General features: G+C 56.4%; 52 protein-coding genes, 1 tRNA gene and 1 pseudogene (1 of these 54 only partly in view). 28 read left to right on the plus strand and 26 right to left on the minus strand.

Going from position 1 to position 56,724, the window contains the following annotated elements; all coding sequences use genetic code 11:
- Window positions 1-237 precede the first annotated feature (237 nt).
- Window positions 238-798, plus strand: coding sequence for an RNA polymerase sigma factor (locus U8U68_RS13810; RefSeq protein WP_322201752.1), 561 nt, complete (start codon window positions 238-240; stop codon window positions 796-798).
- Window positions 795-4,196, plus strand: a complete 3,402-nt coding sequence (locus U8U68_RS13815; RefSeq protein ID WP_322201754.1) for a hypothetical protein — start codon at window positions 795-797, stop codon at window positions 4,194-4,196. Before U8U68_RS13810 ends, U8U68_RS13815 begins: the two co-directional genes overlap by 4 nt.
- A 295-nt stretch (window positions 4,197-4,491) precedes the next feature.
- Here the strand turns inward: U8U68_RS13815 and U8U68_RS13820 are convergent, their stop codons facing one another.
- A complete protein-coding gene (locus U8U68_RS13820) occupies window positions 4,492-4,845 on the minus strand; it encodes a hypothetical protein (protein WP_322201866.1) in 354 nt (117 codons plus the stop codon).
- Between the two features lie 226 nt (window positions 4,846-5,071).
- On the opposite strand from U8U68_RS13820, the gene U8U68_RS13825 reads away from it, so the two are divergent.
- On the plus strand, window positions 5,072-5,854 hold the full coding sequence (locus U8U68_RS13825) for a phosphorylase family protein (protein WP_322201756.1): 783 nt from the start codon (window positions 5,072-5,074) through the stop codon (window positions 5,852-5,854).
- 83 nt (window positions 5,855-5,937) lie between these two features.
- On the opposite strand, the gene rsmI is transcribed toward U8U68_RS13825, so the two are convergent.
- The 7 genes from rsmI to U8U68_RS13860 form a co-directional block, all read right to left on the minus strand.
- Window positions 5,938-6,777 carry a 16S rRNA (cytidine(1402)-2'-O)-methyltransferase gene (gene rsmI / locus U8U68_RS13830; protein WP_322201758.1) on the minus strand — a complete coding sequence of 280 codons (840 nt, stop codon included), beginning with the start codon at window positions 6,775-6,777 and terminating at the stop codon, window positions 5,938-5,940.
- Window positions 6,770-7,510, minus strand: coding sequence for a tRNA1(Val) (adenine(37)-N6)-methyltransferase (locus tag U8U68_RS13835; protein ID WP_322201760.1), 741 nt, complete (start codon window positions 7,508-7,510; stop codon window positions 6,770-6,772). Before U8U68_RS13835 ends, rsmI begins: the two co-directional genes overlap by 8 nt.
- A gap of 142 nt (window positions 7,511-7,652) precedes the next feature.
- Complete coding sequence (fdxA, locus tag U8U68_RS13840; protein WP_120426123.1) at window positions 7,653-7,823, minus strand: 4Fe-4S ferredoxin; 171 nt, start codon at window positions 7,821-7,823, stop codon at window positions 7,653-7,655.
- A 116-nt stretch (window positions 7,824-7,939) separates the two neighbouring features.
- On the minus strand, window positions 7,940-8,803 hold the full coding sequence (locus U8U68_RS13845) for a PSP1 domain-containing protein (protein ID WP_322201763.1): 864 nt from the start codon (window positions 8,801-8,803) through the stop codon (window positions 7,940-7,942).
- Between the two features lie 151 nt (window positions 8,804-8,954).
- On the minus strand, window positions 8,955-9,929 hold the full coding sequence (locus U8U68_RS13850; RefSeq protein WP_322201765.1) for a DNA polymerase III subunit: 975 nt from the start codon (window positions 9,927-9,929) through the stop codon (window positions 8,955-8,957).
- A gap of 9 nt (window positions 9,930-9,938) precedes the next feature.
- On the minus strand, window positions 9,939-10,262 hold the full coding sequence (locus U8U68_RS13855) for a cyclic-di-AMP receptor (RefSeq protein ID WP_120426120.1): 324 nt from the start codon (window positions 10,260-10,262) through the stop codon (window positions 9,939-9,941).
- Window positions 10,263-10,445: 183 nt separating this feature from the next.
- On the minus strand, window positions 10,446-10,646 hold the full coding sequence (locus U8U68_RS13860; protein WP_322201768.1) for a hypothetical protein: 201 nt from the start codon (window positions 10,644-10,646) through the stop codon (window positions 10,446-10,448).
- Between the two features lie 394 nt (window positions 10,647-11,040).
- On the opposite strand from U8U68_RS13860, the gene U8U68_RS13865 reads away from it, so the two are divergent.
- Window positions 11,041-11,457: a hypothetical protein gene (locus U8U68_RS13865; protein ID WP_322201770.1), complete on the plus strand. Its 417-nt coding sequence runs from the start codon at window positions 11,041-11,043 to the stop codon at window positions 11,455-11,457.
- 61 nt (window positions 11,458-11,518) lie between these two features.
- On the opposite strand, the gene U8U68_RS13870 is transcribed toward U8U68_RS13865, so the two are convergent.
- Window positions 11,519-11,842, minus strand: coding sequence for a hypothetical protein (locus U8U68_RS13870; protein ID WP_322201868.1), 324 nt, complete (start codon window positions 11,840-11,842; stop codon window positions 11,519-11,521).
- A 131-nt stretch (window positions 11,843-11,973) separates the two neighbouring features.
- Here U8U68_RS13870 and U8U68_RS13875 point away from each other — a divergent pair, with 131 nt between their 5' ends.
- From U8U68_RS13875 to U8U68_RS13930, 12 genes are all read left to right on the plus strand, one after another.
- Window positions 11,974-12,153 carry an Arc family DNA-binding protein gene (locus tag U8U68_RS13875; RefSeq protein WP_322201772.1) on the plus strand — a complete coding sequence of 60 codons (180 nt, stop codon included), beginning with the start codon at window positions 11,974-11,976 and terminating at the stop codon, window positions 12,151-12,153.
- Between the two features lie 172 nt (window positions 12,154-12,325).
- On the plus strand, window positions 12,326-13,834 hold the full coding sequence (locus U8U68_RS13880) for a UDP-glucose--hexose-1-phosphate uridylyltransferase (RefSeq protein ID WP_322201774.1): 1,509 nt from the start codon (window positions 12,326-12,328) through the stop codon (window positions 13,832-13,834).
- Window positions 13,831-14,634 carry a ComF family protein gene (locus tag U8U68_RS13885; protein WP_322201776.1) on the plus strand — a complete coding sequence of 268 codons (804 nt, stop codon included), beginning with the start codon at window positions 13,831-13,833 and terminating at the stop codon, window positions 14,632-14,634. The genes U8U68_RS13880 and U8U68_RS13885 overlap by 4 nt, the downstream gene beginning before the upstream one ends.
- Window positions 14,535-15,092 carry a GTP cyclohydrolase I FolE gene (folE, locus tag U8U68_RS13890; RefSeq protein WP_322201778.1) on the plus strand — a complete coding sequence of 186 codons (558 nt, stop codon included), beginning with the start codon at window positions 14,535-14,537 and terminating at the stop codon, window positions 15,090-15,092. Before U8U68_RS13885 ends, folE begins: the two co-directional genes overlap by 100 nt.
- 87 nt (window positions 15,093-15,179) lie before the next feature.
- A complete protein-coding gene (gene folP, locus U8U68_RS13895; RefSeq protein ID WP_322201780.1) occupies window positions 15,180-16,016 on the plus strand; it encodes a dihydropteroate synthase in 837 nt (278 codons plus the stop codon).
- Between the two features lie 105 nt (window positions 16,017-16,121).
- Window positions 16,122-16,517 (plus strand): dihydroneopterin aldolase, encoded by a 396-nt coding sequence (gene folB, locus U8U68_RS13900; RefSeq protein WP_322201782.1) that lies wholly within the window; start codon window positions 16,122-16,124, stop codon window positions 16,515-16,517.
- A complete protein-coding gene (folK, locus tag U8U68_RS13905; RefSeq protein ID WP_322201784.1) occupies window positions 16,502-16,978 on the plus strand; it encodes a 2-amino-4-hydroxy-6-hydroxymethyldihydropteridine diphosphokinase in 477 nt (158 codons plus the stop codon). Before folB ends, folK begins: the two co-directional genes overlap by 16 nt.
- 28 nt (window positions 16,979-17,006) lie before the next feature.
- Window positions 17,007-18,530, plus strand: coding sequence for a xylulokinase (gene xylB / locus U8U68_RS13910; protein WP_322201786.1), 1,524 nt, complete (start codon window positions 17,007-17,009; stop codon window positions 18,528-18,530).
- A 3-nt stretch (window positions 18,531-18,533) separates the two neighbouring features.
- Complete coding sequence (locus tag U8U68_RS13915; RefSeq protein WP_322201788.1) at window positions 18,534-19,031, plus strand: P-loop NTPase family protein; 498 nt, start codon at window positions 18,534-18,536, stop codon at window positions 19,029-19,031.
- Window positions 19,028-19,609: a flavodoxin family protein gene (locus U8U68_RS13920; RefSeq protein ID WP_322201790.1), complete on the plus strand. Its 582-nt coding sequence runs from the start codon at window positions 19,028-19,030 to the stop codon at window positions 19,607-19,609. Before U8U68_RS13915 ends, U8U68_RS13920 begins: the two co-directional genes overlap by 4 nt.
- Window positions 19,587-20,462, plus strand: coding sequence for a DegV family protein (locus U8U68_RS13925; RefSeq protein WP_322201792.1), 876 nt, complete (start codon window positions 19,587-19,589; stop codon window positions 20,460-20,462). Before U8U68_RS13920 ends, U8U68_RS13925 begins: the two co-directional genes overlap by 23 nt.
- A gap of 4 nt (window positions 20,463-20,466) precedes the next feature.
- Window positions 20,467-21,117: a YczE/YyaS/YitT family protein gene (locus U8U68_RS13930; RefSeq protein WP_322201793.1), complete on the plus strand. Its 651-nt coding sequence runs from the start codon at window positions 20,467-20,469 to the stop codon at window positions 21,115-21,117.
- Window positions 21,118-21,526: 409 nt separating this feature from the next.
- Here U8U68_RS13930 and U8U68_RS13935 read toward each other — a convergent pair whose 3' ends face one another.
- The 8 genes from U8U68_RS13935 to U8U68_RS13970 all read right to left on the minus strand — a co-directional run bounded on the left by U8U68_RS13935 (window position 21,527) and on the right by U8U68_RS13970 (window position 31,990).
- A complete protein-coding gene (locus U8U68_RS13935; RefSeq protein WP_322201795.1) occupies window positions 21,527-21,712 on the minus strand; it encodes a hypothetical protein in 186 nt (61 codons plus the stop codon).
- 378 nt (window positions 21,713-22,090) lie between these two features.
- Entirely contained in the window at window positions 22,091-23,788 is a 1,698-nt protein-coding gene (locus U8U68_RS13940; protein ID WP_322201797.1) for a phospho-sugar mutase, read from the minus strand.
- Between the two features lie 148 nt (window positions 23,789-23,936).
- On the minus strand, window positions 23,937-24,290 hold the full coding sequence (locus tag U8U68_RS13945) for a methyltransferase family protein (protein WP_322201799.1): 354 nt from the start codon (window positions 24,288-24,290) through the stop codon (window positions 23,937-23,939).
- 324 nt (window positions 24,291-24,614) lie between these two features.
- Window positions 24,615-27,443 (minus strand): excinuclease ABC subunit UvrA, encoded by a 2,829-nt coding sequence (gene uvrA, locus U8U68_RS13950; RefSeq protein WP_322201801.1) that lies wholly within the window; start codon window positions 27,441-27,443, stop codon window positions 24,615-24,617.
- A gap of 360 nt (window positions 27,444-27,803) precedes the next feature.
- Entirely contained in the window at window positions 27,804-28,394 is a 591-nt protein-coding gene (locus U8U68_RS13955; RefSeq protein WP_322201803.1) for a GrpB family protein, read from the minus strand.
- Entirely contained in the window at window positions 28,387-29,160 is a 774-nt protein-coding gene (locus tag U8U68_RS13960; protein WP_322201805.1) for a GNAT family N-acetyltransferase, read from the minus strand. The genes U8U68_RS13955 and U8U68_RS13960 overlap by 8 nt, the downstream gene beginning before the upstream one ends.
- On the minus strand, window positions 29,153-31,153 hold the full coding sequence (gene uvrB / locus U8U68_RS13965) for an excinuclease ABC subunit UvrB (RefSeq protein ID WP_322201807.1): 2,001 nt from the start codon (window positions 31,151-31,153) through the stop codon (window positions 29,153-29,155). The genes U8U68_RS13960 and uvrB overlap by 8 nt, the downstream gene beginning before the upstream one ends.
- Before the next feature lie 84 nt (window positions 31,154-31,237).
- Window positions 31,238-31,990, minus strand: coding sequence for a JAB domain-containing protein (locus U8U68_RS13970; protein ID WP_322201809.1), 753 nt, complete (start codon window positions 31,988-31,990; stop codon window positions 31,238-31,240).
- Between the two features lie 810 nt (window positions 31,991-32,800).
- Here U8U68_RS13970 and U8U68_RS13975 point away from each other — a divergent pair.
- Entirely contained in the window at window positions 32,801-34,693 is a 1,893-nt protein-coding gene (locus U8U68_RS13975) for an S-layer homology domain-containing protein (protein ID WP_322201811.1), read from the plus strand.
- A 348-nt stretch (window positions 34,694-35,041) separates the two neighbouring features.
- On the opposite strand, the gene U8U68_RS13980 is transcribed toward U8U68_RS13975, so the two are convergent.
- The 3 genes from U8U68_RS13980 to U8U68_RS13990 form a co-directional block, all read right to left on the minus strand.
- On the minus strand, window positions 35,042-35,569 hold the full coding sequence (locus U8U68_RS13980) for a VanZ family protein (protein WP_322201813.1): 528 nt from the start codon (window positions 35,567-35,569) through the stop codon (window positions 35,042-35,044).
- Between the two features lie 13 nt (window positions 35,570-35,582).
- Window positions 35,583-36,044 carry a MarR family winged helix-turn-helix transcriptional regulator gene (locus tag U8U68_RS13985; RefSeq protein ID WP_322201815.1) on the minus strand — a complete coding sequence of 154 codons (462 nt, stop codon included), beginning with the start codon at window positions 36,042-36,044 and terminating at the stop codon, window positions 35,583-35,585.
- 260 nt (window positions 36,045-36,304) lie between these two features.
- Window positions 36,305-36,940, minus strand: coding sequence for a GNAT family N-acetyltransferase (locus tag U8U68_RS13990; RefSeq protein ID WP_322201817.1), 636 nt, complete (start codon window positions 36,938-36,940; stop codon window positions 36,305-36,307).
- 271 nt (window positions 36,941-37,211) lie between these two features.
- Here U8U68_RS13990 and U8U68_RS13995 point away from each other — a divergent pair, with 271 nt between their 5' ends.
- From U8U68_RS13995 to U8U68_RS14010, 4 genes are all read left to right on the plus strand, one after another.
- Window positions 37,212-38,123, plus strand: a complete 912-nt coding sequence (locus U8U68_RS13995; protein ID WP_322201819.1) for a GH25 family lysozyme — start codon at window positions 37,212-37,214, stop codon at window positions 38,121-38,123.
- Between the two features lie 12 nt (window positions 38,124-38,135).
- Entirely contained in the window at window positions 38,136-39,056 is a 921-nt protein-coding gene (locus U8U68_RS14000; RefSeq protein WP_322201821.1) for a glycoside hydrolase family 25 protein, read from the plus strand.
- Between the two features lie 611 nt (window positions 39,057-39,667).
- Window positions 39,668-40,834, plus strand: coding sequence for a recombinase RecA (recA, locus tag U8U68_RS14005; protein WP_322201823.1), 1,167 nt, complete (start codon window positions 39,668-39,670; stop codon window positions 40,832-40,834).
- Window positions 40,831-41,448 (plus strand): regulatory protein RecX, encoded by a 618-nt coding sequence (locus U8U68_RS14010; RefSeq protein ID WP_322201825.1) that lies wholly within the window; start codon window positions 40,831-40,833, stop codon window positions 41,446-41,448. Before recA ends, U8U68_RS14010 begins: the two co-directional genes overlap by 4 nt.
- Before the next feature lie 346 nt (window positions 41,449-41,794).
- Here U8U68_RS14010 and U8U68_RS14015 read toward each other — a convergent pair whose 3' ends face one another.
- Window positions 41,795-44,983: a glycosyltransferase family 39 protein gene (locus U8U68_RS14015; RefSeq protein ID WP_322201827.1), complete on the minus strand. Its 3,189-nt coding sequence runs from the start codon at window positions 44,981-44,983 to the stop codon at window positions 41,795-41,797.
- A gap of 432 nt (window positions 44,984-45,415) precedes the next feature.
- On the opposite strand from U8U68_RS14015, the gene U8U68_RS14020 reads away from it, so the two are divergent.
- The 4 genes from U8U68_RS14020 (at window position 45,416) to U8U68_RS14035 (ending at window position 50,724) form a co-directional block, all read left to right on the plus strand.
- Window positions 45,416-48,460 (plus strand): glycoside hydrolase family 2 TIM barrel-domain containing protein, encoded by a 3,045-nt coding sequence (locus U8U68_RS14020; RefSeq protein WP_322201829.1) that lies wholly within the window; start codon window positions 45,416-45,418, stop codon window positions 48,458-48,460.
- A gap of 230 nt (window positions 48,461-48,690) precedes the next feature.
- Window positions 48,691-49,122, plus strand: a complete 432-nt coding sequence (locus U8U68_RS14025; protein WP_322201831.1) for an RNHCP domain-containing protein — start codon at window positions 48,691-48,693, stop codon at window positions 49,120-49,122.
- Window positions 49,123-49,137: 15 nt separating this feature from the next.
- The gene (locus U8U68_RS14030) at window positions 49,138-50,046 is read left to right on the plus strand and encodes a sugar phosphate isomerase/epimerase family protein (RefSeq protein WP_322201833.1); all 909 of its coding nucleotides are present in this window, start codon (window positions 49,138-49,140) and stop codon (window positions 50,044-50,046) included.
- 339 nt (window positions 50,047-50,385) lie between these two features.
- Complete coding sequence (locus U8U68_RS14035; RefSeq protein WP_322201835.1) at window positions 50,386-50,724, plus strand: hypothetical protein; 339 nt, start codon at window positions 50,386-50,388, stop codon at window positions 50,722-50,724.
- Window positions 50,725-51,035: 311 nt separating this feature from the next.
- On the opposite strand, the gene U8U68_RS14040 is transcribed toward U8U68_RS14035, so the two are convergent.
- The 3 genes from U8U68_RS14040 to U8U68_RS14050 all read right to left on the minus strand — a co-directional run bounded on the left by U8U68_RS14040 (window position 51,036) and on the right by U8U68_RS14050 (window position 53,793).
- The gene (locus U8U68_RS14040) at window positions 51,036-52,340 is read right to left on the minus strand and encodes an alanine/glycine:cation symporter family protein (protein WP_322201837.1); all 1,305 of its coding nucleotides are present in this window, start codon (window positions 52,338-52,340) and stop codon (window positions 51,036-51,038) included.
- The gene (locus U8U68_RS14045) at window positions 52,330-52,842 is read right to left on the minus strand and encodes an N-acetylmuramoyl-L-alanine amidase (RefSeq protein WP_322201839.1); all 513 of its coding nucleotides are present in this window, start codon (window positions 52,840-52,842) and stop codon (window positions 52,330-52,332) included. The genes U8U68_RS14040 and U8U68_RS14045 overlap by 11 nt, the downstream gene beginning before the upstream one ends.
- 72 nt (window positions 52,843-52,914) lie before the next feature.
- On the minus strand, window positions 52,915-53,793 hold the full coding sequence (locus U8U68_RS14050) for a polysaccharide deacetylase family protein (RefSeq protein WP_322201841.1): 879 nt from the start codon (window positions 53,791-53,793) through the stop codon (window positions 52,915-52,917).
- 241 nt (window positions 53,794-54,034) lie between these two features.
- Here U8U68_RS14050 and U8U68_RS14055 point away from each other — a divergent pair, with 241 nt between their 5' ends.
- The 3 genes from U8U68_RS14055 (at window position 54,035) to U8U68_RS14065 (ending at window position 55,806) form a co-directional block, all read left to right on the plus strand.
- Window positions 54,035-54,316, plus strand: a complete 282-nt coding sequence (locus U8U68_RS14055; RefSeq protein WP_367575831.1) for a metalloregulator ArsR/SmtB family transcription factor — start codon at window positions 54,035-54,037, stop codon at window positions 54,314-54,316.
- Window positions 54,303-54,968 carry a DUF1648 domain-containing protein gene (locus tag U8U68_RS14060; protein WP_322201845.1) on the plus strand — a complete coding sequence of 222 codons (666 nt, stop codon included), beginning with the start codon at window positions 54,303-54,305 and terminating at the stop codon, window positions 54,966-54,968. Before U8U68_RS14055 ends, U8U68_RS14060 begins: the two co-directional genes overlap by 14 nt.
- A gap of 761 nt (window positions 54,969-55,729) precedes the next feature.
- Window positions 55,730-55,806 (plus strand) — tRNA-Arg (locus tag U8U68_RS14065).
- A 128-nt stretch (window positions 55,807-55,934) separates the two neighbouring features.
- On the opposite strand, the pseudogene U8U68_RS22430 reads toward U8U68_RS14065, so the two are convergent.
- Window positions 55,935-56,162: pseudogene (locus U8U68_RS22430) on the minus strand (DUF4368 domain-containing protein); the annotation flags it as partial.
- A gap of 12 nt (window positions 56,163-56,174) precedes the next feature.
- Window positions 56,175-56,724 carry the 3' portion of a recombinase family protein gene (locus tag U8U68_RS14070; protein ID WP_367575830.1) on the minus strand. It continues 509 nt past the right edge of the window, so only the last 550 of its 1,059 coding nucleotides appear in the window; its start codon lies off the right edge, out of view; its stop codon occupies window positions 56,175-56,177.

Below are 56,724 nucleotides of genomic sequence, written 5' to 3' on the forward strand. Positions count from 1 at the left end.
GCCAGAAGCATCGCAAGTGATTTCTTCAGAAACTTGCTTTTGTTCATGATTTCAACCCTCTTAAATTTTAGATTCTCAGCCGGCCTTTTTCGCCGCTGAGTGGAAGTTAACTATATATTGTAATTTGCATAATAAGCCGTATCCGCTATAATTAGAATAGAAATCTGAAATAAGCTGTAACCAACCGCCATTTTTTACGCTTATTAGGTTGAGGGCCCTCGAAATGGAGTGAAGAGCATGGAAGATGAAAAAATAGTGGAGCTATTTATCAGCCGCGACGAGACCGCGCTCTCTTACACGGCGAACAAATACGGAGCGCAGCTGAGGGGCTTGGCAAATAGTCTGCTGGCGGACATGCCCGCCGCCGAGGAGTGCGAGAACGATACTTATTTGCAGGCTTGGGGCTCCATCCCTCCCCACGAGCCCCGCCAGTACCTGTTCCCTTTTTTGGCAAAGATTACCCGGCACCTGGCCCTGGACATGTGCCGCCGCCGCGACGCTAAAAAGCGCCGGACTCCTCTGATGGAGCTCACCAAGGAAATGGAACAGTGCATTCCTGCCCCTGGCGATACCCAGGGACAAGTGGACAGTGTATTGCTTAGCCAGACAGTCAGCGCATGGTTGCGCACCCTGGAACCGGAAAAACGCTACATGTTTCTGCGACGGTACTGGTATTTAGATTCTATCGCCGAAATAGCCGGGCGCTGCGGGGTGGGAAAAAGCAAGGTGAAGGTCACCCTGTTCCGATGCCGGGACAGCCTGCGAGAATATTTAAAAAAGGAGGGATATGACCTATGAACGGAAAGGAGATGCTGGAGATTATGGCAAATATCGATGTTGATCTAATACAGTCCGCAGCCGGAGAACCCCCTGAGAAAGAAACGAAAAGGAGCAAGGGCGCAAGGCTGCTGGGCCTGCTGCCCAAAGTTGAAAAAGGAAACCATAAGGAAGAGGACCAGGTAATGATCGAGCTGGTCTCCACCGGCCGCCCCTGGGGCCGCTGGCTGGCGGTCAGCCTGGGAGTGGTGGTGCTGTGTGGTATCCTAGTCGCTAGCCAGGTGATACAGTACATGGCCCGCAGCGGCAACCGGGTAACCCCGTCGGCCAGCAGTGGCTCTTATACCACAGAGCACATTCCCGCCGAAACCTACTTTCAACACAACACGGACGATGGAGACTGGGAGTTTCTCCATAATATGATGGCAGATGTTACAGAAAAGGATGTTCTGGTAGAGGCATTCTTTGGCGGCCAGCGGCTTCTGCTGGAAAGCCAGCAGGTACTGCCCCTGCGGCCTAGGGACCAGTGGCTGACCATTGGCGCGGACTATGACGACGAATCCGGCGCGGTGAAGGCCCTAACCATCCGCTGGCAGCGCACCGCCCTAGGAGATGGAGTGGGCAGCTACTTCTCGGATAATATCATCCTGCGCACCGCGCCCCAGCCCTTTGAGGACTACCAGGGGGAGAAGTACCAAGCCCAAATGGCCAACAAGACTGTGGTAGAGCGGGACGGCGTGAAGATCACAGTAGTGGGGGGCGAGGGCAACGAGAAGTGCCTGACCTACCAGCGCCAGGATGGCTGGTACCAGCTGTATGGTAGCCACAATATCTCCTGTGAAGAGCTCATTGAGGTGCTGGACTGGTTCTGGCTGCACCCGGTGGACTATGGGCGGTTTGCAGAGGAGCAGGCCGACGTGTACTTGGCACAGGCCACAGCAGGCGGGCTGATGGCAGGCGATGTTGAAATTACGGCCGAGGATGGCCCAGACGATGACGCATGGGCGTTTAAAGAGTTCTGTCCTGGCAGTGCAGAGGCGGAATGGGTTTCTATTACCCGCCCTATGACTGCGGTCACTTATAACGGCGAACCGGCATCCATTGAAATAGGGTACTACGATGACTACCAGAAGCCCATCGCGGGCTGGGCCGTGTACCGCCGGGACCTGGACGCCCGCCAGGGCATTGACCCCATTGACGCCATGTACTCTATGGGCGACCTGGACGTGGACGTGACCCCGGAGGTGCTGGAGGACACACTGCGCAGGCACCACGCAATGGTAAATAATAAGCTGGTGTTCACCTGGAAGGGCCTGTACGTGGTGGCTACCCTGGACGACTGCGCCAACGCGGAGAACCTTTGGCCCTTCCTGGAGCAAATGCGGGAGACCAGGGGCCAGCTGGAAGTTGTGCGCCTGGACCAGTATGAGGACCCCGATATTTTTGAGGGCTATTACCCCCCGGGCAACACCCAGTACACAGACAAGATAGGTGAACCGGAACTGACGATTCGTTCCGGCCAGGTGGTAGAGTTGAACTGCGAATACGACTGGATGGACCAGGGCAAGCTGGTGCAGAGCTGGTCTGTGCTGACGGATTTTACCAGCGATGCCTACCAGGAGTGGTTTGCCAGGGAGTATGCGGGAGACCTAAATACTCTGACCAAAGAGGCCCTGGCCGAAAACTGGAATCAGGAGAAAGTGCCCAACGACTATAACCTGATGTTCACTTGGGACGGCCATTATATCATGGCGCAGCTGGACCCGGAGGCCGGTGCCGATCAGATTTGGGACCTGCTGCAAAGCCTAAAGGCCGCCAAGTATCCCCAGGATGCGGCAAAGCCCGCGGACCCGGCGGAGCCAGCCAGCTCGGCGGTAGCCACCCCCGAGCCCAGCCAGGTGGAGGTGTACAGCGACCTTTCCCAGTACCCGGAGGCCTTCCACAACGCCTACATCCAGGACGGCCCGGTGGAGATGGACGGGGTAACCATGAGCGGGAAGTTGTACGACCTTACCCTGGAAGCGGCGGGAGGCCAGCCCCTGCGCCTGACGACCGTCTACGAGCCCGGCGGGCTGGTTGGCGGCATGACCCTCATCGACCGGGCCCACCCGGCCCTGGGCAGCCTGGAGGGCTGGGACGAAGTGATCGCGGACTTTGCCAGCCGTTCTTCCGGCCCCCTAAAGGCCCTGACCCGGGAGGACACGGAGCGGATTGTCCAAGAGATGGAGCAGGTGGAGAGTACAGCGGACGGCGGGACCCACAAGTTTGTCTACGAGTGGGACAGCTACTATGTGGAGATGTCCTTCCCCGTCGTGCCCACAGCGGCGGAGTTTTATAAATTTGTCAACGAGATGCAAATCGCCTGGATCTGTGGGCAGACCGCGGAAATCGATGAACTATGGGGCAATGCCCTGAACGCCCTGGGCTGGCAGGACAGCGAGGACAGCCCGGTCTATGGGATGCAAGCGAGCTATTATGCTATCCCCACGGAGGGCACGGCGGGGGACCTGCGCACCATGACCAAGGCCGGTGTGGAGGAATACCTTCAGAGAGCGGGCGGCGACAGCTTCTTCTTCACCTGGGACCACGCCGTGGTGGTGCAGTTCCGCTATCGGAGCGACGTGACGGCGGAGGACCTGTGGGAATTTTTCTCCCAGCTGAAAAAGACCGCCACAGAGGAGGAGCGCCAGGACATGTGGGCCAAGGCACTAGAGCTGAACGGCTACACCTGCGCCACCGCGCCCCTGGGCTGGGTAAGCAGCATCAACAGCTATGTGCCCGACCCGGACAATCCAGACCCAGATACCGGCCTGACCCAGAACAACCAGCTGCGGGCCCGGTTTGTGGGGGACGTGGCCACCGTCACCCGGGAGGAACTGGAGCGCTACCGGGAGAACTACCCAGACCAGCTGCTGAGCTTCACTTGGCTGGGCGAGGGCTGCGTGTGCCGGCAGGCAGAGGGCGCGGACCTGGACAGCATCTGGAGCTTCCTCTTGACCCTGCGGGCTCTTTCCGCCGGTGAACCAGCAGTGGAGGTGGACAACAGCGTATATGCGGCATTTCCAGACCTGCACGGGGTCCCGGCCCAGTGGGCCCAAGCCGTGAAGGAGACGGCGGCGGAGTGGATGGCCCAGAGGTACGGGGTACAGGGAATTGGTTTTGAAGATTGGCGCTGTGAGGAGCTGAGCATCCAAGAGGTGTCGAAGAATAGGGACGAGTTGATATTCAACGCCAAGTTCCTCTTTAAGATTGAGGAAGGAAAGAGTTATGAAGGCTGGTGGGATGACATTCATGGCGGATTGGATGACGTTCTTGAACAAGAAGGGTGGAGACAGACATATGTGCAGGGCATTCAGATTAAGAAAGTAAATGGCCGCTGGCGGCGGGTAGATGGAGATTCCCAGCCGTATGGGGACTAAGGCCAGACCATCACGCCCATAGAAGCATAAGATAAAGCGAAAAGCCGCGCGGCCCATGAGAGCCACGCGGCTTTTCCTATAATTTTCATGGTTAGACAAATAGAACGCGGCCCAGGGGCGGGGAAGATTGCCGGTTACCTGGCGAAGCCAAGTCCGTTCTGCCCTGACCGAGTCGATAGACGAGACTTAAAGCTCCAAGGCCCTTGTCCAAAGGATTAGACAGCGTCCGCCTTATGAACTTTGGAGCGCACCATGTTTTCCTCCATGGGGTATGGAGAAAGTAGGACCGGTCATTTCAGTCTATACTTCTCCTTGATGGACTCGTCACAGAGCACCCGGCCCCGGACCTTGAATAAACAGCTGGTCCGGCGCTACCTCCTGCTGATGCAAAGCACACCGTAACCGCTGATGGTGACCACTTGGCCCCGGCCGAGGAGGCCAGCCCCGTCCTGGGGCATAAGGACCAGGACGCCCAAGAACCACTGGCCCCGTGGGTACAGCGGGCAATGTTTGGCTCATTGCATTGCAAGGTCTCCCGCAGGGCCTGGTTGATAAAGTCACTGCGGTTAGAGTAGTAGCCATTGTTCACCAGCATATCGATAGCGGCCAGGGTGGAGGAGTTGATGTGGACCGATACTTTTTCGGTCAGGCTGAGGCTGGCGTTGTTTTACAAATCTGTTTTTCCTTAAGAATCTCCCTTGAAAGCGCTTGGAGAAGCTCTGTGGCCCGGCCCTGTCCCAAAATGTAGCGTTTAAGGATGAGACTCTAAAATGTCCTCATAAGCTCTTCACGTCCCCCGTGGTTCCAGTCTCTTGACAGTATGCCCCCTGCGTGGTAAAATTTAGCTCCATTATTCATCATAAGGAGGCAGTACTATGCAATGGATTTTTGAGGATGACCACTCCCGCCCTGTATTTACCCCAGAGGAACATATCAGCGGCAAGTTCCCCGATGGCAAAGTCCCTGGCCTGCCCCGCCGGGCCGTGTTGTTCTGCCTAAGCCGGGGCCTGCCCCTTTTGCGGGAGCGCTTTGGGGCAGAGGTCCTTCTGGAGGAGCTGCCGGGGTTCATCACCCCTACGCCGGTGCTGGTAGTTCCTGGCTATGGGGATGTCTGCTTTGTGGATGGTGGCCGGGGTGCGCCCCAGGCAGCCTCTGTAACAGAAACCCTTCACGCCATGGGTGTAGAGGAGATGCTGGTGGTGGGCCTGTGCGGGGCCTTTGGCCAACAGGTGCAGGTGGGCGACCTGCTGATGCCGGAGAAAATCCTTAGTGAAGAGGGGGCCTCCCGGCACTATTTCGCCCGCCGGGAGATCGCCGTGCCCAGGGGGATTTGGACCCGGGAGCAGGCGGCGGAGGCCCTGGGGCAGGAAATAAAAGGGGAAAACACTGTCACCACCGACGCGGTGTACAGGCAGACTTTCTATAAGGAGGCCCAGTGGCGGGCCCAGGGGTATGTGGGGGTCGATATGGAAGCCTCCGCCATTGTGAACGTCTGCGAATACTACGGGCTGAAAAGCACCGTGCTCTTTATGGCCTCGGACAAGCACCCCCTAACCCCGGAGGGCCCCCGGTGGCGCTGGGGCGGAGAGGACTACGCCCTGTATAAGCGGAAGCAGGAGCGCTTTTTAACCGGCTGTGTAGAGCTGGCGCTGAAATAAACCCCTGAAATTTGACAGTGGGACGCGGTCTAGGGGCGGGGAAAGCCGCCTGCTGAGACCGCGTCCTTATATCCCAGAGGCCCCTATCCCTCCGTCAGCGCCCGGTATATCTCCGACTTCCTCTGCCCGCTCTCCTGGGCGGCCTGCCGGGCCGCCTGGCTGGCAGAGCAGCCCTGCTGCAGATATTCCCTGGCCAGCCCCACCGCGTCCTCCAGGGAACAGGCCTCCGCTGGCACCGGGACCTCTCCCCCGGCCACTACCAGTACAAACTCCCCCCGGGGCTCCTGCTCCCGGTAATGGGCGGCGGCCTCTCCCAGGGTGGTGCGCCACACCTCCTCATGGAGCTTGGTCAGCTCCCGAACCACGGCAATTTTCCGCTGTGGCCCAAAGAGCTTTTCCAGGTCCCCCAGGGTGCGGCGCAGTTTGTGGGGGGCCTCGTAGAAGATCATGGTCCTGGTTTCCCCGCTGATTTGGGACAGGTGTTCCCGGCGGCTGTGCTTATTCATAGAGAGAAAACCCTCGAAGGTAAAGCGCCCGGTAGGCAGGCCGCTGACCGCCAAGGCTGAAATGGCGGCGGTAGGGCCCGGCACCACATAGACAGGGATGTCCTCCTGGGCGCAGGCGCTGACCAGGCTCTCGCCCGGGTCAGAAACAGCGGGCATTCCTGCGTCAGATACAAGGGCGCAGGTATCTCCTGCTCGAAGCCGGGCCAGGATGGTCTCGCCCCGGCTGAGCTTGTTGTGCTCAAAATAGCTAAGCAGGGGTTTGCGCAGGCCAAAATGGTTCAATAAAGCCCTAGTAACCCGGGTGTCCTCAGCGGCAATAAAATCCGCCTGAGCTAGGGTCTCCCTCGCCCGGGGAGAGAAGTCTCCCAGGTTTCCAATGGGAGTACCCACAACATAAAGCGCGCCTTTTTCAAGCATTTGCGCCGCCTCCTTCTAAGTAATCTCCATAGATACGGACCATTTCGGCAGAAAGATCCCCTGCTTCTGTCTCAAGCACCAGCGGAGTTTCTACTTCCAGCCCGGGCCCGCCGCCCCGGCGGCATTCCATTAGGAATAGATAAGGGGCCTTCTCTGGGCGGGCCTGTACCAGCCGCAGGCGTTTTGGCTCCAGTTCATGTTGGTGGAGAACCACCACCGCTTCGGCCAAGCGGCGGGCAGGTAGACAAAGGCAGATCCGTCCCCCGGTTTTTAGGGAATAACGGGCAGCCTGGGCCAATTCTGCCAGTGAGAGGGTCCCGCCGTGGCGGGCCAGGCCACGCTCGGCCTCCTGGGGAATCAGACCGCTGCCAGGGGAAAAATAGGGCGGATTGCAGGCGGCCAGGTCCAGGGCCTGATGGGGTAGACAGTTTTTATAATTTCGCAAATCCCCCTGCTGGACTGTGATAATTTCAGCAAGGCTGTTTTCGCTTGCGGAGTCCTCTGCCAGCCGCACGGCTTCTGGTTGCAGTTCCACTGCCAGAACGCTGGCTGGACGGCCTCTAGCACACCACAAGAGGGGGATTACCCCGCAGCCAGTGCCCAGGTCGGCGCAGCGCCAGCCGGGACGGGGCAGGGAGAAATCGGCCAAAAGCAGCGTGTCGGTATTAAAGCGGTGGGTCTCGTTGACCAAGACCCGCAGGTCCCGGCCTAAAGGCTCCCAGTGAGTAGGCATAGCGCGCCTCCCTTCTCTCATAGTGAAAAATAGGGCAACCCTGCGTTCCGCGGGGTTCTATCTTTTTTTAGAACCCTTTGCGCAACAGAAAAAGCGGAACCCGCTACAGCCAGGCTCCGCTTCTTTCTCTTTGCCGTTTGGCTTAGCCCTCCTGGGGCGCACCCACAGGGCAAACACCAGCGCAAGCGCCGCAGTCCAGGCACTTGTCAGGATCGATTACGTACTTGCCGTCGCCCTCAGAGATAGCGTCGGCAGGGCACTCGCCGGCGCAGGCGCCGCAGGCAATGCACTCATCGTTAATGGTATATGGCATAAGAAACACCTCCATGGTTTTTATAAGCCTATTTTAACATATTTTTCGGAAAATGCAACAGTTTTCCGGCTTATTTTTGCCGGTGGGGAATAATTCTTTATAAAGAAAACTTTGGACTACTCCAAGTCCTTCAGCTGTTCCAGCTCTTGCTTTTCCACTTTTACCCGGCCGTCCCGCAGCAGCTTTACCTGGTCCACAGTGTATACTTTAGGCGCGGCGTCGGGGTCCTTATCCAGACGGACCGTAAGCTTATGGGTCAAAAGGTTTTGGTCAATGACCACGCCCTTGCCATCTGGGGTAGAAACAATGGCGTTTACCTTGGGCGTGGTTTTCAGCAGGTCCTGGTAGGCCTCCTGCTCATATTTTAGGCAGCACATCAGCCGTCCGCAGGCTCCGGAAATCTTCACCGGGTTTAGGGAAAGTCCCTGCTCTTTAGCCATTTTAATGGAGACTGGCTGGAATCCACCTAAAAAGGAACCACAGCAAAAGGGCCGGCCGCATATGCCAATGCCCCCCAGCATTTTAGCCTCGTCCCGCACGCCAATCTGCCGCAACTCTATGCGGGTACGGAACATTCCAGCCAGGTCTTTCACCAGCTCCCGGAAATCCACCCGGCCGTCGGCGGTGAAGTAGAAAAGGATTTTGCTGTTATCAAACGTATACTCTACCTCTACCAGCTTCATCTCCAGGCCCCGGGCGGCAATGCGCTTTTCACAAGCTTTAAAGGCGGATTTCTCTTTTTTATGGTTCTCTTCCACCCGGTGCAGGTCTTCGGAAGTGGCCCGGCGAATCAGCCGCCGCAGAGGCTGCACAATAGAGGAGTCCCGCACCTGGCGGTTTTCCATGGCCACCTCGCCGCACTCCACACCTCGGGCGGTCTCCACAATCGCCATGTCGCCCTTGGAAAGTTTTTCTTCGCCGGGGTCGAAATAGTAGACCTTGCCGGTGCTTTTAAATCGTACGCCAATTACTTCTGCCATGGTTCATCTCCTATGGGATTTAAAAATAGAGCTGGCACATCCATTGTTCTGGTTCTTTGAATGATGCGGGTTTTGCGGCGCCGGATCCTGGGCAGGACGCATCGTGGTTCCAGGCCGTTTTTGTGTGATACGGTCCCTAGGTCTCGCGGCCTTAACCAGAGAGCAGGTCAGCGCACAGGCAGGTGACAAGTAGAGAGCCGTTGGCATTGCGTTCCAGTTTCTCCCGGTACTGGTCCGCCAGGGTGGGCAGATGGGCCAGGCGCTTCATGGGCAAAGCGCATAGGCGGTCCGCAGCCTGGGGCGCGCCGCCCAGCAGGGTCTCTCCGCCGCTTCGCAGCACACAGGCGTCCCGAAAGATCAGTGCCAGCCGGGCTAGTACATCCCGGAATAGGGCCCGGTCCTTTTGCAGCGGCGCGGCGGTTTTTAGCAGGACATGCCCCCCAGGAGAGAGCATCCCATCCACCATGCCCACAGCCACTTCAAAAGCCCGGCGGGCCCCACCGTTTTCCAGCTCCTCCAGCATCCTGCCCAGATTTCCCCCGCACAGGCGGGCCAGCTCCTGGGCCCGGGAAGAGTCCACCTGCTTTTCTCGTTCCAGCCACTGGGCGGCTTCAGCTTCCTCTAGAGGCAAAAGGGTGAAGATCTGCGCCCGGGAACGGATAGTGGGCAGCACGGAGTCCGCGCTAGGGCAGATCAAAATAAAAACCGCGCCCTGGGGGGGCTCTTCAATCAGTTTTAGCAGCTTGTTCTGGGCAGCGTCCAGGGTACGAGTCCCCATGTTAAGGATGTATACATTATAAGGCGACTCATCGGGCATCCGATAGGCGTCCTCTAAAACAGCCCGTATGGTGTCCACATTTAGGGCTTTGGAAACACCGCTGCCCTCTACTACCCGCAGATCCGGGTGGCTGCCCGCCGCCGCCCGTACGCAGCTGGGGCACACGCCGCAGGGAGCCTGGTCCCTGTTGCGGCAGACCAAAGCTTTGCCCAGTAGAGCGGCCAGGGTGCGTTTCCCGGTGCCAGGCTCTCCCTGTAAAATCACCGCATGGGGAAAACGTCCTGCCGAAAAAGCGGCGCTTAAGGCCTGCTTAACACCATCATTGCCCGCAAAGCTGGAGAAATTCATAAGCTCTTCTTATACCTTTTCAAAGCGGTCCACGTTTAGCACAAAGATGGTGGAACCGCCCACAGTGACCTCTACTGGGAAGGAAGAGTACATGCCCACCTCCATGGTAGAGGAGTGGGGTACGATCTGGGTGCGGCGGCTGCTGTATTTTGAGATAATCCCAATGACCTCGTCCACCTTGCCGTCCTCTACGCCGGAAATAAAGGTAGTGTTGCCGGCCATAAGAAAGCCGCCGGTGGTGGCCAGTTTGGTTACAGAGAAGCCCTCGCGGGTCAGCGCGGAGGACACGGCTCCGCTGTCGTCGTTGCTCACTATGGCAAGAATCAGTTTCATAATAGGGAATCGTCCTTTCTCAGGAAGTCTAGGCCCTACGGCCAAAGGCCGGCCTTCTGGTACTATTGTAGCATAAAACCAGAAGAAAAGCCAGCGTTTTTTGCGGTATTTCCAGAAGACTGGCAAATAGGAAGGGGCGCTCCGCAAAAAGGAGCGCCCCGGGGAAAGACTTTGTGCGGGCTTCTACCGTCCCTCTGGCTTTTTACGGGGAATGGCCATAGAAGACAGCTGCTGGTAGCTCTCCCATTCTTCCGGGTCTTTAGGGGACTTATACATCAGGCCCGTACATTCGTTCACAGAGGCTACGTTGGAAATATCAGGAAAAAATTCCTGAGAGGGCTCCTGGTGTTCGCGGTAGTCGATTTTGCGCTTTGGGTTTGGCATCTTAAAGGACCTCCTAAGAAATGATTTTGGGAGTAGTATGCCGGGGCAGGAGAACATTACGCAAAGCCTATCGGAACAGGTTTTGGTACAAGGAATCGTATCCATGGTTTCACAGGTTTGCCAAGTTTTTACAACAGGGGTTTCCAGTCTAGGGCTTGTTTGAAAATAGAGGAAATGACGGATTTTTGCCCAGAAGCGGCCAGCTTTAAGGAAAAAACCGCAAGGAATCCTTGCGTATTACGAGGATTTTCGACGCAGAAGAGGACCCCTTCTGGGCAAAATGACGGTGTTTTCGATGTTTCAAACAAGCCCTAATTTACCGAAAAGATAGGTGCTATACCCTGGGCGCCCCGCATATATATAACTGTAAATCCTCCGAAAGCTGGTGACCATATTGATCAATAGTTTTACTCCCGCCTTTGCCCAGCGCCTGGCCCGCCGGCCCAACGCTTGGGCGGCCATGCGGGGGCAAGAGAATTCCCGGCTGGTGGGCACCCTAAAGCTGTACCAGACCACAGCGGGGGTGGTGGCCGCGGCGGAGTTTTGGGGCCTGCCACAAAACGAAGGGAACCCAAAGGGCCTGTTTAAGCTGTGTATTTATAGCGAGAGCGAGGGCGAAGGGGTTTTGGCGGCGGAACTTCCCACTTTGCTGGGAAACCGGGGCTATGCCTGGGGAGCGGCGCTTAGCAGCCGGTTTACCATACGGGACGTGATGGGGTGTACAGCGGCCCTGCTCGTTGGCCCGGGGAGCGAAGCCGCCCAACCCTCTGGCGGCGCGGGCGAAATTATAGCGCGCGGGACAATTAAATAGAGAAGCGGGGGAGCTTTTGCCTCCCCCGCTTTGTTTTCCACTGGAATTGTGCGGTATTGCCTTAAAAATGGAACACCGTGACCGGCCGGTGGTAACGCGGACAGTTCTCAATGATAAACTTTGTCCCCTGGGAAGCGCCATCCCAAAAAGCCAGTACTTGATCCGCATATTGGATAATTTGAAGATTGCGTTTTAGGGGCGCAAAACGTCCGTAACGCTGGTATTCAGGCAGGAACTCTGTGAGCTTTAGATTGTGAGACAGCGCGTATTCACGGGCGCAAATATCCACACCTTTTGCGCCGCCGGAAACAATTTCACTGGTACCCTGAGGCAGATAGATTTCCAGATCTGGTATTTGCAGGCCTCTAGAACCAACAACAGCCACTTTCAAAACCATATGCCCCCTCAAAAAATATACGTCACTATTATGTCATAATACCACTATTTTCGGGTTTTTGGCAAATTTTTCACTATAATTAAGTCAAAAAAACTCAAATATGACGTAAAAGAGATGGCATGATGGAGGAAAAAATTTTACGCTATACCTTACGGGTAGACCGTTCCATGTTCCAAAAATTTAAATACATAGCAGAATCCAATGGCCGTTCCGCCAACCGAGAGATCGAGCAGTACCTGAAAAAGCGAGTGGCTGCCTATGAAAAGGAAAACGGGCCGATTCCTTCTGGGGAAGAGTAGGGCCTTGTATCATTTGTCTGTTTTTAGGGTTTTATGTAGATAGGGCTGCTGTGCTGGCCCAGCCTGGCTCTTGTACATATGGGCCGGGCTTTTTGCTTTGGAGACTGGCCTTTGCCGCTACTTGACCTCTCCCCCCTTTTGTAGTAAAATGGCTTCATAAGGAGGGACCAATATGAACATTGACCTGAATCTGGAAATCAGCCGCTTGCTCCACTATGCCATACAGAAAAGCTTGATCACTCCCGATGACCGGGCCTACGCGGCCAACCGCCTCTTGGTCTGTCTAAAAGCCCGGGAGTTTACCCCGGTTTCTGTAGAGGAGGCCCTGCCCTACCCTGTGGAACCCCTGGAAAATCTTTGTCAATGGGCTGTGTCCCAGGGAATGATTGACCCGGACACCCAGGATGCCCGGGATCAATTTGATACCGAGCTTATGGCCTGCCTAACCCCTCGTCCCTCGGAGATCATTGGCAGATTCCGTGGGCTTTATCAGCAGAGCCCCCAGGCGGCCACAGACTATTATTATGATTTGAGCCGCGCTACCAACTATATCCGGGTGGACCGGGTGGAAAAAGACCGCATGTGGACCGCCCCCACGCCCTATGGGGATCTGGTGATTACCATTAACCTGTCAAAGCCCGAAAAAGATCCGAAAGCCATTGCCGCGGCGAAAAATGCCCCCAAGTCCGGCTACCCGGCCTGCGCCCTCTGCCGGGAGAACGAGGGCTACCTGGGCAGCGCCAACCAGGCGCCCCGAGGGAACCACCGGCTGATCCCTCTGGAGCTTTGCGGAGAAAAGTGGTTTTTACAGTACTCTCCTTATGTGTATTATAACGAACACTGTATTGTGCTCAGCGAAGAGCACAGGCCCATGAAGGTGAGCAAGGACAGCTTCTGGCGCCTGCTGGAATTCGTCTCCCTTCTGCCCCACTATTTTATTGGTTCAAACGCAGACTTGCCGATTGTGGGAGGATCTATCCTGACCCATGACCACTTCCAGGGGGGACGGTATGAGTTTCCCATGGCCAAGGCCCCGGTGCGGGAAGAGGTCCGCTTTTCCAGCTGCCCAGAGGTCCAGGCGGGCATGGTAAACTGGCCCATGTCTGTACTCCGCCTGCGAAGCGGAAATAAAGCCCTATTAGTAGAGCTTGCGGAAAAGGTCCTCGCTGCCTGGCGGGGTTATTCTGATAAAGCGGCAGGGGTGCTGGCTTTTTCTGGGGACACGCCCCACAATACCATTACCCCCATTGCCCGCCGCCGGGGAGAGGACTATGAGCTGGATCTGGTGCTGCGCAACAACCGTACCACAGAAGAGCATCCCCTGGGCCTGTTCCATCCCCACGCAGAATACCATCATATTAAGAAGGAAAATATCGGCCTTATTGAAGTGATGGGACTGGCGATCCTGCCCCCCCGGCTGCTAACAGAAACCGCCCTTTTAGGCCAGGCCCTGGCTGACCCGGCCCAGGCGGAGACGATTATGGCCCGCCCGGAAATGAAGAAGCACCAGCCCTGGTACCAAGAACTGAGGGCCCGCAATATCCCGGCTGAGGAGATCAGCCAGGCTATACGGGAGAGCATTGGCGAGATCTTTGGTAAAATTTTGGGCAATGCCGGGGTCTTTAAGGATGATGAGGCAGGCCGCCAGGCTTTCCGGCGTTTTTGCGAAGGAGTCCGATGAAACTGCCCGAGCGGATGCCCGTGACTTTGCTGGAGCGTGTACTAAGTTTGGCGGCTCCCCTGGGCTGCCTGTTGTGCGGAAAGGCAGTGGGCGCGGGCGAGCTGTTCTGCCCCCTGTGCCAGGGCGTGGGGAAAAAGCCTGTCACCCGGCTTCTGAACATAAGCGGCGGCAGAAAGCTGCCAGTGGCTTCGCCGTATTATTACAAGAGCGTCTATAGAAAGACGGTTTTAGAGTATAAGTTTCAAGGCATCAGCGCCTACGCCAAACCCATAGGGTGGTTTATGGCTGGAGCGGCGAGAACTCTGCCCGGCTCTTTTGACCTAGTGACCTATGTGCCCATGGCCAGAAGGGCCCGCTGGATTCGGGGCTATAACCAGAGCCAGCTTTTGGCCAGGACCGTAGGGATGGCCTTGAATTTGCCGGTGGTTCCGGCCTTAAAAAAGCGGCGGAAAACCAAGGTCCAGCATGAGCTGAACGCGGAAGAAAGGGCAGGAAATGTGCGCGGGGCCTATGGCGTGAGAAAGGGCGCGCCACCCCTGGCGGGCAAGGCTGTGCTGCTGGTGGACGACATTGTGACTACTGGGAATACCCTGGCAGACTGCGCTCGAGCTCTGTATGAGGCCGGGGCGGCCCAGGTGTGCGCCCTGTGCGCGGCAGACGCGGATAGGCCGGAAAAAAATATGGACCGAGGTGAAAAGCGTTGGATCAGGAAAAAATCAAGCGGGCAGTCCGGGACATCCTGGAGGCTGTGGGAGAGGACCCAAACCGGGAGGGGCTGGCGGAGACCCCGGAAAGGGTAGCTAGGATGTATAAAGAGATATTCTCTGGTCTTTACAGCGATCCCAGAGAGCACCTGAAAATTTTTCATGAGGAGAGCAAGCACGGCGAGCTGGTGATAGTCCGGGACATCCCCCTGTACTCAGTATGCGAGCACCACCTGCTGCCCTTTATCGGTAGGGCGCATATTGCCTATATCCCTAAGAATGGCAGGATCATTGGTCTTTCCAAGTTCGCTAGGATTGTGGACTGCTTTGCCCGCAGGCCCCAGGTGCAGGAGCGGCTAACCGGACAGATCGCGGACTTTTTATACCAGAACATGCAGCCCCTGGGGGCAGCGGTGTTCATCGAGGCAGAGCATTTGTGCATGACCATGCGTGGGGCCCGGGCAGCGGGAGCGACCACCCGGACCTCGGCGCTGCGGGGCTGTATGCAGACAGACGCAAAAACCCGGGCGGAGGTTATGGCGCTGCTAAAGTAAGAGGAAGGGACGGCCGCGCCTGGTCTGCGTAATAGTCTACATTTTCAAGACCATCCCACAAAAGATACCCAGAAAAGGAGTCCTTCTATGGCAGAAAACACAAACCGCTTTCAAGCGAAAGCCCGCGTCCTTCCCCTAACCAGAACCTATGTTATGGGAATTTTAAACGTTACGCCCGACTCCTTCTCAGATGGAGGCCGTTTTCTGGACCCAGAGCATGCCTTGGCCCGGGCCTGGGAAATGGTCCAGGAAGGGGTGGACATTATCGACGTGGGCGGACAGTCCACCCGGCCGGGGTATACGTGCGTTTCTCCAGCAGAGGAGTGGGCGCGCATCAAGGATGTGCTGCCCAGGCTAAAAGACATGGCCGGGCCCCTGGTCTCGGTGGATACCTTCTATCCCCAGGTGGCACAGTGGGCTCTAGAGGCCGGGGCGGACGTGATTAATGACGTGAGCGGCTTTGGGGACGAGATGCTTCGGGCAGTGGCGGGCTCGGGCTGTGGCTGCGTGGTGATGCACCCCCGGGGGGCCCTGGAGGGTGATATTTTAGGGGAGGTGCGGGCCTTTTTTGAGGAGCGCCTAAACGCGGCCCATAGACTGGGGATTTCCCAGGAAAGAGTTTGTCTGGACCCGGGCATTGGCTTTGGTAAGACCCTGGAGGACAACCTGCGGCTGATTGCCAACGTGGGAGCCACCCGAATTCCTGGAGTGGCCTACCTGATGGCCGCCTCCCGAAAGCGGGTGACCGGCGCGCCCTGCGGCAACCCGCCTTTTGAGGAGCGCCTGCCCGCCACGTTGGCGGCACATACAGCGGCAATCTTAGGAGGCGCGGACTTGGTGCGGGTCCACGATGTGAAGGAGGCCGTGCAGGCCGCCCGCATGGCCGACGCTTTACAGGGGCGCTGCGCCTTGCCCCCCACCTAGGAGCATTGATCTTGGGTTGGGCCGCTGGCTTCTGCCGCGAAGCGGTAGATTGGGTAAGGCCTGTTGGTTTGCGGGCGTAGTCTTGCAAAGAGAGGAGAAATGGGCATGGACAAGATCATGATAAAGGGCCTGGAAATTTTTGCCTACCACGGGGTAAACCCAGAGGAGAAAACCGACGGGCAGACCTTTATACTGGATATTACTCTGTGGACCGACCTGGCCCGAGCCCGGCGCTCGGACCGCCTGGAGGATACGGTGAATTATGCCGCTGTGCGCAAAACGGTACAGAGAGCTTTTACACAGCAAAAATATGATCTGATCGAGCGGGCGGCTCAGGTGGTCTGCGAGGCGGTACTGGCGGGTTTTCCCCAGGTAGAGAAAGTGACGGTGCTGCTGAAGAAACCCCAGGCGCCCATGAACGCCAAGTTCGACTATGTGGCCGTAGAGGTGGAATCCGCCCGGCCGCAGGAAAGGAGGCCGCTGCCATGCAGGCCGTGCTAGGATTAGGCTCGAACCTGGGAGACAGGGAGGAAAACCTGGCCGGAGCCATGAGTCTTTTAGAGAAGCTGCCGGGCACCCAGGTGTTGGCCCTCTCTAATATTTATGAGACAGAGCCCTTTGACGTAGGCTCGCCCCAACAGGACTATTTAAACTGTTGCATGCTGCTAGAGACCAGCCTGGACCCAGAGCAGCTGCTGGACCGCTGCCTGGAGATTGAGACTAAGCTGGGCCGGGTGCGCTCCGAGTACCATGGGGCCAGGACCCTGGACATCGACCTGCTTTTGGCCCAGGGCTTTACCAGCACTGCCGAAAAGCTGACGGTGCCCCATCCAGGTATTTTGCAGCGGGCCTTTGTAATGGTGCCCCTTTCGGACTTGTTCCCCCTGCACACAGCCCTAGGCCTGGACTTTTCCGGGGCGTATGAGGCTGTGGACAAGTCTGGGGTACGGTTGTATAAATAATTTTCCCCATAAGAAAGGACGTAAAGGTATGGAATACATTATTGGCATTGATCTGGGCACCAGCGGCACCAAGACTGTTTTATTTGACCGGGAGGGCAGCGTGGTGGCCAGTGCCACCATAGAGTACCCCATGTATCAGCCCCAGAACGGCTGGGCCGAGCAGAATCCGGAGGACTGGTGGCAGGCCGCTGCCGGAACCCTCTCTCAGGTGATCTCAAAAGTGGACCCCAAAGATGTAAAGGCCGTGGGCCTTTCCGGCCAGATGCACGGCCTGGTGATGCTGGATAAAGAGGGCCGGGTGCTGCGCCCCTCTATCATCTGGTGCGACCAGCGCAGCGGTAAACAGTGTGAGGAAATCACCCAGCGGGTGGGGCGGGAGCGGCTTATTGAGATCACCGCAAACCCCGCCCTGACGGGCTTTACCGCCTCAAAGCTGCTGTGGGTGCGGGAGAACCAGCCGGAAATTTACGCCCAATGCGCCCACATCCTGCTGCCAAAGGACTATGTGCGCTATATGTTGACAGGAGAGTTTGCCACCGAGGTCTCCGATGCCTCCGGTATGCAGCTTTTGGATGTGCCGGGCCGCTGCTGGAGCCAAGAAGTGCTGGACAAGCTGGACCTGGACCCAGCCCTGCTGGCCAAAGTGTACGAGTCCCCAGAGATCACCGGCGAGGTTACCAACGAGGCCGCCAAGACTACCGGCCTGCGCCCAGGCACCCCAGTGGTGGGCGGCGCGGGAGACAATGCGGCTGCGGCGGTGGGTACTGGCGTGGTGGTGGATGGCAAAGCGTTTACCACCATTGGCACCTCGGGGGTGGTGTTTGCCCACACAGACCAACTTTCCATCGACCCCCAGGGCCGGGTGCATACCTTCTGCTGTGCGGTGCCCGGGGCCTGGCACGTGATGGGCGTCACCCAGGGGGCCGGCCTCTCCTTAAAGTGGTTCCGGGACAACTTCTGCTCTCCGGAGATGACCGCTGCCCAGGGCCTGGGGGTGGACCCCTATGTGGTGATGGACAAGCAGGCCGCTCTTTCGCCAGTGGGGTGTAATAAACTCTTCTATCTGCCCTACCTAATGGGTGAGCGGACCCCCCACCTAGACCCAGATTGCCGTGGGGTATTCTTTGGACTTTCCGCGATGCACCAGCGCCGGGACCTGCTGCGGGCCGTAATGGAGGGTGTGGCCTATTCCCAGCGGGACAGCATGGAGGTACTGCGGGGCATGGGAGTTACCGCAGGAACGATGCTGGCCTGTGGCGGCGGCGGGACCTCCCCCCTGTGGCGGCAGATGCTGGCCGATGTGTACAACTGCCCGGTACAAACGGTTCAGTCTAAAGAGGGCCCGGCCCTGGGCGCGGCGATTTTAGCGGGCGTGGGCGCGGGGCTGTACCCCTCGGTGCAAGAAGCCTGTGCCCAGCTGATTAAGCTGAATCCGCCTCAGGCCCCTGTTAGGGAGAATGTGGAGAAATACGAAAGGCTTTACCAGGTCTACACCAGCATTTATCCAGCACTGAAGGAAAACTACCAGCAGCTGGCCCGACTGGAGATATAAGCCGTGTCCAGGCTGATTATTCTGCGGGGCAATTCCGGCAGCGGAAAGACCAGCTTGGCCAAGCTTTTGCAGCGGCGGCTGGGCCGGGGAGTCATGCGTATTTCCCACGATATGGTACGCATGGAGATCCTGAATATCAAGGCCCCGGGGGACCTGCCTCTGCTGATGGAGATGCTGCGCTATGGCCATGCCCATGCCGGGACTACCGTGCTGGAGGGAATTCTGGGCAGTGACGCGTATGCACCTCTGTTCCAGTTGGCAAAGGCGCTGTACGGGGAAGAGATTTTCGCCTATTATTACGACCTGCCCTTTGAGGAGACCCTGCGCCGCCACGCCAGCAAGCCCAACCGCGACGACTTTGGCGAGGAGGACATGCGCCGCTGGTGGCGGGAGCGGGACCTGCTGGCAGACATTAAAGAGAAAGTCTTTGGGCCGGAGATAAGCCTTACAGCGGCAGAGGAGCAGGTGCTTTCTGACCTGGAGGGGAGGAAATTGCCATGAGGGTTTCTATTCTATCTTTCAGCGGCCGTTCCGGGGGAAACTGCGGCCGCATTGCCCAGGAAATCCGCCGGTTTTGGAGAGATCGGGGCGAAGCGGAGGTCTATGACTTTTCCACCTTCACGGTTACGCCCTGCGGAGGCTGTGGATATGTGTGTTTCCAGGAAAGGGAATGCTGTCCCTATATGGATGACCCGGTGGCTGGACTTTTCCAGGCGGTGACAGATAGCGGCCTAGCCTATTATGTTGTGCCGAACTACTGCGACTACCCATGCGCCAATTATTTTATTTTTAATGAGCGGAGCCAGTGCTATTTTCAGGGGCGGCCCCGGCTGCTGGAACAATATTTGGCGGTAAGGAAGAAGTTCATTGTGGTAAGTAACACGGGCCGGGACAACTTTACCGCTGCCTTTCGCTATCAGCTGGAGGAAAATGTAGAGCCAGAGGTTCTGTTCCTTAGCGCAAAGCAGTTTCATAAAGTCAGCGTCCGTGGCGACATCATGGACTCTGCCAAGGCACGGGAAACCCTGCAAAGCTTCATCCATCAGGAGGAAAAATATGACAGACAAGATCATTCTTAGCGCGGACAGTACCTGCGACCTGGGTGACCAGCTGAAGGCCCGGTACGACGTACACTATTATCCGTTTCACATTATTCTGGAAGAGAAAGATTACCAGGATAATGTGGACATCACAGTAAAAGAGATTTTTGACGCGTATTATGACCATAAAGCCCTGCCCCGCACCGCCGCCATTAATATAAGCGAATATGTGGACTATTTTAAAGGCTGGGTAGAGTCAGGCTTTGACGTGATCCATCTAAACCTAGGCGGGGCTATCTCCAGCGCTCACAAAAACTGTGTGCTGGCTGCCAAAGAGCTGGCCGGGTCCGGCGCTCCCGGGCGGGTGTATCCCATTGACAGCTACAGTCTCTCCACAGGGATTGCCCTACAGGTCATGGATGCTGGAGAGATGATCCAGCGGGGAATGTCCGCTGGGGAGATTGCCAAGCGGCTGGAGGAGAACCGGAGCAATGTGCACGCCAGCTTTATTCTGGACACCCTGGACTTTATGCGGGCCGGGGGACGCTGCTCCACAGTGGCGGCGGTGGGGGCCAACCTGCTGAGCCTGAAACCTTGTATTGAGGTGGACAATACGGACGGCAGTATGCACGTGGGTAAAAAGTATCGGGGAAACCTGAAAAAGGTGCTGGTCCAGTACGTGAAGGAAAAGCTGACCCAGTACCCAAACCTGAAAAGGGACCATATTTTCATTACTTATTCCACTATTTCTCCTGAGCTGGAACAAACCGTGCGAGAGGCGATTCAGTCTGTAGAGGCGTTCCAGGAAATTCACACCACCTGTGCCAGCTGCACCATAGCCTGCCACTGTGGGCCAAACACCCTGGGCATTTTGTTTGAGACGGAGGACTAAGCCCATGGAGCAGTTAAGGCAAAAATTTGCCGGACAGCATTTGGTAAAACGTACCCTTGTGATGCTGGTGGCAGTGATCTTTATGGGCATGGGCGTAGGATTCTTTATGCTGGGGACCATGGGTAGCGACCCCTTTTCCACCCTAAATTTGGGGGTCTCTTCCAAGCTTGGGCTCAGCTTTGGGTCCTGGCAGGCGGTTTTTAATATTCTCCTGCTGGTCATTATCGTGATATTCGACCGCTCGAAGTTGGGACTGGGCACCATAGGAAATATGTTCCTGGTAGGCTTTTCGGCGGATGTTACCGGGGGGCTGCTGGGTCAGGTACTGGTGGCGGACCAGCTGGGCATTCCCGCCCGGGTGGGCTTAACCCTTTTAGGCGTGTCCATGCAGCTGGTGGGGTGCTCCTTTTATGTCACCTGCAATCTGGGGATGGCCCCCTATGATGCTATTAGCTATCTTGTGCCAGAGCGGACAAAGATTCCTTTTCGGTGGTGGCGTATTTTTTTAGATGTGGTATGTGTGTCGGTGGGCTTTGCCTGCGGGGCCTCCATTGGTATTGGCACGCTGATTATGGCCTTTGGAACGGGGCCCATACTGCCGCTGCTAAATCAATACGTAGCAAAGCCCCTGCTGAAAACGAAAGAGAGTTCGTAAGAAAAAGCACATAAGCCCCTAGGGACGCATGAGAGAAGGGAGTCCAGGGGGTGAGCGTCTGCCAGTGGCCGACAAGCTGTGAACCGGACGAGGCGGCAGCTGAAATTCGGAGCCCCACGGTCTTGCCCATAAAGACGTGAAAGCGCATTGCGGGAAGAGTTGACAAAAGCCAAAAGGAGATTGGCTTTGCCAACTCTTGGGTCCCGCATAGCGAGGGAAGGGTGCTTGCAAGAAAAAGCACCCTTCCCAATTTTCCCCATGTTCCCCGCGAAGCGAACACACCAAATCCGCCTAAAAAGAAAAAGACAAAAAGGGCAACTGGCTTTTGAGGCCAGCAGCCCTTTTTTATTCAGACTTATACAATACATTTATACGAACTCAATTTTACCTCAAAAATATCATTCCGGCCTTATCTCTGCTTGGCGGCATAACCGTGCCCGCCGCCCACAGAGTAGGTCTGCGCCAGCATGTTGGCGGTACTCAGCCCATTGTCGCGCAGGGCCTTTTTCTCCGCCAGCTTTTTGGCCTGTTCCTTTACCAGCTTCTTCTCGTACCGGGCTTGCAGCCACTGGGATATTTTCCATTTCTTTTTCATGACTCTCTGCCTCCTTATTAGGCCGATGGGGTGGATTCTTACCAGCTATATTTTAGCATAATTTGGGGGGAGTCAAGAGACTTTAGTCAATTTGGAAAAAGGCCTACAGTGGTGGGGCGGCTTCTTGTGGGCCGCTGTTTCGGCGTTGCTTTGCAACGGCGAAAAGCGCTGGGTTTTTGTGGCGCTGGCCTGGTGCTCCCGCTTTTCTTAGGGGGCCGGGATGGGTTAGTGGCCCCACTTTGTTTTGGTTCGCGCCGCTAGGGTCAAGGTCGTGGGACTCTGTCCCACACCCTGCCAGGGCTTCTCGCCCTGGACCTCGGAAGGGGCCTAACGCCCCTTCACCGCGCAATGTTCCCCAAGTGCGGGGCTCTTCGCTATTTAAATCCCCAGCAGCCCGGGCACTGCGTCCTTCATCTTTTGGATGATTGCCTCGGCCCCGGCTTTGGTGGCGTCCTTGCCGGAAAGGTAGATCTTGATCTTCGGCTCCGTGCCCGAGGGGCGTACAATCAGCTTGCAGCCGTTCTCCATGCGGTACTCCAGCACGTTGGACTTGGGCAGGTCGATCCTGCCCTCTTTGTCGCCATAGGACACGGACTCCTTGTAGTCGCTACGGCCCACCACCTTGGCCCCGGCGATTTCGGCGGGCGGATTCTGGCGCAGGTTTTCCATAATGCCGTTCATGGTATTCATGCCGTCCTCGCCTTCAAAGCCAAAGTTGCACAGGTCGTTTTTATAGAACCCGTACTTCTCGTACAGGGCGTTCATGGCGTCCACCAGGGTCATGCCCTTTTCTTTGTAGTAAGCGGCCATCTGGCAGATGAGCATACTGCCGTCCACAGCGTCCTTGTCCCGTACGTAGCCGCCGGACAGGTAGCCGTAGCTCTCCTCAAAGCCCAGCAGGTAGCTGTCGGCATTGCCCTCTTTCTCTTCCAGCTCGGCAATGATGTCGCCGATATACTTAAAGCCGGTGAGGCAGCGGCGCAGCTCCACGCCATACTCTTTGGCGATTGGGTCCACCATGTCGGTGCTGACGATGGTGGTCACCGCCACAGGGTGGGCGGGCAGACGGCCCTGCTCCTTCTTCACCCGGGCGATGAAGTCCAGCAGCAGAATGCCCACCTCGTTGCCGGTCATCAGCACGTACTCGCCCTTCTGGTTTACAGCGATGCCCACCCGGTCGCTGTCCGGGTCCGTGGCCAGCAGCAGGTCGGGCTCTACCTTTTTGCACAGCTCCAGGCCCTTTTCCAGGGCCTCCCGGAACTCGGGGTTGGGGTAGGGGCAGGTGGGAAAGTTGCCGTCGGGCTCGCTCTGCTCGGGCACCACGGTCACGTCTTTCACGCCAATTTTATCCAGGATGCGCAGCACGCACATTTTGCCCGCGCCGTTAAGGGGCGTGTACACCAGCTTCAAGGAACTGGCGTCCACATGCAGACTTTCGCCGTAGACGGCCGCAATAAAGGCGTCCACGGTCTCGTCGCCAATATACTGAATCAGGCCCTTGTCCACGCCCTCTTGGAAATCCATTTTTTTCACGTCCGCAAAGATGTCTAGCGAGTTGATCTCGTTCATAATGCCGTCGGCCATGTCCGCGGTCACCTGGCAGCCGTCGCTGCCATAGGCCTTATAGCCGTTATACTTGGCGGGATTATGGCTGGCGGTTACGCAAATGCCCGCGTCGCACTTTAGGTGGCGCACCGCAAAGGACAGGGCCGGGGTGGGCATCAACTGGGGATACAGATAGGCTTTAATGCCGTTGGCAGCCAGCACAGCGGCAGACTGCTGGGCAAAGGCAATGCCCTTATTACGGCTGTCGTGGGCAATAGCCACGCTTTGGGGCTTACCATCCGCGTGTTTCAGCAGGTAATTAGCCATACCCTGGGTGGCCTTGCGCACAGTATAGACATTCATGCGGTTGGTACCCGCACCGATCACGCCCCGCAGGCCGCCGGTGCCAAACTCCAGGTCGCGGTAGAAGCGGTCATTGATCTCCTCGGGCTGGGCTTTTACAGACTCCAGTTCCTGGGTCAAGTCCTTATCGTCCAGGTCTTGCTGAAGCCATCTTTCAAATTCTGACATAAGCATCGTCCCTTTCTCCCGGCCAGCCGTATCGAGAAAGGGCCTCGTGGCATTTGCCGGATATATTATGATAATTTTACCATTTTTTGTTAGAAAAGTCAACTGCATTTGTGGGCAGGGAGGAGGTAAATGGAGAAAAGGGCGTTTTTTAAAAATACTTGCGCACCCGTTTGCGATACGCTTGGTATTCTTCGCCGAACCGGGCGGCACACCAGCGCTCTTCCGCCCGAATAATCCAGTGGCCTGATAGGATAAAACACGCGGTTAGCCCCAGCAGCAGCCAAGACTTAGCCAGCGTGGCACAGCCCAGAAAGATGAGGTCATAGGCCACATACATGGGGTTCCGGGAAAAACGGTAGATTCCTTTGGTACTAGGGCTTGTTTGAAAAATCGAAAACGTCGTCTTTTTTGCCAGAAGAGGCCACTTTCTACGTCGAAAATCCTCGTCAATCGCGAGATTGCCTTGCGGTTTTCTCCTTGAAATTGTCCCCTTCTGGCCCAAAATTCGTCATTTCCTCTATTTTCAAACAAGCCCTAATCCCTGTCTGGCAGGGAGAACAGAACGCCGCGACAGCGGCCGCCAGAAGTCCAAGACCCAGAAGGTACAGCCCAAGCCCGGCCCCAAACCCCAGGAGCTGAGTGTGGATATTTTCAAAAAACATTCCCACAAACAGCCCCGCGCTAGAAAGCTGGTAGACCCAAAAAGCGCCTCGGGTCCCTCTCTCCATAGGGGGCAAAGTGAGAGGCCCGGTCCAGGCTGCTGCGGCATAAATGCCCATTAGGCCAAAGCGGAGCACAAGAAAAGGAATGAGTAGAACGGCGGCGCTCATGGGACCAGCAGGTCTTTCAGGTACTGGCCGGTGTAGCTGGCCTCAACCTTGGCCACCTCCTCCGGCGTGCCCTTTGCCACAATGGTCCCGCCCCGGTTGCCTCCCTCGGGACCCAGGTCAATAATATAGTCCGCCGTCTTAATCAGGTCCAAATTATGCTCAATAACCACCACGGTATTGCCCGTATCCACCAGTCTTTGCAGTACCTGAATCAGCTTGTGTACGTCGGCGATATGCAGGCCCGTGGTGGGCTCGTCCAGAATATAAATAGTCTTGCCAGTGGGCCGCCGGGAGAGCTCGGTGGCCAGCTTTACCCGCTGGGCTTCGCCGCCGGAAAGGGTGGTGGCCGGCTGGCCTATCTTTACATACCCCAGGCCTACGTCGTTGATGGTTTGCAGCTTCCTTGCCAGCTTGGGCAGATCCTTAAAGAACTCCAGGCCCTCCTCGGCGGTCATTTCCAGCACATCATAGATGCTCTTGCCCTTGTACTTTACCTCCAGGGTCTCCCGGTTGTAGCGGTGGCCCTTGCACACTTCGCAGGGCACGTACACGTCGGGGAGAAAATGCATTTCAATGCGTATAATGCCGTCACCCTGGCAGGCCTCGCAGCGGCCGCCCTTTACGTTAAAGCTGAAACGCCCGGGGCCAAAGCCCCGCAGCTTTGCCTCTTGGGTGCTGGCGAAAAGATCCCGGATGTCGTTAAACAGCCCGGTGTAGGTAGCGGGATTGGACCGGGGAGTGCGGCCAATGGGGGACTGGTCGATTTGAATGACCTTATCGAGAAATTCCAGGCCCCGTATTTCCTTGTGGGCCCCAGGGAAAGTGTGGGCCCGGTTCAGTTCGGCGGCCAGCTTCTTATAGAGAATCTCGTTAATCAGGGACGACTTGCCTGACCCGGATACCCCGGTGACGCAGACGAACTCTCCCAGGGGAATTTTCACGTTGACGTTTTGCAGATTATTCTGGCTGGCCCCCCGGATCTCTAAAAAGTTCCCGTTTCCGGTGCGGCGGGTCTCGGGTATCTCCACCTTGCGCCGGCCGCTTAGGTACAGGCCAGTCATGGACTGCTTGCATTTTTCAATTCCCTTTACTGGACCCGAGTAGATGACATTTCCCCCGTGGACCCCGGCCCCGGGGCCAATGTCCACAATATAGTCCGCCTCCCGCATGGTCTCCTCGTCGTGTTCCACCACAATCACCGTGTTGCCCAGGTCCCGCAGGTGCTTTAGGGTGCCCAGCAGTTTGCTATTATCCCGCTGGTGCAGGCCAATGGACGGCTCGTCCAGAATATACAGCACGCCCATCAGGGACGAGCCGATCTGGGTGGCCAGACGGATGCGCTGGCTCTCGCCACCCGAGAGAGTGCCCGAGGACCGGGACAGGGTCAGGTACTCCAGACCCACGCTCTGCAAAAAGCCCAGCCGGGACTTGACCTCCTTGATAATGGGCGCTGCGATCAGCTTTTCCCGGTCGGTAAGCTCCAGGGCGGCCAGAAACTCCAGGGCTTCTGTAACGGACTTGTCGCAGAAATCCGCGATGTTTACGTCTCCCACCGTCACCGCCAGGCTCTCGGCAGAAAGCCGCTTGCCGTGGCACTGGTCACAGGGCACGGCGGTCATGTAGGTCTCAATCTCCGCCTTAATCCAGTTGGAATTGGTTTCTCGGTAGCGGCGCTCCAGGTTGTTGATAATACCCTCGAAGGCGGAGGTATAGCTGCTGCCGTGGCCGTACTCGCCCATGCGGGTCAGCTTGATTTTCTCCCCCTTGGTGCCGTATAACAGAATGTCCACGATCTCCGGGGAAAGTTCCCCGATGGGGGTGTCTAGGGAGAAATGGTAGTGCTTTGCCAGGCCCTCCATATACATGGTGGCAATGGTGCTCCCTTCCATAGCCCAGCCGCTGGCCTTTAGGCCCCCCTTGCGGATGGAGAGCTTTTTGTCCGGGATGATGTTCGCGGGGTCGATGCGCATAAACACCCCCAGGCCCGTGCACTTTTTGCAGGCCCCAAATGGGTTGTTAAAGGAGAACATCCGGGGGGTCAGCTCGTCTACACTGACGCCGTGCTCGGGGCAGGCGTAGTTCTGGGAAAAGGTGATGTCCTCGCCGTCGATGACGTTGACCACCACCAGACCCCCGGTGAGGCCCGAGGCCACCTCAATAGAGTCTGCCAGCCGGGAGCGGATGTCCGCCTTTACTACCAGCCGGTCCACCACGATTTCAATATTATGCTTTTGGTTTTTGTTCAGGGAGATGGGCTCGTTCAGGTCATAGAGAATGCCGTCCACCCGGGCCCGGACAAAGCCGCCCCGTCGGGCCGCGTCGAATTCCTTTTGGTGTTCGCCCTTGCGCCCCCGCACCACCGGGGCCAACACCTGGAGCTTGGCGTTTTCCGGCAGGGCCAGCACCTGGTCCACAATCTGGTCAATGGTCTGCTGCTTGATCTCCCGGCCGCAGATGGGGCAGTGCGGCACGCCGATGCGGGCGTACAGCAGCCGCAGGTAGTCATAGATCTCGGTAACAGTTCCCACCGTGGACCGGGGGTTTTTGGAAGTGGTTTTCTGGTCGATGGAGATGGCCGGGGATAGGCCGTCTATTTTGTCCACGTCGGGCTTTTCCATCTGGCCTAAGAACATCCGGGCATAGGAGGAGAGGCTCTCCACATACCGGCGCTGGCCCTCGGCGTAGATGGTGTCAAAGGCCAGGGACGACTTGCCCGAGCCAGAAAGGCCGGTAAGCACCACCAGCTTGTCCCGGGGGATGGTGACGTCGATATTTTTCAGGTTGTGTTCGCGGGCGCCGTGCACTTCGATTTTGTCTAGGCTCATGTTGCGTTTTTCTCCTTGTAATCTGTGGCTTGGGTTGTGGGGCATAAAGGGGGATATGTTAGCAGACTTCCTGCAAAGTGGCAGAAAGTCAACCAGAGAGCGCGGTCCAGGCGCATTAGGCACCTGGCAGGGTGTGGGACAGAGTCCCACGGTCTTGCCGTAGGGCGCGCTTCTTTGCGCCCTTCGGGCTTTTACGTACTCAAACGCCCGAAGGGCGTATGGGCATTTTCAGAGAAAATGCCCATAAAGTGCTTGATGCACTAGAAGGCCTCCGGCGGCTGGGGCTCTGCCCCCTTCCCCGCAACCTTTGAAAAGGTTGACGAAACTTTTTCTGTTCCGCCGCCGGAAGATTCTGCGTTATTATATCATGTATTTGTGCCTATAACCAGAAATTTCCTTTAGGTTTTCCTCCCGGCTCCCTGCCAGCCGGACCACCCCGGGCAGATGGTAAAAGGCCACGGTATCTTCCGGGGCGAAAGCCTCCGCATCCCCAGCGCAGAGAAATACTTTTTTGCCCAAGGCCAAGGCCATTCCCAGCTCCACATGGGTCCCCCGGCCGCCGGGCAGCAGAAGAATCACCAGGTCCGAGCGTTCAATGGCCTCCCGCTCCCGGGCGGCGTATTCCGCCAGGTCCGCCGCCGTCAGGCCCCGGCGGGGGAGCATGGTCCAGTCATAGGTGTGCACCCAGGCCCTCCGCAAGGCGGCCCTGGCCCGGTCCCGTTCCGCCGGGGAAGGGGCCTCTATCAGAATGTCGACGATGGGCTTGGCCCAGATGCCCTCTATGGCCGTGCTGCCCACATGGCTTACCTGAACAGAAGGTCCCAGCAGGCCGCGCAGAAGGGCCTCTTCCTCCCGATACCAGTCCGCCCAACTATCTTGATGCTCTGTCAAAAAAATGGGGAACAGCTGCCACAGCTCTTCCAGGGTCATTTCGCTAAGGTTTTTACCCATGCCGTCTTTCCACCTTCTTGGCCGAAACCATCACCCAGGCCGGACGGAAGCCGCATTTCCAGGCAATGTTCTGGGAGTGGACATTAGAAAGGCTGGTGCCGTAAAAGGGCAGGGCCCCCCGGCGCTCTACCTCATAGGCCAGGCCCTCCACCAGCAGCATGCCTAAGCCCCGGCTCCGGTACGCTGGCAGCACGTCAATGCCGATCTGCCACATCTCTGGCGCGTCCGCGCTGGCCCCGGCCATAGCGGCGGGCCTGTCCCCGTCCAGAGCCAGCAGGGCCAGCATATCGGGCCGGGCGGGGTTCTCCTCTGCTTGCAGGGCGTTGGGCCAGTCCCGGTTGGGGTAATAAGCGGCGATATCCTCCTTTTCCAGCCATTGCAGGCCCAGGTCCGCTGGCGCCTGAACGGGGGCGAAGTCCCGGATGGGCAGGTACTGGTGGAAGGTCTGGGTCAGCCTATAGCCGTAGGGGGTCAGAAGCTCTGCCAGTCTTTGCATCCGGGGAAATTCCAGCAGCCAGTGGGGCTGCTCCGCGTCTTTTGCCCAGTCCCGCAGCTGGGGCCAAAGCCGTTCGTCGGCCATTATAACAGCGGCTGTGCCGGTGGTAGCCAGCTCGAAAAAAGGTGTTTTGCCCCAATAGGCCCTCCGCCCCGGGTTCAGGACCGGAGGGGTAAAAATCAGGCCCCCGGCCCCAAGGGCCCCTGGAGTGGTGTTGTAGTCCACAGCCAGCTGGGCAAGGCCAATGGCCCAGGCTTTTTGTTTATCCATTTCCTTTTCTCCTTCTGGGCACCGGCGCGTGTCCGGCCCCCTGGCCCTCTAATTCCTTTATCTTGTCCCGCAGGTACGCCGCGTGCTCGAATTCCAAGAGCTTTGCCGCGGCTTTCATCTCTTTTGTGTACTTCTCTATCAGCTCCCGGCGTTCCGCGGGGGTATAGTGTTTCTTCTTTTTCTTGCCGTCCTCTTTATGGGTAGAGATCTCCAGTACCTCGGCCACGTCTTTCATAATGGTCTTTGGCACAATGCCGTGGTCTGCGTTATACTTTTCCTGAATGGCCCGGCGGCGCTCGGTCTCGGTAATAGCATACTCCATAGAGGGCGTCACCGTATCGGCATACATAATCACCTGGCCCCCGGCGTTTCGGGCGGCGCGGCCAATGGTCTGCACCAGGCTGCGGCCACTGCGCAGAAACCCCTCTTTATCCGCGTCCAGAATAGCCACCAGGGAGACCTCTGGCAGGTCCAGGCCCTCTCGCAAGAGGTTGATGCCTACCAGCACGTCGAACTCGCCCAAGCGCAGGTCCCGTATAATCTCCATACGCTCCACGGTGTCAATGTCATGGTGCATATACCGCACCTTAATGCCATAGTTTTCCAGGTAAGCGGTCAGGTCCTCGGCCATCTTTTTGGTCAATGTAGTGATAAGAACCCGTTCCTTTTTCTCTATACGCAGATTAATCTCGCTAATCAGGTCGTCAATCTGCCCATCAGTGGGTTTCACAGTGATTAGGGGATCCAAAAGCCCTGTGGGACGGATAACCTGCTCCACCACCTGGGCGGACTTTTCCAGCTCCAGGTCCCCAGGGGTGGCGCTGACGAATACTGCCTGGTTGATGTGAGAGTAGAATTCATCGAAGTCCAGGGGACGGTTGTCATAGGCCGAGGGCAGCCGAAATCCGTAGTCCACCAGCATCTGCTTGCGGGCGTGGTCCCCGCCGTACATGCCCCGTACCTGGGGCAGGGTCACGTGGCTCTCGTCTACAAAGAGCAGGTAGTCTTCTGGGAAGTAGTCCAAAAGGGTAAAAGGCGCGCTGCCCGCCTCCCGACCGGAGAGCACCCGGGAATAGTTTTCGATCCCCTTGCAGAAGCCGATCTCCGAGAGCATCTCAATGTCGTGGCGGGTGCGCTGCTCAATGCGCTGAGCCTCGATAAGCTTGCCATCCGCCTTGAATATAGCGGCCTGTTTTTCCATCTCGTCAAAGATGTTGGCAAGGGCCACTTCCATTTTGGCCCCGGGTACAATGTAGTGGGAGGCTGGGTAAATACCCACGTGTTTCAGCTCGGCGGTGACCTCCCCGGTGAGAGGGATAAACTCCCGGATGCGCTCGATCTCGTCCCCAAAGAACTCTACCCGTACCGCCTTTTCGCTGCTCTCGGCGGGAAAGATCTCCACCACATCCCCCCGCACCCGGAACTTGTTGCGGATAAAGTTCACATCATTGCGTTCGTATTGCAGCTCTACCAGCTTGCGCAGCAGATCGTCCCGGTTCTTCTCCATGCCTGGGCGCAGGGAGATGACCATAGTCCGGTAGTCAATAGGATCGCCCAAGCTGTAGATGCAGGACACGGACGCCACGATAATCACGTCCCGGCGCTCCGAGAGGGCGCAGGTGGCGCTGTGGCGCAGCTTGTCTATTTCATCGTTAATGGCCGAGTCCTTTTCAATATAGGTGTCTGTCTGCACAATGTAGGCTTCAGGTTGGTAATAATCGTAATAGGACACAAAATATTCCACCGCGTTTTCAGGAAAAAATTCCCGGAACTCGCTGCAAAGCTGGGCGGCCAGAGTCTTGTTGTGGGCCAAAATCAGGGTGGGGCGGTTTACCTGGGCAATGACGTTGGCCATTGTAAAGGTCTTGCCAGAGCCAGTCACGCCCAGCAGGGTTTGTTCCGCCATGCCAGACTGGATGCCCTGGACCAGGCGGGAAATAGCTTCCGGCTGGTCGCCGGTGGGCTGGAACTTAGACGAGAGCTTAAAATCCATAGGAAAGGCCCTTTCTGTAAGATAAAATTGACGGTTATAATTCTGGAAATGAAATAGACGCGGGCAGGCGCCATAGGCAGTCCGCTACCCGCGCAGCAGCCCCTCTGCCTCCATCTGTTCCGCCCAGCAAAGATCATTGGTCAGCTCGTCCCGCCGTTGGTCAACAATCTGGGTAACGGTCTGCTGAAGAATTCCGCTGGCAGAAAAGGAGAAGGTCCCATCTGCCGCAAAAATAATATGGTCCCGCAGCCGGGCGTCTATGCTCATCAGTGCGGCGGCCAGCTGCCGGGTGATCATTGCATCCTCCTTTGAGGGCAGGCAAACGCCGCTGGGGTGGTTGTGGGCCAGCAGAACCGTTTGGGCATCGTACTCAATACACAGTTTGATCAGCCTGCGGATGTACAGCGGCACACCGCCCAGAGAGCCTTCTGTAAGAATATCATTATAAATTAGCTGTTGGTGGCCGTTCAGCAGCATAACGCAGACCACCTCGGTTTTCCGGCCCAGGAATTTAGGCCGGAAAAGCTCCACAGCGGAAGGAGAATCCGCCACCCGGAACAGTTGTCCAGCCTGCTCCTCCATGTAGAACCGGGCCAGGTCTGCTGAAAGGAATAAAAGCCGGGCGGCATGGGCGTGCATGCCAGGCATAGCAGCCACTCGCTCCTGGGGAGCGGTAAGGATGGCAGAAATGCTGCCCATGGAGTCTAGCAGACTCTGTGCGGCGGTCTGTGCCTGGTCCGGCATCAGCGTATAGCTAAGGATCTCTGTCAAAAGCTTTAGCCGCTGGGCGGGGTCTCCGCCGTAGTGTGGCTTATGGTTTTTTCTGCTTGCCGCCATAGGGGGCCTCCTTCAAGAATAGGTTTATCATATCAAACATTTGTTTTTATGTCAATACCCTGCTTAGAGCGGGGTGTGTCCAAACGAAGAGTTTATGACGTTGTTTTGGGGTCTCTCCCGCCGATGAAATCGGCTGGGCCCGGTGGGGCCAGGGCGTTCCCATTACTTGGGCTGCGCCAAGCAACCGGGGCGCTTTCTTCTCCGGCGGTGGAGAGTTGGCTATGCCAATTCCCCAAACCCCGCAACCTTTGAAAAGGGCGAGGGCCGCCATGTGACAAAGGGTTGACGCAAAGCGTCCGCTCCCGTCATGAGCCGGCCGAGACGACGAAACTTTTACCCTTTGTTCGCCGGAGCCTCGCCTTTAAACGCTTCCTTTTGGATGCGCCCCTTAGAGCAGATGGTTCTGCCAATGTACAGCTTGTGTACCGCATTATAAGTCCGCTGGGAGAAGGCCGGCACTTTAGGGCTTCTCCGTGGGTTCAAAAGCTTGCTTGCGAACCTATTATATCATAAAACCAGGTGGTTAGGGAAAGAAATCTTATTTAAGGCAACCCCGCACAATTCAAAGCACCGTCTTGCTTGCACATTTTCCGTGATAGCGCACAGCTTTCGCTGGTCAATGGTGAGATGGACGGCGCTCAATCTGTACCCTCTCACGAAAAATCTGACTGCCCAATACGGTACTTAGAATTCTGCGGGATTGCCTTAAAAAATCTCATAAATTATGGTTTACCATCTTCCATTTTCTGCACACATATAGTATAATGTCTACGAGGACATTCAAAATCTGCCGTAAGGAGTTAAAAAATTATGAAGCTGCCCAATCCATCCAAAGTTTTCCCCAAAAATTTCCGCAGGCTGCTGTCTCTTTTGCTGTGCTGCGTACTGGTCGCGTCCTGTTTCACTTTGCCGGCCTCCAGCTCGGACTTGGAGAGCACACCTGGGCCCGCTGTGTCCCAGCCGGAGAACCCGGATGACGAGTCCGTGGACTTTGAGTCCGAGGACCCGGACCTTTCCAAACCAGAGGAACCTGGCGCCCCCAGCCAACCCGATGACCCCGACGCCCCCCAGCCCGAGGAGCCCAGCGAGCCAGGCGAGGAGGACCCTGACCAGCCGGAAGAGACAGAGTGTACCGTGTGCTTTCAGCTGGACCAGGAGAACGTGGTGGAGCTCTCGGTAGAAAAAGGCCATACCCTGACCCAAGAGGAGCTGCCCGCTGAGGAAAGCACTCAGTTTGGAGCCCTGCGCATTCTGGGCTGGAAAACCCTGGAGGGCCAGGAAATAGACCCCACTGCGGCGCCTATTACAGAGGACACGATGTTTGTGGCGGTTTGGGGGCGCAGGGTGGAGGACCTCTTTGACACCAAGAACCACAAGGCCTATGTGAACGGCTATTCCAACGGCATGTTTAAGCCCGCTGGAAAGGTGACCCGGGCTGAAGCTGTCAAGCTGTTCTGTAACCTGCTGAAGGAAATGCCAGAGACCACCGTGTCCTTCCCGGACGTGGAGGAGAAAGCCTGGTACTATGAGTCGGTCAGCGCCATTGCCAGCCTGGGCCTGGTGGGCGGCTACAAGGACGGCAGCTTTGCCCCCAAGCGGGAGATTACCCGGGCGGAGTTTATTAAGCTGGCGGCCTCCTGCGATGTGCTGGTAGAGGCCGAAAATCCTTTTCCGGATGTAAAGGACGGTTCTTGGGCCGAACCCTATATCACCACCGCTTATGAGAAGGGCTGGATCACTGGAGACAAGGATGGGAACTTCCGCCCGAACGAAACCATTAGCCGGGCCGAGGCCGTGACAGTGCTGAACCGGATGTTGGGCCGGGAGGCTGATGCGAATATTAAAAATCTGAAGAAGATCACCAATTTTTACGACCTGCTTCCCAGCCACTGGGCCTATGGACACATTGCAGAGGCCTCTACAGACCACACCTACTATGTGGACGACGAAGAGGAGTATTGGATTGACTACAAAGAGGACAATACTGTGGTCAGCCCCCACTGGGTGAAGGAGGACGGAAAGTCCTATTATGTAGATGCCAGCGGAAAGTTTGTACGGGGCGAGCAGAAAATAGGGGGCAAGGCGTACCTCTTCGGCAGCGATGGCGCCGCGGTGACAGGCTTTTTCAAGAAGGGCCAGTGGACCCGCTACTATAAGGAAGGCCTCATTGTAGATGACATCGCGGACCTGGGTGTGACAAAGGGCCCCTACTTCATCAAGGTCTACAAGCCGGCCAACTATGTGATTGTGTTTGCCAAGGACGAGAAGGGGGAGTACACTATTCCCGTGCGGGCTATGCTGGCCTCTTGCGGCGAACCCACGCCCACAGGCACCTACTATTCTCCGGGCAAGTATCGGTGGCTGGAAATGGTGGGCGGCAGCTGGGCCCAGTGGTGTACCCAGATTTTGGGCAGTTACCTGTTCCACTCCGTGCCCAATGACCAGAGGAACAACTGGACCATGTGGTCCGGCGAGTACAATAACCTGGGCACCACCCGGTCTTTGGGGTGCATCCGGCTGACCTGCAAGGACGCCAAGTGGGTGTATGACAACTGCGCCCTGGGCACCAAGATCTACATCTCCCCCACCGAGACCAGCGGCCCCCTGCCCAAACCTGTAGGCATCAAGCTGCCGGGCTGGCACACCTGGGACCCCACAGACCCCACCGCCCAGTATCTGTGCCGCCAGAATGGGTGCCATTAACAGCAAAATAGAGAGCTCTTTTTCCTAACTAAATGAAGCCAAGGGGCGGGACAGACGAAGATGGTCTGTCCCGCCCCTTATATTATGGATCACGCAATAAGTGCCTTGTGGGCAAAGCCCTAGCTGTTTTATAGTAAACGCATTTTAAAATCGGGATTTGCTGATTTTCAAGCAGGGCGGCGCGGGCGTGCCCGTGCCGCCAGGTTCAAAAGAGGTATCGCCTCTTTTGAACTGCGTTAACTATAACCGGAAACGGCTATCTTTTTGGGGCGGGAATTCTCGAAACACGCAAGCGGCCCTTGAGATTTTTCCCTGAATCTGGTCAAACATCCTGTATTCCTCTTGCTTTTAAACAGACTCCCTGGATTTTAGATGATTTAGAATCCGGAAGGTAACGGGCTTAAAAATGAGATAAAGACTATACCCCAGCATTCCCCCAAGTACGTTTGTCATTAAATCCGTGATATCGGAAGAGCGGGAGCCGCTGATCAAGGGCTGCAATAACTCAATTCCTAGGCTCATCAAAAAGCAGGAAAAAACGGCTTTAAGAAATCCAGCGGGTTTATTCTGGGTTAAAGGAAATAGAAAGCCGAATGGCATGGTCATTACAATATTTAATAGGATTTGCCTTAAAAAGTCTCCTCTGCCCATGAAAACGTCTATAAAGGGCACCAAATTCATGGGGGTATAGGGGTGATTCAGAACAAATGGGATAGAAGCTATCACCGGCATTAGCGTAAAATAAAGCACCAAAGAAAGATATAGATACATCAGGGTGTTCACAAGCAGCCGGTCTTTGCCCCGGCTTTTCCACTTAGGGAAAAACACGAGTACATATAAGAGCGCCAAAGCTGTAAAATCTATTAAATATTTCATGGCAATCTCCCCTCTACTTCCTCTCCTGGGACGTAATCATCTTGGTCAGCAGGGCCAGCAGTGTGGTCTTTTCCTCCTCTGTCAGGCCGGCGGTGGCCTTTTCGCCCCACTGGCCCAAATAGTTTCGGATAATAGGGGCTAGGGCCTGTCCCTTTTCGGTCAGGTACAGGTTGTTCTGCCGCCGGTCCGCCTGGTCGGTTTCCCGGTACAAAAAGCCCAGGTCCTCCAGCTTTTTGGTGCGGCGGGCCACATTACACTTGTCCAGGAACAGGTGGGTGGCAATGCCGTCCTGGCTGACGCCAGGGTGGCGGTCCACATGAAGGAGGATGAGGTACATGGCCCCGGCAAACTCATAGGACCGCAGGCTCTCGGTCATAAAGCGCTTGCGGCTGCGGTACAGGCAGGTAAGGGCCCGGCCCAGCTGGCGGGTAAAACGGGCCTGTTCTTGGGCAAAGGAATTTTCACGGTTTGGCATGGGCGCCTCCTGAAAAAAGGATTAGGGCTTGTTTGAAAATAGAGGAAATGACGAATTTTTACCCAGAAGGGGTTCATTTCAAGGAAAAAACCGCAAAGCAATCTTCCGATTGGCGAGGATTTTTGACGCAGAAAGGGGCCCCTTCTGGGTAAAAAGACGGCGTTTCCGATTTTTCAAACAAGCCCTAGATGGAACCATTAGGTGACGAGCAATGGGAGGATCTTAAACCTGCAAAGGGGATAGTTTCTTCACGTTTCCCTTCAGGGAGAATAATAGCCTTCGGCATCTCCTTTTGGCAGAAAAACCCGGCTTACGTCTCCCAGAGAGAGCCCAGGCTCTGGGGTCTCTGTCAGGGCGGTTAAGTAAAGAGCCTCCAGCTGAGCTTTGACCAGGGCGCTGGTGGGGGCAGGGTTTTGCCCCTGGGCGGGGAGCAGCATAATATGGTAGTCTACCCCGTACAGCCAGGAGTCTACCTCTGTGGGGCGGGCTCCGCCCCGCAGATAGAACCGGACTCGCCGCTGGCGGGTCTCCAGTTCTTGAGAATTGAGGGCGCTTTCCGGGGCCTCCACCTCAAACAGAATATAGGGCAGGTCCAGTCTGGCAGCGGCGCGGCGCAGAAGCTCCAGAGCTTGTCCACCCACGCCCTGTCCTCGACAGCCGGGTTCCACGGCAAAGTAATTTAGCAAAGCGGCGGGCCTTGACGCCTGATTTAGGATGAGCACCGCGTAGGCGGCCAGAGAAGTCCCGTCAAAGAGCCCAAGGGTTTGCTGATGCCCCAGGCGGGTCAAGGCAAGCATCCGTTTTAGGGGCATTCGTTCCTCTGGGGGAAAGTCCCGGGCCAGGCTGGATGTATATAGGACTTCCAGCTCTTGGCTGGATAAAGGCTTAATTTCCATAGAAGGTCCTTTTAGATAGATATTTAGAGCCTAGGGCTTGGTTGAAAACCGGAGAAACAGAGGGTTCAAGGAAAAAACCAAAAGAAAGGCTTGCCGCCCTTCCAGGTTAAAAGAAAAATGATAACACCTATATTTTAGCAAAAAAAACTGCAAAGGGCAAGGTGGAAAATCAGGGAAAATGGCCGCAAGTGTTGCCTTTTCGACAAAATTCATGTATAATAAAACAGGATAGACCTTTTCTAAGCAAAAAATACAGAGAAAGGCAGCTTCCATGAAAACTAACAAAACCCTATTTTTGGGCGTTACTGTCCTTTTAGTGGCAGCGATCATTGCCACGTCCGCCATGATTTTGGCCAAAGGCCCGCGCACCAGCCTGGTGGAGGTGGTCAGCAGAGAGGACTCCACCTTGGTGGTGGATGACCTGTACAGCGGACATATGACCATTCCCTATTATGATATTCCCACCAGCAGCTATGAGGTGAAAGATTTTGCTGAAGAGGAAAACGTGGTCAGTTACCTGGGGGGAGAGAGCACCCTGGGGGTAAACCTTTACGCCGGCACCGGCGAAGTGGACTGGCAGATGCTTAAAGAGAGCGGCATTGACTTTGTAATGATTCGAGTGGGATACCGGCAGAACAACACTGGAAATATTGTAGTGGACAAGCAGTTTGAGGCAAACTTGGCCGGGGCCGAGTCCGTGGGCATGCCGGTGGGCGTGTATTTCTACTCAAAGGCTATTACAGACGCCGAGGCCGAGGAGGAGGCGGAAAGGGTGATTGATCTGGTTCGGGGCCATTCCATCACGTACCCGGTCGCCTTTCACTGGGAATACGATCTGAAGGACGACGGCAGCCAGGATGAGAGCGCCCGCACCACCCGCTGCAACGGCGAACAGGTGACCGGCTTTATTGACACCTTTTGCAATATTATCCGCCGGGCGGGGTTTACCCCTTGCTACTACGCCACCAAAACCCATGCCTACAACCGGCTGAACCTTTCCCGGCTTTCCGGCTATGATATGTGGTATGCCGAGTATCAGCCGAAGCCTAGCTTTTACTATGATTTTAAAATGTGGCAGTATACGGACGCGGGTTCGGTGCCTGGGGTGTATCCTGTGAAGGATGAAAATGGAAACGTCACCGGCAAGGTACGGGTGACCCTGTGCCTGAAAAAATATCCATAAGGGGAGGACAGAATGATAGACTTTTTTTCCAATAAACAACAGGTCCGGCGGCTGGCGCTAGTCTGCGCGGGCGTAGCTTTACTTGTGGTACTGATTACCCTGCTGATTGTGTTCTTCTCTGGAAACGAGCCCCCAGAGGACCAGCGCCCGTCCTCTGGAACCAGCTTTAACGTGATCCCCGAGGGGATGCGTTTGTATGATGACTTGTACGAGGGCCAGGTGATTATTCCAGACTTTGATGTGCCGGATAACAAATATGATATGAATGCCTTTAAGACCGGCGGCGACGGCTTTCTGGAATATAAAGACGCGGCCCTTGGCATAGATGTTTCGGAGTTCCAGGGGAATATCGACTGGTATGCGGTGAAAGCCGCGGGGGTAGAGTTCGCTATCATCCGCCTTGGCTACCGGGGCATGACCCAGGGAGTGCTGAACCTGGACCAGAATTTTGCCGAAAATTTGGCCGGGGCCAGCGACGCGGGCCTACAGCTGGGGGTGTACTTTTTCTCCCAGGCTGTGACAGCCAAAGAGGGCGAGGCGGAGGCCAAGTTTGTGCTGGAGCAGCTGGAGGGCAAAAAGCTGGACTTTCCGGTGGTGTTCGACTGGGAGGACCCAGTGCCCAGCGAGGACCTGCCCGCCGAGACCCTGCGGGCCCTGAACTGCCCGGGAGAAACCGTGACAGCAGCGGCCAAGTCCTTTTGTGAAACCATAAAAGAAGGGGGCTACACCCCCTGTGTGTACTTTAATAAGCACCAGGCCTACTACTTTTATGACCTGGACGTACTGAAAGACTATGAGTTCTGGTATGCAGAGTACAACCCCCGGCCCGCGGTGTGCTATCATTTCCGGACCTGGCAGTACAGCGACCAGGGCACAGTGCCAGGCATAGAGACCACGGTGGATATGAATTTGTGCTTTGAGCCCAGGAAGTAGGAGCCAGGCCATACAGCTGGAGGCGGACGTGGAAAAAAATGAAGCGCGTAAAAGCGAAGCTCCGGGGAAGGGACAGTAAAAGTTTCGGCATCTCGTCCGCGGATAAAATCGGCGGGGCTTGGTGGGCTCGGGAGGGGAGTGGATGCTTTGCGTCAACCCGCTGCCACATGGCGGCCCTCGCCCGGTTCAAAGGCTGCAAAGGTTTGGAGACTTGGCCAGGTCAAGCCTTTAGAGGGGGCGTCTGCCGGCAAGCCGCGGACCGACCAAGGCGGCAGCCGAGACTCAGAGCCCAAGAGCTGGCTTTGGCAACTCTCCCGGGTTGCTTGGCGAAGCCAAATAATGGGGGCGTCCTGGCCCCACCGGGCCCAGCCGGTTTCGCCGGCGGGTGAGACTCCACGTTATCGTCACTTCTTTTGGACACTCCCGCTGGCGGCCGCTCTATTGCTTTTATGTGTATTTTCCTGTATAATGATAACCGCGGTTCAAAAGAGAGAAAGCAGGGAAAAGTTTTATCTCTTTATCATCAGCGGAAAAAATACATGGTTACTTATAATGCCCATCACCGAATCATAGACCCGTAAGCGGCCCATTTTTAAGGAGGAAATGATACTATGGCGGAAAAAAAACAGCCCCCCATCAGCACCCGTGCCAACGGAAAGCCGGAGGACAAGGCGAAAGCCCTGGAAACCGCTCTTGGGCAAATAAAGAAGCAGTTTGGCGAGGGGGCTGTGATGATTTTGGGGCAGAACTCTGTTCTCAACCTAGAGGCCATTCCCACTGGCTCCCTTTCCCTAGATCTGGCCCTTGGCATTGGCGGGCTGCCCAGGGGGAGAATTGTGGAGATATACGGCCCGGAATCCTCTGGCAAAACCACCCTGGCCCTGCACTGTGTGGCTGAAGGGCAAAAGCTGGGGGGCAACGCCGCTTTTATTGATGTGGAGCACGCCCTGGACCCGGTTTATGCCGGAAACCTGGGGGTGGATGTGGAAAACCTGCTGGTCTCCCAGCCGGACACCGGCGAGCAGGCCCTGGAGATTACAGAGGCCCTGGTGCGGTCCAACGCCATTGACGTGATTGTAGTAGACTCCGTGGCCGCCTTGGTGCCCCGGGCTGAGATTGAGGGGGAGATGGGCGATACCCACGTAGGCCTGCAGGCCCGCCTGATGAGCCAGGCCCTGCGCAAGCTGGCAGGGGCCATTTCCAAGTCCAACTGTGTGGCCATTTTTATCAATCAGCTGCGGGAAAAGGTGGGCATTGTCTATGGCAACCCCGAGGTGACCCCTGGCGGCCGGGCCCTGAAGTTCTATTCCTCGGTGCGCATTGACGTGCGCAAGGGCGAGGTTCTGAAAAGCGGCACGGATATTATTGGCTCTCACACCAAGGCCCGGGTGGTGAAGAATAAAGTGGCCCCGCCTTTCCGCACAGCGGAGTTTGACGTGCTGTATGGGCAGGGGATTTCCCGCACCGGCGAGCTGGTGGATATTGCTGTTCAGCTGGATATTGTCCAGAAAAGCGGCTCCTGGTTTTCTTACGATGGCCAGCGCATTGGCCAGGGCAGGGACAAGGTGAAGGACTTTCTGACAGCCAATACCGATGTGGCCGGGCAGATTGAGGCAAAGGTGCGGGAGAATGTGGACAAGCTTTTTGCCAAAAGCGGCCCCAAAACCAAACCGGTAGCAGCCCCAGTAGCGCAGCCGGCTGCCCCGGCCGAGGAAGGCCCTGCTCGGCGGGTGGTAGACGAGTCTGTAATCGACATTGAAGTGGATGACGACGAATGATGGAGCTAACCGCCGCCGAGCCCAGACGAAAGGGCCTGACCCAGCTGTACATAGACGGAGAGGCCGCCGTAAAGGTGGACGCAGAGATTTTTTTGTTGTCCAAGCTGAAGCCAGGAGACCAGCTGACCGATGAAGAGCTGCACGAGTTGATACAAGCCTCTGACGCCCGCCGGGCCAAGGAAAAGGCCCTGTACCTGCTGGAGCATCGAAACCACTCAAAAAAAGAGCTGACAGAGAAGATTGCCCGCACGGCGGCTTCTCGAGAAGCTGCCCAGGCCGCGGCCGACCATATGGAGGAGCTGGGCCTGGTAGATGACCAGGCCTTTGCCAGAAGCTATGCCAAGGACTTGTTCACCCGCAAGCGCTGGGGGCCTCTGCGGGTAAAGCAGGAGCTTCGGCAAAAGGGGATTGACCCAGAGCTGATCCAGGAGCTACTGGAGGAATATGGGGACGAGGAGCAGCAGCTAGAGAGTCTGAGGGTTGTGCTGGAGAAAAAGTATCCAGGCTGGCAGGAGGATGAAAAGATCCATCGCCGGGCCTATGCTGGGTTGCAGCGGCTGGGGTACAGTTACCAGCAGATTCGAGAAGGCATGAGCGGCCAGTGGGAGGACTGAGGCAGGCTGCCGCTGGGACTTATGCAGGGGAATAAAAAATTAGCGGGAAAGGCCCTTTTGGGTGCCTCTCCCGCTTTTTCGCGTAGAGCGTTTATTTTAGTTTGGGACGTGAAGGGCACCTTCTTTTGGGAAGGGGCTCGGTTTGCCCGCTCTTTTTTAGTTCGCGCCGCCTTGGCTTTTTATCGTTCACGCAATTCAAAAGAGAGGGTTCACCACCTTTGAACCAGGCAGCTTTACTGCTTTTTAAGTGCGTTTACCTTATAGGGCAAGGCCGTGGGATCTCTGCCCCATACCCTGAAAGGGGGAAGTTCGCCCTTCTCTCTGGCGGCTTCGCCTGGCGCTTTTGTTAGGGCGAACTAAAGAACCAGCTCTTCATCAGCTCCAGAGCATTGGCGTAGTCGTGGGTGGTGGGCTTGCCGGAAATCACCGGGAAATATACCATGAACAGCACCAGGCACAGGAGCGAGAACGCGCCCATACACAGGGGCGCCAGCTGCACCTGGATTTTTCCGCCCAAAACCACCTGGCTGCCCAGCCGGGTCTGGTTGGTCAACCATTCCACACAGGCGGCTAAGGCCACTACCAAGAAGGGTACAGCAGTGAAATAGTGGTAGATAAAGGTCAGCCGGGGCACCAGTACCCAGGGCATGTATACTGCCAAAAAGCCCGTTAGGGCCACAGCACAAGCCATACGGCGCTGCTTGAACCAGAGCAGGGCCGCGAACAGCGCGGCGGGGATGCAGCTCCACCACAGCAGAGGGTTGCCTACCGCGGAGATGGTGCTGTACTGTCCCTGCGCATTGCAGGGGTCGCTGCTAAAGTACCAGATGGGCCGGAAATCCATTGGCCACTCGTACCAGGGCGAAGCGAAGTCGTGGGTAGCCACCAGTTTGGAGTGGTAGTTGAACATGCTGGTCTGGTAGTTTATAAAGGAGCCAAACATGTGGTCCACATTGTGGGGCAGGGTGGTCATGGGCAGATAGGCGGCAAAGTAAATGCCAAAGGGAATGGCGATAAACAGCAGGCAGCACCAACCGCATAGCTGGCCGCATCGCCGCAGCACCGGCTGGGTGGAGCGGTGGCCCCGGCTCTCGTAACGGTAGGTCTCTATCAGCTTGCCAAAGAACAGCACCGCCAGGCCCACAGCCCCGTAGGCGGCGGTCCACTTGCTGGCCACACCCAGGCCCATAAAGATGCCGCTAAGGGCCAGGGGGATCAGCAGCGAGGACATTTTTGCTTTCAAAATATCCTGGCGGATAAAGGCCACCATGGCGTCGTACATCAGAAGCAGGAAGAATACCGCGTAGGTGTCAATAGTGGCAATACGGGTTTGGGTAAAGTGCATGAAGTCAAAGGCGAAGAGAAACGTGGCCATGCCGCAAAGCCAGGTGCGGCCAAAGAGCTGCTTGCACAGGTGGTAGAGAACCGGCAGCATTAAAACCCCAAACAGTGTGCCCATAAACCGCCAGCCAAAGGGGTTCATGCCAAACATGCGGATGCCCAGGGAGATGATGTGCTTGCCCAAGGGCGGGTGGGTGCTCTCGTAGGGCTCTAGGCCCAGGATATGCTCATAGGCTGTGCGGCCGTGGTAGATTTCGTCGAAGTAGCTGGAATTCTCGTAGGTCTTATAGGCTGGCACTGTGTCCTGCTCGTCCACCAGGGCCTGGGCCCCGGCTTCGCCTTGAACCGTAACAGCGGGGACCTTCTCCGCGCCAGTGGGCCGGATGGATGCCTCGCACAGAGCCACCGAGCCGTCTAGAGCCGTTAGCCGCACAAAGCGGCCGGGCACAGTCAGGGCCTTCGTTTTCCAGGCGAACACGTAGTCATTGCCGGTTTCACCGCAGTCTTCCCAGTAGACCCCGTCCTGGCTGGACTCAATACGCATGGAGGAGCCCACCCGGGCAGCATAATGGTTGGCGTCGGGAACCAGGCCCGGCAGGTAGACCAGCTCATAGCAGGTCACGTCCGCCTCCAGCACCACACTCTCGCCTTGCTCAGGGGCCCAGGCGGTTTGGGGCATCACGGTGCCTCCCAGCCGCCAAAAGGCCACCAGGGCATAGATCAGGGTTACAGCCGCCATGACAATCCAGTCCGGCAGTTTCATGCGTTTATCAAGGTCTGGCTCTGGCCGGCGGTTCTCTAGCCAGGACTGGGGAGCGGGGGCCCGCTTGGCTTGGCTGCTTTTGCCCTTGCCGCCCTTCTTTCCTTTTTTTCCCATTTTGTCAGACTCCTTCTTTTGCGGGGCCCCGGCCGCCACAATTTTTTCTTTAATATAGATTTGGTAATCCACCCAAAGCAGGTAGCCCAGGGCAACCGTTTGCAAGGCGGAAATGGCCACGCTGGCCGCGGCGTTGGGGTCATAAGAAGTGGGGCCGAACTCTCGGAACAGCCACAGCACATAGTCCACGTTTAGATAGTTGGCCCCTGCCATTAGCCCAAAGGCCCACAGCTGCCGGCGGTCCCGGGTGAACACAAAGCACAGCAGCACAAACAGGAAAGCTGGAAACAGGTAGCGCTCGTGCATTTTGACCCCGAAAATATACATAATGCCCATGAGTATCCCTGGCGCGGCAAAGAGCACGTCCTTGCGCTTAGAGAGGAACATCAGCGCGCCGCAGGCCCCGGTGGCGGCAATGGGCGCGGCCACGGTAAGCAGGGCGCCGGCCAGGCCGTGGGGCAGGCTCCGCCAGTTCCACTTGATCAGGGACCAGAAGTTACAGGCATTGATGCTATAGTAGTCGTAGTAGTTCAGGGTGGACTGGTACTTGGCAATCAGCCAGGCGTAGTCAAAGTTTTTGGTAAAGGGCGTGGCCACCAACAAAATGGCCGCCAGGGCGCAGACCACCCCAAGGCCCAGGCCCAGCCACCGCTTCCGCTTGATGGCGAAGAACAGGTATAGGGGGGCAAACACCAGCATTTGGGGCTTAAAGATAACAGCTACCCCATATAGAAGCCCAGAGCAGACATAGCGCTCGGCGTAGAGCAGGAGCACAGAGGCCAGCAAAATCATGGTGCAAAAGGAGTCTGCCTGGCCCCACATGGCGGAGTTCACAAACACCCCTGGGCAGAACAGGTATGCCGCCGCGGCGAACAGGCCCATAAGGTCCCCCAGTTTTTTCCGGGCCAGGTACAGCACCGCGCCGCCGCAGAGCAGGTCGGCCAGAATGGAGGGTAGTTTCATTACCATGGTATAGGTCTGGCCCTCTATGGCAAAGCAGAAGAACTGACGGATCTTTTCCAGCAGGGCCAGCACGTACAGATAGCCGGGGGGATAGTCCAAGAAGATGTCCTGCTGGTAGATCTCTCCAAAGCCCACTCGGGCAGTGATTTCGCCCCAAGACTTAAAGGTGCCGATGTCCACCGAGAAGCCGTCCGAGGTATAGGCCAAAATCAGCCGCATGGTAAGGGCCGCCAAAAAGAGCAGTCCCGTCCAAATTCCAAAAACCGGCAGGCGTTCCTCTTTTTTGGTTTTGGCAAAGGATATGGCCAAAACCCCCATGCCAAACCCCGCGCAAAGCATAACAGAACTTAACATTTCATTTCCCCTTTCAAAGATCGTGGGGTTCCACCCCACACCCCGCAAACTTTTTGAAAAAAGTTTGATCAAAAACTTTTACTCCGGCTTATTCAGTTTCCAGCCCGTTAGCTCCTGCCACGAGCTGATAGGGAGGCTTTGGTTCCCGTGCCCAGCCAGAGCCGCATAGGTCAAAATCGTCCCCAATAAAAACCGTCCGGCCAACGGCGGAGGCCGGTGCTGCCAAGGAAAAGAACCCCAGTGGCATGAATGAAAATTTCAAAACATATTGACTATTTTCTTCGTTCCGTGTAATCTATGGGTATAAGGCCCCAAACCCCGGCGGCGGTAAGTTTGCCGGAAAAAGGCCTACTGCTAAAGTATAGTGCTTTTTGTCCTGAAAGTCAAATCAAACCGTTATTTCACAGTATTTTTTATGAAAGGGAGATTCTTATGAACCTTACCGCCCGCTATCACCAGGACCCTGCCGCCCTGCATGTGGGAACCTGCCCGCCCCGCAGCTACTACACCCCCTGCGCCCCCAGCGGCCAGCCCCGGACGCTCTCTCTAAACGGAACCTGGAGCTTCCGGTACTTTCCATCCTTTCTAGACGCAGTGGGACCCAACGGGGGGGTGGCCTTTGAGGAGGAGGCCATGGGAGGCCTCCCGGTGCCTTCCTGCTGGCAGAACCACGGCTATGGCCGGCATATGTACACCAATATCCGCTACCCCTTCCCCGTGGACCCACCTTATGTGCCGGATGAGAATCCCTGCGGCCTGTACCACCGTCACTTTAGCTTGGAAAAGGATGCCGCCCGCCGCTATTACCTGAACTTTGAGGGAGTGGACTCCTGCTTTTACCTGTGGGTGAACGGCCAGTTCGTTGGGTACAGCCAGGTCTCTCACAGTACCTCGGAGTTTGAGGTTACCGCCCTTTTGACCCAAGGGGATAATACGGTTACTGTCCTGGTGCTGCAATGGTGCGACGGCAGCTATCTGGAGGACCAGGACAAGCTGCGCATGAGCGGCATCTTCCGGGATGTGTATCTCTTAGAGCGCCCCGCCGCTTTCCTCTGGGACTTCTTTGTGAAGGAGGACTTCTCCCCAGACTTCTCCCAGGCCATAGTGGACGTGGAACTGGAAGCGGCGGGCCAGGTGGAGCTGACCGCCCGCCTGTACGGCCCGGACGGGACCCTGGCAGGGGAAAGCGCCTTTGCCGGGGAGAAGGGCGCCCTGCGCTTTACGCTGGAGAAGCCCACCCTGTGGAACGCCGAAAGCCCCAGGCTCTATCGGCTGGAGCTGGCCGCCGGGGAGGAGACCATCACCCAGGCGGTGGGATTACGGAAGATAGAGGTACAGGACGGCGTGGTGCTGCTTAACGGCACGGCCATTAAGTTCCGGGGGGTCAACCGCCACGACAGCGACCCGGTGACTGGATATACCATCAGCCGGGAACAGGCGGAAAAGGATCTGCTGCTGATGAAGCGCCACAACGTCAACGCTATTCGTACCAGCCACTATCCCAACGCCCCCTGGTTCCTGGAGCTTTGTTCGGAAATGGGCTTTTACGTGATTGGCGAGGCGGACCTGGAAAGCCACGGCATGGCCCTGAAACTGGGAGCCTACAGCATGGAAAACTATCCGGACGCCGCCGACGACCCCCAGTTTAAGGAGGCCATTGTGGACAGGACCCAGCGCAATGTGCTGCGGGACAAAAACCAGGCCGCGGTGGTGGTGTGGTCTCTGGGCAACGAGAGCGGCTGGGGGCAAAACCTGGAGGCGGCCGGCCGCTGGGCCAAAGAGTATGATCCCAGCCGCCTGCTGCACTATGAGAACTTCCTCACCTACCACAAGGACACCCACCCGGATTTCTCCATGCTGGACCTGTACAGCCGCATGTATGCCCCCACCCGGCCGGTGCAGCTGCCCTGGCCGGGGAAGGAGCTGGCCATTAACGAATACTTTGAGGGGGAGGAGCTAGATCCCCATCTAAACAGCCGGCGGATGCCCTTTATGCTGTGCGAGTACATCCACGCCATGGGAAACGGCCCTGGAGACGCGGAGGACTATCAGCGGCTGATTATGAAGTATGATGGCTTCTGCGGCGGCTTTGTTTGGGAGTGGTGTGACCACGCGGTGTACGGGGGCCAGACCCCGGACAACCGGCCCATTTACCGCTATGGCGGGGATTTTGGGGAATTCCCCCACGACGGGAACTTTTGCATGGACGGCCTGGTATACCCAGACCGCACCCCCCATACCGGGCTTTTGGAGTATAAGAACGTAATTCGTCCCATCCGCGCCCGCAGGGGGGAGGATGGAGGATTTATCCTCCACAACTACCAGGACTTTACCAACGCAAAAGACTTTGCCGCCCTGCGCTATGAGGTGATGGAGAACGGAAAAATTATCCGCCAGGGCACCCTGGACATGCCCTCCATTGCCCCCCATGAGGAGGCCGCTGTCATGGTGGAGGACCTGCCCACTAGGGGAATCAGCGCCATTACATTCCTCTATGAGGCCAAAGAGGACGGCCCCTTCTTCCCCCAAGGGCACCGGCTGGGTTTTGACCAGATTCTACTTAGCGAGGAACCCTGGCCCCTAGCCCCGGCAGCCCCTGGTCCTGTGGCAGTGCGGGATGGCGGCCGGAGCGTTGCGGTAGAGGGGGAGAGCTTCCGGTACGAGTTTGACAAGAGCATGGGGCTTTTTAGCCAGCTCTGCTATAAAAACAGGGTCCTGTTCACCCAGCCTATGGAGTGGAACGTTTACCGGGCGCCCACAGACAACGACCAGTATATTGACCCCAAATGGACCGAAGCCGGCTACCACCGGCCTATGGTGAAGGTATACAGTATTGAGGCAGAACAGAACGAGGGTGGCTGCGCCCAGATTCGCTGCCATCTAGGCATTGCGGCGCTGACCGTGACCCGGTTTTTGGACGTAACCGCCACCTGGACCGTGGATGCCGCTGGGTGCATTGACTGTAAACTAACAGCCCAGCGAGATACCCGTTTTCCCTTCCTGCCCCGGTTCGGGGTGCGAATGTTCCTGCCAAAGGGCTTTGAGCAGGCGGAGTACTTTGGCTTTGGCCCCTACGAGAGCTATATGGACAAGCACTGGGCCAGCCGCCTGGGGGTGTACAGCGCCCGGGTGGAGGACATGACCGAGCGCTACCTGAAGCCCCAGGAGAACGGCTCCCACTTTGGGTGCCGGTGGGGATCAGTCTCGGACGGGGAATGTGCCCTAACGGCCGCGGCGCCCCAGGGCTTTTCGCTGAATCTCTCCCGCTATACGCAGGAAGAACTGGCGGGCAAAAAGCACGACTATGAGCTGGAAGAAAGCGGCGGCACGGTGTTCTGTGTGGACTATAAGATGAGCGGCGTGGGGTCCAATAGCTGCGGGCCTTCGCTGCTGGAGGAATACCGGCTGGAGGAGGAAAAATTTTCTTTCCGGTTCCAGCTGGAGCCCACTTGCAAGCGAGGGGAAATTTCGGTATAATAGAGAAAGCGTAAAAGAGGCGGACCTGTTGCGCGACAAAGGGGCCTAGCGCCCCTTGACCGCGTTCGCCCTTCGCGTTCCCCTCTTTACCCGCGTACTCTAACCAAGAAAGGAAGTATGAGCCATGACAAGCACAAAAGAGAGTGTGGCAAACCGGGAGGTCGGCCACAAATAAACTTCATCACGGTGGCAAGGACCTCCCATAGAAGGCATTTTATGGAGGAGACCACTTGAACCGAGAAAACAAACGAAGAAAGTATGAAAACGGCTATTTCCAGAACCATCCCTGTAACGACAGCTTTACCTGTAAAGTATGTGGACGGCTGGTGACCCCCGAGGCCGCCGGTACCCAGCACCGCAACCACTGTCCTAACTGCCTTTCCAGCCTGCATGTAGATAACGAGCCCGGAGACCGGGCCGCGGACTGCGGCAGCGTGATGGAGCCCGTAGGCGTGTGGGTGCGTAAAAATGGCGAGTGGGCCATTATCCACCGGTGCAGGCGCTGCGGGCACTTTAGCTCCAACCGGGTGGCAGCGGACGACAATCCTATGAAGCTGATGTCCATTGCCATGAAGCCCCTGGCCCAGCCGCCTTTTCCCCTGGAACGCGTGGAGGAAATGACCCGGCTGATGGGTGGAGAGGGGGAATTGCCGAAAAAATAGAAGGAGGAAGCCTTTATGAAACTTGGAATCATTATGCCCCCTGCCCCGGAAAGCTTTGAAAAGGCCAAGGAAATGGGACTGGACTTTATAGAGTTTGACTGCAATCCGCCCGAGTTTTTCGGCCAGCCGGCCAGCGCCCTGCTGGAGAAAAAGGAGGCCCTAAAGGCCGCCAGCGAGAGCACGGGCGTAGAGGTGGGGGCGGTGGGCCGCTGGGCCAGCCATATTCTGGATGAAACGGGAGAAGTGATTCCCCAGGAGTGGGAAGAGGTCAAAAACGTCATCGATTTCGGCGGATACTTGGGCGCCAAGCACTATCTGTGCAGCGTAGCCTATGTGAAGGAGCTCTCCTACTATAAGAACATCACCGCGGCCATTAAGGTGCTGCGGCAGATTGTGGCGTATGCCAAAGAGCGGGGCATGCAGACCGCCATTGTCAACTGCTTGATGGGGGACAACTACATCCGCACCCCCGAGCAGTGGAAGTTGGTGCTGGACGAGGTACCCGGCCTGGGCATTAAGTATGACCCCTCCCACAGCTTTGTCCACGGGGGCCAAAAGGGCCTGTACCTGGAAGAGGGCCTGGAGTGGGGCGCACACTTTGCCTACTGCCACATTAAAGGCGTCATTCAGCGGGGAGACTCGGACGAGGTCCAGATGTGGAAAACCATGGGCTTTTTAAAGGCTCATCCAGAACTAAAGGACGAGCTGCTGCCAAAGATTTTTGGTGGGAATAATCACTACGATAACCCTCCGGCTGGCATTGATGTAATAAACTGGCGGGCGTTCTTTGCCATTCTCTATAAGTACGGCTACGACGGATACTTGGCCATAGAGCCCCACTCCGCCACCTGGCAGGGGGAAAAGGGGGATAAGGGTGTAAAGTATACCATTAAATATATTCGGGATCTTATGATTCTAGATTAAAGGCAATACCGCACAATTCTAAGTACCGTATTGCGCAGTCAGATTTTTCGTGAGAGTGTACAGACTGAGCGCCGTCAGTCTCACCATTGACAAGCGAAAGCTGTGCGCTATCACGGAAAATGTGCAAGCAAGACGGTGCTTAAGGCGCCAGCCGCGAATGGTGCGGTGTTGCCTAAAAAGTAAGAGCGCGAAAGGCCTCCGGTTTTATGCCGGAGGCCTTGTTATTTGAAAAATTTACATTGCCGCGTATTTTTTGCGGACAAAGGGGCAAAGCTAAGGGAAGAAAAAATTTGGGCCACGAAAAATATTCTGCCCAAAGCGGAAAGAAGGAGAATATTCATGCTAAAGAAGCGTTTCATTCTGTTTGCCCTGTGTGCTGGGCTGGCGGTTCTGCTTACAGGCTGCGGAAACGGGAGAGTAGAGAGTACGGTTTCTGATGTGATTTCTAAGGCAGGCGAAGAGCTGGACGATGCCGTTAGCCGGGTGGAGTCCGCAGTGGACTCCATGTTTGAGGACGACTCCCGGACCGAGGACAGCCGCCTAGAAAGTGGCCTGGAAAGCGGCGGGAACCTGGACTCTGACCTGGCCGACGACGGCATTGTAGACGATGAGGGGTCGGACCCTTCGCTGCCAGAGAGCAGTGAGGACGACAACGGAATTCAGCCCAGGACCCGATAAGAAAAAAGGTCAAAGCAAAACCGCTCCCAGGAAATGGGGGCGGTTTTTTTAGTATAGGCAATACCGCACCATTCTAAGCACCGTATTGCGCAGTCAGATTTTTCGTGAGAGTGTACAGATTGAGCGCCATCAATCTCACCATTGACCAGCGAAAGCTGTGCGCTATCACGGAAAATGTGCAAGCAAGACGGTGCTTAGAATGGTGCGGGGTTGCCTATATATTTTTGTTGGGCGGATAGGTCCCAAAAGTTTTAGGCTGGTGAACCTAGGATGTGTGGGGGAAAGCGGGCGGAAAGGCTTTTTTTGGGGGGCTAAGAAATTTTTTTAAAAACATTCCTTAACCCGCCGGAGGCGTCTCCCCGCAACGAGAAGTAGAACAGTGCCGCCAGGTTTGGTAGAGCCATGAGGCCGTTAAAAGCGTCGCCCAGCTGGAACACCGTCCCCAGGGGCAGCAGGCAGCCCAGAGCCGCCGCCAAAGCCGCCGCCGGGGCGTAGGACTGGCGCAGCAGCCGGCCCTTTACCAAATAAAAGAGCCCCTCCCGGCCATAACAACACCAAGCGGTGACCGTGGCCAGGGCGAACAGCGCCGTGCAGGCGGACACCGCCCAGCCGCCCCATTTCCCCAGGGCTGCCTGGTAGGCAGCAAAGGTTATCTCGGCTCCCTGGCGGTCTGCCGTACCCGCGCATAAAATACACAGGCCGGTTACAGTGCACATAACAATGGTATCCGCGAACACCTGGAAAATGCCCATGCACCCCGCTTCGCCAGGGCTGTGGCCCCGTAGGTCCTGGTAGGCAAAAGCTGAGCTGCCCAGCCCGGCCTCGTTGGTAAACACGCCCCGGGACACCCCGGCTTTCATGGCCAATAGCATTCCCGCGGTTCCGCCGGCACCGGCCTTCCATTGGAAGGCTCCGGAAAAAATGGCCTCTAAGGCTTTGGGCAGATTACTCCTGAATACCCATAAAACCCCCAGCGAGGCGGCAAAAAACAGCAGGGTCATGGCAGGCACCAGCTTTTCTGTGACTTTCATGGCTCGGGCAAGACCCCCTTTGGCCACAAAAAAGACCAACCCGCCTACCGCGGCGGCCGTGGCCAGCGGCGGCACGCCCAGCCCCCGGCAAGCGGCGGAGAGGGCGTTGGTTTGCACCATATTCCCCATGCCAAGGGAGGATAGACAGCACCCCGCCGCGTAGATAGCGGCCAGGGGCCGGCCCACTTTTTCTATGTAGGATAAGGGCCCGGGCCCGCTGTTTACTTTCCGGTGTTTGGCGGCCAAATAGTTTTCGGCGCAAATGGTCATCATGCCCAGCAGCGCTGAAATCCACATCCAAAACAGCGCGCCTGGCCCGCCCACATGGATGGCGGCCGCCACCCCCACAATGTTTCCCGTGCCGATAGAACCAGCCAGGGCCGTAGAGATAGCCTGAAAGCGGGTGGAGCCCTCCTGGGGCTGCTGAACAGTACCGCCCACCGCTGCCCGCATCCACCGGGCAGCACAGCGCAGCTGAAAGAAACCGCTGATCAAGGAAAAGTGCAGCCCCGCTGCCACAATAAGACTGAGAACAGGCCAGCCCCACAGGACCCGGCTGAAAATTTCCAGTAGATCAATCCTCATCGCCGACCCCCAGAAAATCCGCCGCCGCTTTGGAAAGGCTTTCCGCAATCTTCCCCACATTGTTTACCAGCCAAGCCTCGTCCTGGGGATTGTCGTGGTAGCCAAGCTTGATCATAACCGTGGGCACCCGGGCGGCGCTAAGTTCTGTGGGAACAGGGGTGGGGGCGGCGTCTACCAGCTCTGGCTGGGGATAAGCCTCTTTTATATGCTGGGTAAAGATCTGTGCCGCCCGGCGGCTGGCAGGGCTGTACTCGTAAAAATACACATGGGCTCCTTTAACCGTGCCCTCCACCTCTGCTGGGGCAGCGTGGCTGCGAAGGATGACCCGCAGGCCGCAGTCTGTGGGTTGGGGAGCATCCTGAGTCGCTAAGGACAGCTCTACCCCGAGAGCGGAGAGGAATGGCCCGGCCGCCTTGGCAATCTGACTCATCCAATAGTCCTCGCCGCCGCCGTTCGGGTACTGGTCCTGGCGGCTGGAGGGTACGATGCAGACTTTCGGCATGGTTTCGCCTCCTTTTTGCTGCACATATTGATTGGTTTTCCGGAGATTCTGGTTGTGGCGTAGAGAGACAATCTATCCCTTGGCTTGAAATTTTTGGAAGAAGGTTTCAGAGCTGATTCCGGAAACCCGCAGGTAGCGGCCCAGGCCATAGAGGGACTCTGGGTCCCGGGTAATTTGATTCAGCTTTTCCCGGCAGGTCAGGGTGGCAGAAAAGCCTAACTCCCGGACAATCTCCGGGGTGGAGGCGCTTGTGGCCCCAAAGGGATACACAAAGGTAGAGGGTGCTTTTCCCAGGTGCTCTTTAAACAGCGACTGGGCCTTTTCCAGGTCTGCCGACAGCATGGACCGGTAGGCTGTTTCACTTTCCCCCGGCAGCTTTTGAACCCCCAGCCGTCCGCCATTGCTTTTATGCAGGTTATAGCTGTGGTTTTGCACCTCCACCAGGCCAGAGTCCACCATCTCTGTCAGGTGGTCCCAGGTGACATGGGTATAGTAGGCATTGGTTTCTCCGGTGGCGGAAAAGTCTTCTGTACATTTGCAGATGGGGGAGATCACAAATTTGCACTGCTGGCGCTGGGCGATTTCAAAGGCATAGAAATAATTATTATAATATCCATCGTCAAAAGTGATCAATATGGGCTTTTCCGGAAGCGCGCCGCCCTGGGTATAGTCAATAAGGTCCTGCATCAGGATGGTGGTGTAGCCCTGCCGCTTTAAGTAGAGCAGATCGCTTTCAAACTCTGCTGGGGAGATTACATATTTTCCGTGGCGGGCCGGATCTTTTAGCACAGAGTGGTACATAACCACCGGCAGTTCTACTGGCTGCTGCGCCTGGGCCGCTCCGGCGGAGATCACCGCCGCCCCCAGCAGTACCGCGAATAACCCCAAGCCCAGGGCCCGCAGGTTTATTTTGAACAGGGCAAAAAGCCCGCTTCGTTTGTTTTTTGTCATGCCGCTGCCTCCTGCTGTTTGCCGCATTAGTAAAGTATAGTCCAGGCAAGTGGAAATTATTCCTCATTTGCCAGGAAAGGGGGATTTTATGAGAGGGCCGCCGTTTGGCATGATGGCTAGAAATACCGTTAAGAAAGAGAGTATTTAAAAATATTTTGAAATACCATTGACAACTTTTCGCGCTTGTGATAAACTGTACTTAAAGAAATTTTGAAATAGAAAGGGGGTGGGGCTTTTGCCGGTGGGAGCAATCTTGTCCGCGCTGGCGGACGAGAACAGAAGAAGCATCTTACTAACGCTTAAGAAGGGGAAGATCAGCTCTGGCCAGCTGGCCCAGGCCCTGGACATGACGCCCCAGGCACTGTCTTATCATTTGGCCAAGCTGAAAAAGGCGGACTTGATCTACGAGACCCGCCAGAGAAACTTCATTTTTTATGAGGTGAACTTCTCCGTTTTGGACGAAGCCATTCTTTGGCTGGACCAATTGCGAGATTGCGAGGAAAAGTCTTATGAAAAAGCATAAAATCATTCTGTTGGTTACCATGTTTCTGCCCCTGGCGGCGGTGTTGATTGCCCTGCCCGTTCTGCCAGAGGAGATTCCAGCCCACTATGGCTTTACCGGACAAGTGGACCGCTGGGGTAGCAAGTATGAAACCCTAGTTTTTCCTGCGTTCAGCGTGCTGTTTGGACTCTTTATGCTAGGTATGGCAAAGTATGCCGGCAAACAGGAGGAAAACGGGCGGAATAACGAAAGGATCTGCTTGATTACAGGGAATTGCTGTAACATTCTTTTTGTGGCAATGACCGGGTTCTTTCTCTATACCGACTTCCAGAAGGTGGAAAACCTAAACCAGGCTGCGGTGGAGATCAACCAAATTATTTTCGGCCTTCTGGGTGTGGGGATGGTGGTCATTGGCAATCTTCTGCCCAAGACAAAGCGCAACTCCATGCTGGGGCTGCGCACTTCTTGGAGCATGAAAAATGATGTGACCTGGCAAAAGAGCCAATGGTTTGCGGGTGTTTCTTGTATGATTGCCGGCGGGGCCACGGTGGTATTCTGCCTGCTGGTAAAGGGACTGGCCTGCCTGCTTTGGTGGCTGGGGATCAGTACAGCGGTAATGATTGTGGACGTTGTTTATACTTACCGGGTTTATAAAAGATTTGGCGGGGAGTAGAATGTGGAACGACATACCTTTTTCTCTTTTCCACTTCTTTTTAACAGCGCCTTTGGACACTCCCCTAGAAAAGGGAGTGCCCAAAACGAGGAGATAAAAAACAAGCTCCCGGCGAGCGCCATGAAAAGTTTCGTTGTCTCCGCTGCCGCTTCGGTCGGCTCGGGACGAGAGTTGATGCAAAGCATCCACTCTTTGCCACATGGCGCCCCTCGCCCTTTTCAAAGGTTGCGGGGTTTGGAGACTTGGCTTTGCCAACTCTCCACCGCCGGAGGGGGAAGCTCCCCAGGGGGGAGCGCCCTGACCCCACCGAACCCAGCCGATTTCATCGGCAGGTGAGACTCCACTCTTTCGTCATAAACGCTTCTTTTCGGATACTCCCCTAGAAAACGCCGCCTTGACAAATCGTGGCGAATGGTATAAAATAGGAAAGTCCCCCTTTTGGGACTTTCCCTGCCTCTTGCGTTAAATGGATATAATATGCCCCTCCTAAGGTTACGAAAGACCGCTCGCTTTTTACTCAAAGGCGAGCGATAGGAGACCTAAAAATTTTATAAATGTCCCGGTAGCGTAGTGGATAACGCAACCGCCTCTTAAGAGAACCGAGAGTGTTCCCCAAATCGCCCACACAGGCGATAAAGATTAAATATGCGTCCGTAGCTCAGCAGGATAGAGCGTCCGCCTCCTAAGAAAGTGTTCCAACACTCGCCTTGGGAGGGCAAGGGAAATGTTGCAAGTCCCACAATTTCATAGTTTTTATAAATGTTTCCGTAGCTCAGTTGGATAGAGCGACCGCCTCCTAAGCGGTAGGTCGGGTGTTCGAGTCACCTCGGGAACGCCAAAAACCCCGCCGAAAACTCTGTAAAATCAAATGTTTACGGTTAGAGGGAAGTAATTTCAGATTAGGCGGTATAGCCCCAATTACAAGGGCTGTACCGTTTTTTCTTGCGCTCAACGAGCGCGGTTTCCTTATGCACCTTGCCGTTTCGGTTGCGTGGCAGAAAGGAAATTGATTTCCCCTACAAAGTTGAAAACAATATCTACTTTCTGTACCCGTTTCCCGTTCACCTTTTCCGGCGCATGGACTATGATTTTCTTGATAAATTCATTGACGATTGCAGGGGTGAGTTCCTTTATCCCCACATACTTGCGGATAATCGCGGCGAAGCTGTCAAAATCGCTTTTGTTCTGTTCGTAGGTATCGACTTCCTACTGGTCTGCCTTGACCTTTTCTTCCAGTTCCCGCTGTTCCGCTTCATACTCTGCGGACAGCTTCAAAAATCTGTCGTGGCTGATTGCGCCGCTTATGTCATCCTCATAAATCCGCTTGAAAATACGGTCAAGTTCCGCTATCCGCTTCCTCGCCTGTTCAACTTCACGCTTCCTGCGTTTCATTTCCTTTTCCGTTTCAGCGGAGCGTTGCTGATACATCATTTCATGGAAAGCCATGATGTCATCAAAGAAAAGGGCGGTCACATCAAATATCCTGCTCCATACGATTTGTTTCAACACTTCTTCGCGGATAAAGTGAGCCGTACAGCTTCCCGTATTGCTCTTGTACTTTGCACAGCGGTAATGGTCTTGTGAGCCGTTAAAACTCTTACAGGTAACAAAGTGTAATTTACTCCCGCAGTCTGCACAGTATACCAAGCCGGAGAACAGGGCTTGCCGTTCTGCTTTTGTGGGGCGGCGTTTGTTCGCCCTAAGTTCCTGCACCCGTTCAAAAACAGCGTCCTCTACAATCGCTTCATGGGTATTA

The organism is Acutalibacter intestini, from assembly GCF_034334985.1.
GTDB lineage: Bacteria > Bacillota > Clostridia > Oscillospirales > Acutalibacteraceae > Acutalibacter > Acutalibacter intestini.

What these genes read in the sequence shown, in the direction of transcription:
- U8U68_RS14035 (WP_322201835.1), top strand. Translation starts at nt 50,386, where the DNA reads ATGCTAAAGAAGCGTTTCATTCTGTTTGCCCTGTGTGCTGGGCTGGCG.
- U8U68_RS13810 (WP_322201752.1), top strand. Translation starts at nt 238, where the DNA reads ATGGAAGATGAAAAAATAGTGGAGCTATTTATCAGCCGCGACGAGACC.
- U8U68_RS13925 (WP_322201792.1), top strand. Translation starts at nt 19,587, where the DNA reads ATGACAGACAAGATCATTCTTAGCGCGGACAGTACCTGCGACCTGGGT.
- U8U68_RS14020 (WP_322201829.1), top strand. Translation starts at nt 45,416, where the DNA reads ATGAACCTTACCGCCCGCTATCACCAGGACCCTGCCGCCCTGCATGTG.
- U8U68_RS13970 (WP_322201809.1), bottom strand. Translation starts at nt 31,990, where the DNA reads ATGGCGGCAAGCAGAAAAAACCATAAGCCACACTACGGCGGAGACCCC.
- U8U68_RS13850 (WP_322201765.1), bottom strand. Translation starts at nt 9,929, where the DNA reads ATGAATTTCTCCAGCTTTGCGGGCAATGATGGTGTTAAGCAGGCCTTA.
- U8U68_RS13860 (WP_322201768.1), bottom strand. Translation starts at nt 10,646, where the DNA reads ATGCCAAACCCAAAGCGCAAAATCGACTACCGCGAACACCAGGAGCCC.
- folP (WP_322201780.1), top strand. Translation starts at nt 15,180, where the DNA reads ATGGCAGAAAACACAAACCGCTTTCAAGCGAAAGCCCGCGTCCTTCCC.
- U8U68_RS14060 (WP_322201845.1), top strand. Translation starts at nt 54,303, where the DNA reads ATGAAAAAGCATAAAATCATTCTGTTGGTTACCATGTTTCTGCCCCTG.
- U8U68_RS13940 (WP_322201797.1), bottom strand. Translation starts at nt 23,788, where the DNA reads ATGTCAGAATTTGAAAGATGGCTTCAGCAAGACCTGGACGATAAGGAC.
- uvrA (WP_322201801.1), bottom strand. Translation starts at nt 27,443, where the DNA reads ATGAGCCTAGACAAAATCGAAGTGCACGGCGCCCGCGAACACAACCTG.
- U8U68_RS14000 (WP_322201821.1), top strand. Translation starts at nt 38,136, where the DNA reads ATGATAGACTTTTTTTCCAATAAACAACAGGTCCGGCGGCTGGCGCTA.
- fdxA (WP_120426123.1), bottom strand. Translation starts at nt 7,823, where the DNA reads ATGCCATATACCATTAACGATGAGTGCATTGCCTGCGGCGCCTGCGCC.
- folK (WP_322201784.1), top strand. Translation starts at nt 16,502, where the DNA reads ATGCAGGCCGTGCTAGGATTAGGCTCGAACCTGGGAGACAGGGAGGAA.
- U8U68_RS13835 (WP_322201760.1), bottom strand. Translation starts at nt 7,510, where the DNA reads ATGCCTACTCACTGGGAGCCTTTAGGCCGGGACCTGCGGGTCTTGGTC.
- U8U68_RS13875 (WP_322201772.1), top strand. Translation starts at nt 11,974, where the DNA reads ATGATGGAGGAAAAAATTTTACGCTATACCTTACGGGTAGACCGTTCC.
- U8U68_RS13995 (WP_322201819.1), top strand. Translation starts at nt 37,212, where the DNA reads ATGAAAACTAACAAAACCCTATTTTTGGGCGTTACTGTCCTTTTAGTG.
- U8U68_RS13920 (WP_322201790.1), top strand. Translation starts at nt 19,028, where the DNA reads ATGAGGGTTTCTATTCTATCTTTCAGCGGCCGTTCCGGGGGAAACTGC.
- U8U68_RS14010 (WP_322201825.1), top strand. Translation starts at nt 40,831, where the DNA reads ATGATGGAGCTAACCGCCGCCGAGCCCAGACGAAAGGGCCTGACCCAG.
- uvrB (WP_322201807.1), bottom strand. Translation starts at nt 31,153, where the DNA reads ATGGATTTTAAGCTCTCGTCTAAGTTCCAGCCCACCGGCGACCAGCCG.
- U8U68_RS14040 (WP_322201837.1), bottom strand. Translation starts at nt 52,340, where the DNA reads ATGAGGATTGATCTACTGGAAATTTTCAGCCGGGTCCTGTGGGGCTGG.
- xylB (WP_322201786.1), top strand. Translation starts at nt 17,007, where the DNA reads ATGGAATACATTATTGGCATTGATCTGGGCACCAGCGGCACCAAGACT.
- U8U68_RS13815 (WP_322201754.1), top strand. Translation starts at nt 795, where the DNA reads ATGAACGGAAAGGAGATGCTGGAGATTATGGCAAATATCGATGTTGAT.
- U8U68_RS13960 (WP_322201805.1), bottom strand. Translation starts at nt 29,160, where the DNA reads ATGGATAAACAAAAAGCCTGGGCCATTGGCCTTGCCCAGCTGGCTGTG.
- U8U68_RS13930 (WP_322201793.1), top strand. Translation starts at nt 20,467, where the DNA reads ATGGAGCAGTTAAGGCAAAAATTTGCCGGACAGCATTTGGTAAAACGT.
- U8U68_RS14015 (WP_322201827.1), bottom strand. Translation starts at nt 44,983, where the DNA reads ATGTTAAGTTCTGTTATGCTTTGCGCGGGGTTTGGCATGGGGGTTTTG.
- U8U68_RS13990 (WP_322201817.1), bottom strand. Translation starts at nt 36,940, where the DNA reads ATGGAAATTAAGCCTTTATCCAGCCAAGAGCTGGAAGTCCTATATACA.
- folB (WP_322201782.1), top strand. Translation starts at nt 16,122, where the DNA reads ATGGACAAGATCATGATAAAGGGCCTGGAAATTTTTGCCTACCACGGG.
- U8U68_RS13880 (WP_322201774.1), top strand. Translation starts at nt 12,326, where the DNA reads ATGAACATTGACCTGAATCTGGAAATCAGCCGCTTGCTCCACTATGCC.
- U8U68_RS13975 (WP_322201811.1), top strand. Translation starts at nt 32,801, where the DNA reads ATGAAGCTGCCCAATCCATCCAAAGTTTTCCCCAAAAATTTCCGCAGG.
- U8U68_RS13985 (WP_322201815.1), bottom strand. Translation starts at nt 36,044, where the DNA reads ATGCCAAACCGTGAAAATTCCTTTGCCCAAGAACAGGCCCGTTTTACC.
- U8U68_RS14030 (WP_322201833.1), top strand. Translation starts at nt 49,138, where the DNA reads ATGAAACTTGGAATCATTATGCCCCCTGCCCCGGAAAGCTTTGAAAAG.
- rsmI (WP_322201758.1), bottom strand. Translation starts at nt 6,777, where the DNA reads ATGCTTGAAAAAGGCGCGCTTTATGTTGTGGGTACTCCCATTGGAAAC.
- U8U68_RS14050 (WP_322201841.1), bottom strand. Translation starts at nt 53,793, where the DNA reads ATGACAAAAAACAAACGAAGCGGGCTTTTTGCCCTGTTCAAAATAAAC.
- U8U68_RS13845 (WP_322201763.1), bottom strand. Translation starts at nt 8,803, where the DNA reads ATGGCAGAAGTAATTGGCGTACGATTTAAAAGCACCGGCAAGGTCTAC.
- U8U68_RS13855 (WP_120426120.1), bottom strand. Translation starts at nt 10,262, where the DNA reads ATGAAACTGATTCTTGCCATAGTGAGCAACGACGACAGCGGAGCCGTG.
- U8U68_RS13955 (WP_322201803.1), bottom strand. Translation starts at nt 28,394, where the DNA reads ATGGGTAAAAACCTTAGCGAAATGACCCTGGAAGAGCTGTGGCAGCTG.
- U8U68_RS13825 (WP_322201756.1), top strand. Translation starts at nt 5,072, where the DNA reads ATGCAATGGATTTTTGAGGATGACCACTCCCGCCCTGTATTTACCCCA.
- U8U68_RS13980 (WP_322201813.1), bottom strand. Translation starts at nt 35,569, where the DNA reads ATGAAATATTTAATAGATTTTACAGCTTTGGCGCTCTTATATGTACTC.
- U8U68_RS13935 (WP_322201795.1), bottom strand. Translation starts at nt 21,712, where the DNA reads ATGAAAAAGAAATGGAAAATATCCCAGTGGCTGCAAGCCCGGTACGAG.
- U8U68_RS14045 (WP_322201839.1), bottom strand. Translation starts at nt 52,842, where the DNA reads ATGCCGAAAGTCTGCATCGTACCCTCCAGCCGCCAGGACCAGTACCCG.
- U8U68_RS13885 (WP_322201776.1), top strand. Translation starts at nt 13,831, where the DNA reads ATGAAACTGCCCGAGCGGATGCCCGTGACTTTGCTGGAGCGTGTACTA.
- recA (WP_322201823.1), top strand. Translation starts at nt 39,668, where the DNA reads ATGGCGGAAAAAAAACAGCCCCCCATCAGCACCCGTGCCAACGGAAAG.